Annotated in this window: 52 protein-coding genes and 2 pseudogenes (2 of these 54 running past the window's edge); 23 read left to right on the top strand and 31 right to left on the bottom strand. The window is 72.5% G+C overall.

Going from position 1 to position 56713, the window contains the following annotated elements; translation table 11 throughout:
• From H958_RS44325 to H958_RS41210, 4 genes are all read left to right on the top strand, one after another.
• Positions 1–67, top strand: the 3' end of a protein-coding gene (locus H958_RS44325; protein ID WP_051324952.1) for a MerR family DNA-binding transcriptional regulator. 317 nt of this gene lie to the left of the window's left edge; 67 of the gene's 384 nt are visible here — the last part of the coding sequence; its start codon lies beyond the left edge, outside the window; its stop codon occupies positions 65–67.
• The gene (locus H958_RS0129545; protein WP_028061310.1) at positions 68–1009 is read left to right on the top strand and encodes a hypothetical protein; all 942 of its coding nucleotides are present in this window, start codon (positions 68–70) and stop codon (positions 1007–1009) included.
• 616 nt (positions 1010–1625) lie between these two features.
• On the top strand, positions 1626–2066 hold the full coding sequence (locus tag H958_RS49340) for an Lhr family helicase (protein ID WP_456064419.1): 441 nt from the start codon (positions 1626–1628) through the stop codon (positions 2064–2066).
• 1644 nt (positions 2067–3710) lie between these two features.
• On the top strand, positions 3711–6404 hold the full coding sequence (locus tag H958_RS41210) for an AAA family ATPase (protein WP_081686386.1): 2694 nt from the start codon (positions 3711–3713) through the stop codon (positions 6402–6404).
• A 72-nt stretch (positions 6405–6476) separates the two neighbouring features.
• On the opposite strand, the gene H958_RS0129515 is transcribed toward H958_RS41210, so the two are convergent.
• Genes H958_RS0129515 through H958_RS0129505 form a run of 3 tightly spaced genes read right to left on the bottom strand, consistent with a single transcriptional unit; the run spans position 6477 to position 11381 of the window.
• Positions 6477–8030, bottom strand: coding sequence for a hydantoinase B/oxoprolinase family protein (locus tag H958_RS0129515; RefSeq protein ID WP_028061308.1), 1554 nt, complete (start codon positions 8028–8030; stop codon positions 6477–6479).
• A gap of 1 nt (position 8031) precedes the next feature.
• Positions 8032–10008, bottom strand: coding sequence for a hydantoinase/oxoprolinase family protein (locus H958_RS0129510; protein WP_028061307.1), 1977 nt, complete (start codon positions 10006–10008; stop codon positions 8032–8034).
• Positions 10005–11381: an MFS transporter gene (locus H958_RS0129505; protein WP_028061306.1), complete on the bottom strand. Its 1377-nt coding sequence runs from the start codon at positions 11379–11381 to the stop codon at positions 10005–10007. Before H958_RS0129505 ends, H958_RS0129510 begins: the two co-directional genes overlap by 4 nt.
• 219 nt (positions 11382–11600) lie before the next feature.
• On the opposite strand from H958_RS0129505, the gene H958_RS44310 reads away from it, so the two are divergent.
• On the top strand, positions 11601–12380 hold the full coding sequence (locus H958_RS44310; RefSeq protein WP_051324949.1) for an HAD family hydrolase: 780 nt from the start codon (positions 11601–11603) through the stop codon (positions 12378–12380).
• 17 nt (positions 12381–12397) lie between these two features.
• Here the strand turns inward: H958_RS44310 and H958_RS0129495 are convergent, their stop codons facing one another.
• Positions 12398–13333, bottom strand: a complete 936-nt coding sequence (locus H958_RS0129495; protein WP_028061305.1) for a phosphotransferase — start codon at positions 13331–13333, stop codon at positions 12398–12400.
• 153 nt (positions 13334–13486) lie between these two features.
• Between H958_RS0129495 and H958_RS41200 the strand changes: the two genes are divergently transcribed.
• From H958_RS41200 to H958_RS0129480, 3 genes are read left to right on the top strand one after another with little or no spacing between them, the layout of a single operon-like run.
• Positions 13487–15334 (top strand): ABC transporter ATP-binding protein, encoded by a 1848-nt coding sequence (locus tag H958_RS41200; RefSeq protein ID WP_051324948.1) that lies wholly within the window; start codon positions 13487–13489, stop codon positions 15332–15334.
• Between the two features lie 47 nt (positions 15335–15381).
• Positions 15382–16260, top strand: coding sequence for a sulfotransferase family protein (locus tag H958_RS0129485; protein WP_028061304.1), 879 nt, complete (start codon positions 15382–15384; stop codon positions 16258–16260).
• The gene (locus H958_RS0129480) at positions 16260–17252 is read left to right on the top strand and encodes a sulfotransferase family protein (protein ID WP_028061303.1); all 993 of its coding nucleotides are present in this window, start codon (positions 16260–16262) and stop codon (positions 17250–17252) included. The genes H958_RS0129485 and H958_RS0129480 overlap by 1 nt, the downstream gene beginning before the upstream one ends.
• A gap of 13 nt (positions 17253–17265) precedes the next feature.
• Here H958_RS0129480 and H958_RS0129475 read toward each other — a convergent pair whose 3' ends face one another.
• The 11 genes and pseudogenes from H958_RS0129475 to H958_RS0129430 all read right to left on the bottom strand — a co-directional run bounded on the left by H958_RS0129475 (position 17266) and on the right by H958_RS0129430 (position 30321).
• Complete coding sequence (locus tag H958_RS0129475) at positions 17266–18300, bottom strand: aminoglycoside phosphotransferase family protein (protein WP_081686382.1); 1035 nt, start codon at positions 18298–18300, stop codon at positions 17266–17268.
• A complete protein-coding gene (locus tag H958_RS0129470) occupies positions 18282–19595 on the bottom strand; it encodes a phosphotransferase (RefSeq protein WP_028061301.1) in 1314 nt (437 codons plus the stop codon). Before H958_RS0129470 ends, H958_RS0129475 begins: the two co-directional genes overlap by 19 nt.
• A complete protein-coding gene (locus H958_RS0129465) occupies positions 19592–20791 on the bottom strand; it encodes a glycosyltransferase family 4 protein (protein ID WP_028061300.1) in 1200 nt (399 codons plus the stop codon). Before H958_RS0129465 ends, H958_RS0129470 begins: the two co-directional genes overlap by 4 nt.
• Complete coding sequence (locus tag H958_RS41195; RefSeq protein WP_051324947.1) at positions 20766–22049, bottom strand: glycosyltransferase family 4 protein; 1284 nt, start codon at positions 22047–22049, stop codon at positions 20766–20768. Before H958_RS41195 ends, H958_RS0129465 begins: the two co-directional genes overlap by 26 nt.
• 1 nt (position 22050) lies before the next feature.
• The gene (locus H958_RS0129455; RefSeq protein ID WP_028061299.1) at positions 22051–23250 is read right to left on the bottom strand and encodes a glycosyltransferase family protein; all 1200 of its coding nucleotides are present in this window, start codon (positions 23248–23250) and stop codon (positions 22051–22053) included.
• A gap of 25 nt (positions 23251–23275) precedes the next feature.
• Positions 23276–24343, bottom strand: coding sequence for a sulfate adenylyltransferase (gene sat, locus H958_RS41190; protein ID WP_051324946.1), 1068 nt, complete (start codon positions 24341–24343; stop codon positions 23276–23278).
• Positions 24340–24849 carry an adenylyl-sulfate kinase gene (gene cysC, locus H958_RS49280; protein ID WP_028061298.1) on the bottom strand — a complete coding sequence of 170 codons (510 nt, stop codon included), beginning with the start codon at positions 24847–24849 and terminating at the stop codon, positions 24340–24342. The genes sat and cysC overlap by 4 nt, the downstream gene beginning before the upstream one ends.
• A gap of 240 nt (positions 24850–25089) precedes the next feature.
• A pseudogene (locus H958_RS49275) lies at positions 25090–25803 on the bottom strand (sulfotransferase); the annotation flags it as partial.
• A 374-nt stretch (positions 25804–26177) separates the two neighbouring features.
• Complete coding sequence (locus tag H958_RS0129440; protein WP_028061297.1) at positions 26178–27527, bottom strand: hypothetical protein; 1350 nt, start codon at positions 27525–27527, stop codon at positions 26178–26180.
• On the bottom strand, positions 27527–28930 hold the full coding sequence (locus H958_RS0129435; RefSeq protein WP_156028388.1) for a hypothetical protein: 1404 nt from the start codon (positions 28928–28930) through the stop codon (positions 27527–27529). The genes H958_RS0129440 and H958_RS0129435 overlap by 1 nt, the downstream gene beginning before the upstream one ends.
• Positions 28931–28965: 35 nt before the next feature.
• On the bottom strand, positions 28966–30321 hold the full coding sequence (locus H958_RS0129430) for a hypothetical protein (RefSeq protein WP_156028387.1): 1356 nt from the start codon (positions 30319–30321) through the stop codon (positions 28966–28968).
• A gap of 209 nt (positions 30322–30530) precedes the next feature.
• Here H958_RS0129430 and H958_RS0129425 point away from each other — a divergent pair, with 209 nt between their 5' ends.
• Positions 30531–31772 carry a glycosyltransferase gene (locus H958_RS0129425; RefSeq protein WP_051324945.1) on the top strand — a complete coding sequence of 414 codons (1242 nt, stop codon included), beginning with the start codon at positions 30531–30533 and terminating at the stop codon, positions 31770–31772.
• A gap of 80 nt (positions 31773–31852) precedes the next feature.
• Here the strand turns inward: H958_RS0129425 and H958_RS0129420 are convergent.
• A pseudogene (locus H958_RS0129420) lies at positions 31853–32197 on the bottom strand (thiamine pyrophosphate-dependent enzyme); the annotation flags it as partial.
• Between the two features lie 77 nt (positions 32198–32274).
• Between H958_RS0129420 and H958_RS41185 the strand changes: the two are divergent.
• Positions 32275–33078 carry an aspartate aminotransferase family protein gene (locus H958_RS41185; RefSeq protein ID WP_051324944.1) on the top strand — a complete coding sequence of 268 codons (804 nt, stop codon included), beginning with the start codon at positions 32275–32277 and terminating at the stop codon, positions 33076–33078.
• Here H958_RS41185 and H958_RS0129410 read toward each other — a convergent pair.
• Positions 33075–33356: a hypothetical protein gene (locus H958_RS0129410; RefSeq protein ID WP_028061292.1), complete on the bottom strand. Its 282-nt coding sequence runs from the start codon at positions 33354–33356 to the stop codon at positions 33075–33077. The two genes, H958_RS41185 and H958_RS0129410, sit on opposite strands and share 4 nt — an antisense overlap.
• A gap of 132 nt (positions 33357–33488) precedes the next feature.
• On the opposite strand from H958_RS0129410, the gene H958_RS0129405 reads away from it, so the two are divergent.
• Positions 33489–34340, top strand: coding sequence for a sugar phosphate isomerase/epimerase family protein (locus H958_RS0129405; RefSeq protein WP_028061291.1), 852 nt, complete (start codon positions 33489–33491; stop codon positions 34338–34340).
• Between the two features lie 433 nt (positions 34341–34773).
• Here the strand turns inward: H958_RS0129405 and H958_RS41180 are convergent, their stop codons facing one another.
• Positions 34774–36213, bottom strand: a complete 1440-nt coding sequence (locus H958_RS41180; RefSeq protein ID WP_037411567.1) for an MFS transporter — start codon at positions 36211–36213, stop codon at positions 34774–34776.
• Between the two features lie 72 nt (positions 36214–36285).
• On the opposite strand from H958_RS41180, the gene H958_RS0129395 reads away from it, so the two are divergent.
• The 8 genes from H958_RS0129395 to H958_RS0129360 are packed head-to-tail and all read left to right on the top strand — an operon-like array spanning position 36286 to position 41122.
• Entirely contained in the window at positions 36286–37113 is an 828-nt protein-coding gene (locus tag H958_RS0129395; protein WP_028061290.1) for a sigma-70 family RNA polymerase sigma factor, read from the top strand.
• A gap of 55 nt (positions 37114–37168) precedes the next feature.
• The gene (locus H958_RS41175; RefSeq protein WP_037411565.1) at positions 37169–37531 is read left to right on the top strand and encodes a hypothetical protein; all 363 of its coding nucleotides are present in this window, start codon (positions 37169–37171) and stop codon (positions 37529–37531) included.
• The gene (locus tag H958_RS0129385; RefSeq protein WP_028061289.1) at positions 37528–37779 is read left to right on the top strand and encodes a monovalent cation/H+ antiporter complex subunit F; all 252 of its coding nucleotides are present in this window, start codon (positions 37528–37530) and stop codon (positions 37777–37779) included. Before H958_RS41175 ends, H958_RS0129385 begins: the two co-directional genes overlap by 4 nt.
• Entirely contained in the window at positions 37779–38045 is a 267-nt protein-coding gene (locus H958_RS0129380; RefSeq protein WP_028061288.1) for a monovalent cation/H(+) antiporter subunit G, read from the top strand. The genes H958_RS0129385 and H958_RS0129380 overlap by 1 nt, the downstream gene beginning before the upstream one ends.
• Positions 38042–38290 carry a Na(+)/H(+) antiporter subunit B gene (locus H958_RS0129375; RefSeq protein ID WP_028061287.1) on the top strand — a complete coding sequence of 83 codons (249 nt, stop codon included), beginning with the start codon at positions 38042–38044 and terminating at the stop codon, positions 38288–38290. Before H958_RS0129380 ends, H958_RS0129375 begins: the two co-directional genes overlap by 4 nt.
• The gene (locus H958_RS0129370) at positions 38287–39042 is read left to right on the top strand and encodes an MnhB domain-containing protein (RefSeq protein WP_028061286.1); all 756 of its coding nucleotides are present in this window, start codon (positions 38287–38289) and stop codon (positions 39040–39042) included. The genes H958_RS0129375 and H958_RS0129370 overlap by 4 nt, the downstream gene beginning before the upstream one ends.
• Complete coding sequence (locus H958_RS0129365; RefSeq protein WP_028061285.1) at positions 39039–39383, top strand: sodium:proton antiporter; 345 nt, start codon at positions 39039–39041, stop codon at positions 39381–39383. The genes H958_RS0129370 and H958_RS0129365 overlap by 4 nt, the downstream gene beginning before the upstream one ends.
• The gene (locus tag H958_RS0129360) at positions 39380–41122 is read left to right on the top strand and encodes a complex I subunit 5 family protein (RefSeq protein ID WP_028061284.1); all 1743 of its coding nucleotides are present in this window, start codon (positions 39380–39382) and stop codon (positions 41120–41122) included. The genes H958_RS0129365 and H958_RS0129360 overlap by 4 nt, the downstream gene beginning before the upstream one ends.
• Here H958_RS0129360 and qcrB read toward each other — a convergent pair.
• Genes qcrB through H958_RS44300 form a run of 7 tightly spaced genes read right to left on the bottom strand, consistent with a single transcriptional unit; the run spans position 41102 to position 47209 of the window.
• On the bottom strand, positions 41102–42403 hold the full coding sequence (gene qcrB / locus H958_RS41170) for a cytochrome bc1 complex cytochrome b subunit (protein ID WP_156028386.1): 1302 nt from the start codon (positions 42401–42403) through the stop codon (positions 41102–41104). The genes H958_RS0129360 and qcrB overlap by 21 nt on opposite strands.
• Positions 42400–43254, bottom strand: coding sequence for a QcrA and Rieske domain-containing protein (locus H958_RS44305; RefSeq protein WP_028061283.1), 855 nt, complete (start codon positions 43252–43254; stop codon positions 42400–42402). The genes qcrB and H958_RS44305 overlap by 4 nt, the downstream gene beginning before the upstream one ends.
• Entirely contained in the window at positions 43251–43991 is a 741-nt protein-coding gene (locus tag H958_RS41160; RefSeq protein WP_156028385.1) for a cytochrome c, read from the bottom strand. Before H958_RS41160 ends, H958_RS44305 begins: the two co-directional genes overlap by 4 nt.
• Positions 43988–44719, bottom strand: a complete 732-nt coding sequence (locus H958_RS47040; RefSeq protein ID WP_028061282.1) for a cytochrome c oxidase assembly protein — start codon at positions 44717–44719, stop codon at positions 43988–43990. The genes H958_RS41160 and H958_RS47040 overlap by 4 nt, the downstream gene beginning before the upstream one ends.
• The gene (locus H958_RS47035) at positions 44716–45027 is read right to left on the bottom strand and encodes a hypothetical protein (RefSeq protein ID WP_028061281.1); all 312 of its coding nucleotides are present in this window, start codon (positions 45025–45027) and stop codon (positions 44716–44718) included. Before H958_RS47035 ends, H958_RS47040 begins: the two co-directional genes overlap by 4 nt.
• A complete protein-coding gene (locus H958_RS41155) occupies positions 45024–46601 on the bottom strand; it encodes a cytochrome c oxidase subunit I (protein WP_037412001.1) in 1578 nt (525 codons plus the stop codon). The genes H958_RS47035 and H958_RS41155 overlap by 4 nt, the downstream gene beginning before the upstream one ends.
• Positions 46598–47209 (bottom strand): cytochrome c oxidase subunit II, encoded by a 612-nt coding sequence (locus H958_RS44300; protein ID WP_028061280.1) that lies wholly within the window; start codon positions 47207–47209, stop codon positions 46598–46600. The genes H958_RS41155 and H958_RS44300 overlap by 4 nt, the downstream gene beginning before the upstream one ends.
• Positions 47210–47301: 92 nt before the next feature.
• Between H958_RS44300 and H958_RS49270 the strand changes: the two genes are divergently transcribed.
• Complete coding sequence (locus H958_RS49270; protein ID WP_081686376.1) at positions 47302–48072, top strand: polyphosphate polymerase domain-containing protein; 771 nt, start codon at positions 47302–47304, stop codon at positions 48070–48072.
• A 43-nt stretch (positions 48073–48115) separates the two neighbouring features.
• On the top strand, positions 48116–48337 hold the full coding sequence (locus H958_RS0129310) for a hypothetical protein (RefSeq protein ID WP_028061277.1): 222 nt from the start codon (positions 48116–48118) through the stop codon (positions 48335–48337).
• Here H958_RS0129310 and H958_RS41140 read toward each other — a convergent pair.
• The 6 genes from H958_RS41140 to H958_RS0129280 all read right to left on the bottom strand — a co-directional run bounded on the left by H958_RS41140 (position 48334) and on the right by H958_RS0129280 (position 54602).
• On the bottom strand, positions 48334–49146 hold the full coding sequence (locus H958_RS41140) for a DeoR/GlpR family DNA-binding transcription regulator (RefSeq protein WP_051324941.1): 813 nt from the start codon (positions 49144–49146) through the stop codon (positions 48334–48336). The two genes, H958_RS0129310 and H958_RS41140, sit on opposite strands and share 4 nt — an antisense overlap.
• Positions 49143–50210, bottom strand: a complete 1068-nt coding sequence (locus H958_RS0129300) for an ABC transporter ATP-binding protein (RefSeq protein WP_028061276.1) — start codon at positions 50208–50210, stop codon at positions 49143–49145. The genes H958_RS41140 and H958_RS0129300 overlap by 4 nt, the downstream gene beginning before the upstream one ends.
• Complete coding sequence (locus tag H958_RS0129295) at positions 50207–51280, bottom strand: ABC transporter ATP-binding protein (protein WP_028061275.1); 1074 nt, start codon at positions 51278–51280, stop codon at positions 50207–50209. The genes H958_RS0129300 and H958_RS0129295 overlap by 4 nt, the downstream gene beginning before the upstream one ends.
• Positions 51280–52185, bottom strand: a complete 906-nt coding sequence (locus H958_RS0129290) for a carbohydrate ABC transporter permease (RefSeq protein WP_196807616.1) — start codon at positions 52183–52185, stop codon at positions 51280–51282. Before H958_RS0129290 ends, H958_RS0129295 begins: the two co-directional genes overlap by 1 nt.
• Positions 52185–53138 (bottom strand): carbohydrate ABC transporter permease, encoded by a 954-nt coding sequence (locus H958_RS0129285; RefSeq protein ID WP_051324940.1) that lies wholly within the window; start codon positions 53136–53138, stop codon positions 52185–52187. Before H958_RS0129285 ends, H958_RS0129290 begins: the two co-directional genes overlap by 1 nt.
• An 87-nt stretch (positions 53139–53225) precedes the next feature.
• Positions 53226–54602, bottom strand: a complete 1377-nt coding sequence (locus tag H958_RS0129280) for an extracellular solute-binding protein (RefSeq protein ID WP_037411992.1) — start codon at positions 54600–54602, stop codon at positions 53226–53228.
• A gap of 126 nt (positions 54603–54728) precedes the next feature.
• Between H958_RS0129280 and H958_RS0129275 the strand changes: the two genes are divergently transcribed.
• A complete protein-coding gene (locus tag H958_RS0129275) occupies positions 54729–56132 on the top strand; it encodes an NAD-dependent succinate-semialdehyde dehydrogenase (protein WP_028061271.1) in 1404 nt (467 codons plus the stop codon).
• A 51-nt stretch (positions 56133–56183) separates the two neighbouring features.
• Positions 56184–56713: the 5' portion of a DJ-1/PfpI family protein gene (locus H958_RS0129270; protein ID WP_028061270.1), read on the top strand. The gene runs 34 nt beyond the window's last position; only the first 530 of its 564 coding nucleotides appear in the window; the start codon lies at positions 56184–56186; the stop codon falls past the right edge of the window.

Below are 56713 nucleotides of genomic sequence, written 5' to 3'. Positions count from 1 at the left end.
CGACGCCGCACGCCATCGCTGGGGTGGTCGGCTGGCCGGTCTTCGTCGCCCGCGCGCCGTCGCCTAGATGGTCCGCCGCTCAGACGAGGACAAGGCCGAGATCGAACAGCTCGCCCAGGGCCTGTGGCAGGGCGATCTGCTCGCCGCGCCGCTGGTCCCGGTGCTGGAGTCGCCGCACAGCACGTTCCTTGACGGCGTCGACGAACTGGATCCCGTCGACGAGCACGGCCTGTGGACGGTCGCCGCGCAGCAGATCGACACCGGCTGGGGCGCAATCGTCACGCAGACCTGCGACCTGGTCCGCCACCCCGACAAGGTGCCGTTCCTGCAGCTCATGCCTGTCGTCGAGCTCGACGAGGTGACGTGGAAGGCCGCGCACTACAGCAGCCGCGGCGACTACTTCGCGTTGCCGGCGATCGGCGCGGCCGGTCTCGTCTTCCCCGCGATCGACAGCCAGCTCAGCTTCCCGGTCTCCAAGGCGGTGCTCGGGCACGCCGAGATCCCGCGCGCCGCCGCGCCCCTGGACCCGGCCGCGCGCGTGCTGCTGTCCTCCTGGCTGATGCGCCGCGTCGGCCGTTACGCGTTTCCCAACGCCCTGGAGGGCCACGTCCTCAGCCACCTGCGCACCAAGATCGCCAAGTCGATCGGCAAGAACTCCATGGCGGGGCGGTTCGCCGACGCGCTACTGGGCGTGTGGTGCTCGACGGAGTGGGCGGCCACCGTGTCGTTGATCTTCATCGTCGACCCCAACCGGCTGGCCTCACAGCAGACCATCGACGCCGAGAAGGCGATGGGCGAGATCGTCAACCCGATCCGCAAGCGGCTGGCCGAGGACGGCGTCAAGGTCCAGGTCATCCCGACGGCGCGAACGCTGGACAAGGTCTCCGCCCAGCAACTCTTCATCGAGCATCGCCAAGTCGACATGGACGTCCTGCCCACCGACGAGTTCACCGCCAAGGCCTCGCTGGAGGCCCTGGCCGCGCTGGGCGCCGACGCCGCGCAGGACTGACCGACGACGCTGGGCGGCTACTGCCCCGCGGCGCCAGCCGCGCTGCCGGCCGGCACCTACAGACGCGGCCACGCCCGGCGGATCGCGACTCGCCGACCGCCGCATCGTGGACCAGCAGCACTGCGGGGCCGCCTGCCGGCTGCCGTCCGAGTGCGAGCACAAGGTGCGGGCGGGCCATCACACCGCTATGCAACAGCGGGGCGCGAGTCAGGTGTCGGTCGGGCGCGCTTGCGCCTTCCATCGCGGCGAGGCTGCGACTGCCCCGGGCTTCGGGAAGTAGGGTTGCCCGAGGCAAACCAAGCCGAGGCACCATCGTGCTCGCCCCGCCGAATCCGCTGCGCTCGGTGACGATCGACGCACCGTACATCACGTCGTTCCTCGCCCAGCAACCGAGCGGACCCGTCGTTCTCGCCGGCCACTCCTGCTGAGGCTTCGTCACCAACGCCGCGACCGGCGCGAGAACGAGGGCGCTGGTCTACGCCGACGCGTTCATCCAAAACGAGGGCGAGACCGCCTTCCAGATCCTCGGCGGCTCCGGATTGGCGTTCGGCATCCCCGATCCGACGGCCGTATTCGACCTCAGGTACCCGGGCGCGCCGGAGGGCGATGTCGAGGCGTGCCCCAAGCCCGACACCGTGCATATCTCGTGCGCGCAAGACCTTCCAGAGGCCGACCCCGCGACATCCAAGGCAAAGAGCGGCTGGCCGTTCCATGGCGAGAGATCCTCTGGGCTCTGCGCCGCCTCGAAGCCCGCGGCCTGATCCGGGGCGGGCGGTTCGTCACCGGCGAGCAGTTCGCCGACGAGACAACTGCGCACCTCTTGCACCAGCGCCGCGGACGAGCCGTCACCGAGCGACTCGCCTCTCTCGCACGAACATGGCGACGGGCCGCCTGCCCAAACGCTCATAGAGCCACCGGTGGCGGGGAGCAGCATCGCGGGCGGCAACACCGGGATGACCACACGCAGCGAGAGCGGCCGGCCCACGCGAGAGCGCTCGGCTCCGCCGACGCGGTCGAGCCTTCCCGGTACGAGTCCGGTACCGGAACCCCGGCGTAAGACGCCCACGAGTGACGAATCTGCCGCCTCGCTCGAAGCCCGAGAAAGAGGGGGTTTCCAGGGAAAAGCGAGCTTTACTCGGGGCTCCGACTTGATCTTGCCATGCAGAAGGTCGAGGGTTCGAGTCCCTTCAGCCGCTCCTAACGAAAGCCCTGCAAACGCGGGGCTTTCGCGGTTCTGGAGCGGGTTCGCCGGCGCCTGCTCGGACTTGGCGGACCACCATGGCGGACGAGCTGGTAGCTGCCGCGAAGCTCGCGCGGTCTCGGGGCCGCGGCGGCGTACGGCGCGCGTGCGATCGCGCGATCTCCGCGCCGTCGCTGTGCGGCCTCCGCGCCATGGCCTGCGTAGGCTCGCGCGGTCTCTGCGCCGCGGCAGCGTATGGCGCGAGGTCCGCGCAGCGGCCCTCGGGCGCCAGCGAACGGCGGGCATCGAGGGAGGCGAGCCGGTTTCGCGGAAAACGATCAGTCCCCGCCGGGGGGGTGCCTCACCTTCCTTCGACATGTTCGAAGGTTCGTAGGGCACCCCCTGCGGCGAAGCGCGGTCGTGATCGGAAACGCTCGGTTCTGCTCCGACGATGATCGATCGAGCGCGGTATCCGCCGCGCGGGCCGCCACCAGCTCCGGCCCGCCCTCGATGCGCAGTTCCGGCCCGCCACGGCGCCTCGCGGGCCGCCACCAGCTCCGGGCCTGCCCCCGGATGCGCCACCCCGCCCCGCGAGCCGCCACCAGCTCCGGACCCGCCCCGACGCGCAGCCCGCCACCCCACCACGCACCTACGACAGCGCCCCGACGCCGAGGATCGCGCGCCGGTCGCGTCGCCAGGCGCCCGCGACGTCGCCGCGCATCGCCGCCGTCCAGCACGGTGGTGTTGTTCCACTCCCGGTCGTTGAGCGTCCTCGAGACGACGAACTCCGGCATCGAGTCGAGCTTGTCGGCGAGCTCGCTCTCGCGCTGCGATGGCTGCTGCGGCCCGTCGAGCCCCGGGGCTACGTGCTTCACGCGCGTGCGGTGACGAGCTGGCGCCGGCGACCTCGACATCCGTGAATCGCGCGCGCCGGACGAGCGCAGCGAGCCGGTCGTCGTACAGATGGACGCGACTGGCCGACGGCTCGGGGACCGCCGGCACGCCTCGGAGCGCCGGGAGCTTGCGTACATCGCCAGGCGACCGCGCGGGGTCATCACAAGATGAGACTCACCCATGACCGCGACGGGATCCCCAGGAACATGAAACGACCGACATCGAACGCGGCGTCGGCGAACGGCAGCGCCTCGGCCGGGCAAGGAGCACGTCGGCCCCCGGCGCCCGCTCGCGTGCCAGCCCCACCATCTCCTCGCTGTGATCGACGCCGGTGGCGGCCGTCCCGCAGGCGACGGCGTCGCATGGGGCCCAGCCGGAGCGCGTCGAGGATGGCCCGGTGTAATCCGAACCGGCGCAGGACCGGTATCGCGGGGTCGGCGCTCATCGCCCAACTCTAGGACCCGGATGTCGACGGTCCGTGGAGCAGTCCTGCCCGCGCCGAGGACCAGGGCGGTCGCACGGCGCGTTTTCTAACGTTGGGGCCCGAGGTGACACAGCGGTGGACGCTGGCGCTTCGGACGGTACCGGCCAGGTGGTTCGATCCCCTGACTGACTGAGGGTTCACTTGTGAGCCACAACGCCGAGACGATTGCCGAGCAGGTCGCTTGGCTGCGACCGCACGCCTGGCACCACGCCGCTCCGGGACATCGGCTCATCCGCCGCGGGCGGCTGTCCGCACGCCTGTCAGCGGCGCCGGGCGGTGGAGTCGTCCTGGTCTGCGGACCGGCCGGGAGTGGCAAGTCCATGTTGCTGCGGTCGTGGGTCGAAGCAGAAGATCTCGGCGGTCGCGTGGCCTGGGTATCGGTCGAGCGAGGCGAGCGCGATGGGCAGCGCTTCTGGGTGGCGGTGGTGCATGAGGTGGCTGCGGCGGTCAGCGGGGATCGCCTCGTCAGGCATGTGAGCCCGGCGCCGGGCCTTCTCGCCCATGTGGTGGTCGAGCGGCTGCTCGCCGATCTGCAGGCGCTCGAGCACCCCGTCGTGCTGGTCATCGACGACCTCCACGAGCTCGACTCCACCGACGGGCTCGACTGTCTGGAGCTTTTCCTGCAACGTGTGCCGGCCCAGATGCGGGTCGCGCTGGGAACCCGGGTGGAGCCGCGGCTTGGGTTGCATCGCCTGCGTCTGGAGGGTGTGCTGACGGAGATTCGAGATCCGGACCTTCGCTTCTCGATACCCGAGACGCGGGAGCTTCTCGAGGAAGCGGGGATCAGCCTCTCCGACGGCGCCGTAGCCCTGCTGCACCATCGCACCGAAGGCTGGGCCGCCGGCCTCCGGCTGGCGGCGATCACGCTCGCCGGCCATCCCGACCCGGAGCGGTTCGTCACCGAGTTCTGCGGCGGCGATCGCAACGTGGGCGACTATCTCCTCGCCGAGGTGCTGGAGCGCCGGACGCCGGAGGCACGCGACCTTCTGTTGCGCACGTCCGTGCTGGACCGCGTCAGCGGTCCGCTGGCCGACGTCCTCACCGGCGGCTCGGGGTCCGAGCGGATCCTCCAATGCCTCGAGGATCACAACGCATTCGTCACAGCGCTCGACGCCGGGCGGTCCTGGTTTCGCTACCACCGCCTCTTCGCCGACCTCCTGGAGCGCGAGCTGCGCCGGACCGACGCGACGATCATCCGGCCGTTGCATCGTGCCGCCGCGCGGTGGTACGAGCAGCACGAGTACGTCGTCGAGGCGACTCGCCACGCGCAGGCCGGCCATGACTGGTCGCACGCCGGCCGCATGCTCGCCGAGCACTTTCTCGATCTGACCCTGGACGGGCGTGCGGCGACCATCCACGCGCTGCTGGCCGCCTTTCCGACCGAAGCGCAAGCAACCGACGCGGAGCTTGCGATCGCGTTCACCGGAGCGGCGATCATGGACGGCGCGGTCGACGAGGCCGATGTGCACATCCGCCACGCCGAGGGGCTCGCCACCGGGGTCCCAGCGGAGCGAAGGCGGCGCTTCGACCTTCGCGTGTCGGGCATGCGAGTGTGGCTGGCCTGCTGGCGCGGCGACCTGGAAGCCCTGTCGGAGGCGATGCGATCGCTCCAGGCGGCGTTGGCCGCTCCCATGCCCCAGGAGCTCGCCCTCGACAAGGATGTCTACGCCATGGCGCTGGTGAACCTGGGCACCGCCGAGCTCTGGGCGTCGCAGCTCGAGGATGCCCGCCGTGACCTGCAACGAGCACTCGCGCTGGCGCGCCGGATCCGACGGCCCTATCTCGAGATCAGCTGTCTCGCGTACCTCGGCCTCGCGTCGGTGCTCAACGGGTCGCCGTTCTCCGTCATGGTCGAGCTCGCTGACGAGGCGGTGACCATCGGCGAGTCCAATGGCTGGGGTGAGCACCCGGTCCTCGCCAGCGCTCTGGCGGTACGCGGGACCGCCTACGTGTGGCTCGGTCGCTTCCAGGACGCGGAGCGATCGCTCGATCGCGCAGAGCGCACGCTGCGCCACGATCGCGAACCCGGCCTCGTGTTCCTCCTGCAATACGGGGGCGGGCTGCTGCGCTTCGCACAGGGTCGGCTCGACGACGCGCTCGCGGCGTTCAGGGCGGCGGAGGGGGTGCAGCGGTTGCTCGCGTCCGAGCACGCGCTCGGTGTCGCGCTGCAGAGCCGGCTGGTGCACACCCACGTGGCGCTCGGCGACACCGTGGCGGCCCGCGCCTGCCTCGCCGGCATCGATCCGCAGTTGCGCGACCGCACGGTCCTCCGGGTCTCCGAGGCGGCCCTCTGTCTCGCCGAGGGAAGACCACAGGACGCCGTCGACGTCGTCGCGCCCGCGCTCGAGCCCGTGGACGAGCCGATCCGCTTCGCAGGGTCGCGAATCCAGGCGCTGCTGTACGACGCCGTCGCCCGCGATCGGCTCGGGGACCCGCGCGCCGCCGAGCGCTCCCTCGATCGGGCGCTCGAGCTCGCGACCACCCAGCGGCTCATCCTGCCCTTCGTGCTGCCGCCTGCGCGGGATCTGCTCAAGGACCACCCACGCCGGCGCACCGCCGACCCGGCGCAGCTGACGGCGATCCTCGAGGTGTTAGCCGGATGCTCGCCGCCCACTGATGAGGCGATGCCACGGTCGGACGAGCTCAGCCCGGCTGAACTGCGGGTTCTCAGCTACCTGCCCGGCAGCCTCAAAGCGGACGAGATCGCCGGAGAGCTGTACCTCTCGGCCAACACCGTCCGCACGCACCTCCGCCACATCTACGCCAAGCTCGACGCGCACACGCGTCGCGAAGCAGTCACCCGCGCCCGCGAGCGCGGGCTCTTCGTCCGGCGTTGACTCGCACCGCCGAACCAGCAGCGGCGGGCCGCGCAGCAGTCGTCCTCAGCGAAGTGCTGCCGGCGAGCCTGGTCAGCCGCTCGGCGGGGTTCCCCAGCCGCCTCCCCCGGGCGTGCGGACGCTCACCACGTCGCCCGCCGCCAGCTCGCGGGTTGCCTTCGGCGCCAGAGACTCGCAGTTGAGCCGGTTCTCGCCGGGCTGCCCGGGCTCGCCGCCCTGCAGCCCCGCCGGCCGGTGGCGGCGCCGGTCGGTGAGCAGCGAGAGGGTCGCGGGCTCCAGGACGCGGATCACGCGCTCGATCCCGTCGCCGCCGTGATGCCGGCCCGCCCCGCCCGAGTCGTCCACGAGCGCGTAGGACTCCACGCGCATCGGATACTCGGTCTCGAGCGCCTCGATCGGCGTGTTGAGCGTGTTGCTCATGCCGACGTGGACGCCGGACGGTCCCGGGCCCCGGGGGCCGGCGCCCTGGCCGCCGCCGATCGTCTCGTAGTAGGTCCAGCCGGCGCCGCCGATGACGACGTTGTTCATCGTGCCCTGCCCCTGGGCAGGGAGCCCGTCGATGAGCTCGGCCAGCGCCAGCAGGACGGTGTCGGCGACGCGCTGGCTGGTCTCCACGTTGCCGGCCACGACGGCCGACGGTCGTTGTGCGCACACCAGCGACCGACCGGGCACGCGGATGTCCAGCGGCGCGAACGAGCCGGCGTTGGCGGGGATGTCGCTCGGCAGCAGCACGCGCAACGCGAACAGGCACGCCGAGCGGGTGACCGCGATCGTGCAGTTGACGTTGCCGGCAACCGCCGAGGCCGTGCCGTCGAAGTCGATGACGAGACGGTCGCCGTCGATGGTGACGCGGACGCGGATGGGGATGTCTTCGTCGGTGACCCCGTCACCCTCGATCTCGCTCCCGGCCGTGGCGGTCCCGTCGGGCAGGCTTCTCAGCGTCTCGCGCGTGCGCCGCTCGGTGTAGTCGATCACCTCGGTGAAGGCGGTCTCGACCTGCTCGCGACCGCGGCGCTGGATCAGCTCGCCGAGCCGGGCCTCGGCGAGGCGGTTTGCCGCGATCTGGGCGCGGAGGTCGCCGCGCCGGACGTCCGGAGTCCGGACGTTGGCCTGGATCAGCTCGAGCACGTCGCTGACGTACTCGCCGTCACGGACGAGTCGCACAGGCGGGATGATCAGCCCTTCCTGGAAGATGGAGCGAGAGTCCGCGGGCATGGAGCCCGGGCTCATGCCGCCGACATCGGAGTGATGCGCGCGCGTGACCGCGAATCCGATCACCTCACCCTCTGGGGCCAGCGGGGAGACCAGGGTGATGTCGGGGAGGTGCGTCCCGCCGGAGAACGGGTCGTTGATCGCGAACACGTCGCCGGGGCGGGGGTCGCGTGCCATCACGGACGCCACCGCCTCGGGCATGGCGCCGAGGTGGACCGGAATGTGCTCGGCTTGGGCGACCATCCGGCCGCGGGCGTCGAACAGCGCCGCCGAGCAGTCGCGGCGCTCCTTGATGTTCGACGAGTACGCGCCGCGGATGAGGACGGCCCCCATCTCCTCGGCGATGCCCGCGAGCGCGCTCGACAGGACGGACAGCGTGACGGGGTCCAGCCTGCGCTGATCGGTGATCGTCATGTCAGTCTCGCTCCAGCACGAGCGTCCCGGCGGGGTCGACCTCGCCACGCCAGCCGGGACGCACCAGGCAGGTCGCCTCGGCAAACTCCACGATCGCCGGTCCGACCACTGTGCTGCCGCTCCCCATGCGGTCGCGCCCCAGGACGTCGACCGTGCGCCACTCGCCCTCGATGTGGACCTCGCGGCGGCTGCACACGGCGTCGCCCCGGCCCGTGGGCTCGCGCAGCGGCGGCTTGACGACGGGCTCGATCGCGACCAGGCGCAGCGCCACGAGCTCGACCGGCTCTTCCGGCATCGCGTACCCGTAGCGCCGCTCGTGAGCGTCGTGGAGGCGCTCGGCGAGCGCGTCGAGGTCGTCGCCGTCCACCGTCAGCTCGAACGCCTGCCGGCGATAGCGCAGGTCGGCGCGGCGCGTGATCTGCGGGTCGTGCAGTGCCTCGCGGGCCTCGCGCTCGAGGGCTTGGAAGCCGTCCTCGATCGCGGCGCGGCCGAGGTCGTCCAGGCCGCCGATCAGCGGATGCACGAAATCTCGCCGCAGGTCGGAGATGGCGAGGCCGAGGGCGCTGAGGACGCCACTCGCGCGCGGGACCAGCACGCTGCGCATCCCGAGCTCCTCGGCGAGCGAGCACGCGTGCATCCCGCCCGCGCCGCCGAACGCCGCCAGCGCGAAGTCGCGCGGGTCCAGCCCGCGCTCCACGCTCACCACGCGCAGCGCGCGCACCATCTCGGCGTCGGCGACGCGGATGACGCCGAGCGCGGTCTCCAGCGCGTCCAGGCCCAGCCGCCGCCCTACCTGCGAGAGCGCTTGCTCCGCGAGCGCACGGCGCAGGACGACCTCCCCGCCGCCCAGCACGGCGCCGTCGGCGAGCAGCCCGATGAAGAGGTTCGCGTCGGTGACCGTCGGCTCGGTGCCGCCGCGGTCGTAGCACGCGGGACCCGGCACGGCGCCCGCCGACTCCGGGCCCACGCGCAGCGCTCCGCCGGCGTCCGCGCGGGCGATCGATCCGCCGCCGGCGCTGACCGTGTGGACGTCGACCATCGGGTGGCGGATCGGCACGCCGGCCACGACTGCGTCCGTCGTGGTCTGCGCCTCGCCGTCGACGATCGGGGCGACGTCGGTGCTCGTGCCGCCCATGTCGAACGTCAACAGGTTGCCGTAGCCGCTCGCCTCGCCGACATAGGCCGCGCCGACCACCCCGCCGGCGGGACCCGACAGCACGCAGCCCGACGCCAGCGCGGCCGCCGTGGGCAGCTCGACCACGCCGCCGGAGGACTGCATGACGCGTGGCTCCGGCACATCTGCGTCGACCACCTTGCGGGCAAGGTTCTGCAGGTACGCCGCGAGCTTCGGCGCCAGGTAGGCATCCGCGGCGGTGGTGGCGAACCGCTCGTACTCGCGGAACTCCGGCAGCACCTCGCAGGACAGCGAGACGTGCACGTCGGGCAGCGCTGCACGGATCGCCTCGCCCACACGACGCTCGTGCTCCGGGTGGTCGAAGGCGAACAGCAGGCAGACGGCGACAGAGTCGACGCCGCTCTCGGCCAGCCGCGCCACCACGTCGCGGACGCCGGCCTCGTCAAGCGCGATGAGCTCGCCCTCCGGCCCCATGCGCTCACGAACGCAGAACCGCAGCTCGCGGGGGATCAGGCCCGGCGGCCGGTCCTGCGTGAGGTCGTACAAGTGCGGACGGTTCTGCCTGCCGATCTCCAGGATGTCCCGGAAGCCGGCGGTGGTCACGAGCGCGGTCCGCGCGCCCCGCCGCTCCAACAGCGCATTCGTCGCGACCGTCATCCCGTGCGCGAAGGCCTCCACGCCGGCGACCTCGCCCGCCCGCACCGCGGCCAGCACGCCCTCGGACTGGTCGGCAGGCGTCGACGGCACCTTGGCCGTACGCACGCGCCCGTCGACGAGCGCCACCAGGTCGGTGAACGTGCCACCGACATCGACGCCCAGCCGCGTCCCGGTCGCGCTGTTCAATGGAACACCCGCTGCAGCGGAGTCTCGGGCGCCTGCTCTGCCGCCAACTCCTCCGGTGCCCGCTCTGCCGTCAGCCGGATCGCGGCGGTCTCGCGAGCCACCAACACGGCGGTGATCGTGATGACCAGCGCCGCCAGGACGTACGCCGCCACGGCGAACCCCGTGCCGAAGCGGTCGAGCAGCGCGATGGCGATGATCGGGGCCAGCGCGCCGCCGAGCACCCCGGCGAGCTGATACCCCAGCGATGCCCCGGAGTAGCGCACCTCCGTGCCGAACAGCTCCGTGATGAAGGCGGCCTGCGGCCCGTACATCGCCGCATGGAACGCCAACCCACCCACCGCGGCCACGATGACCAAGCCTGCCGACTTGGTATCCAGCAGCGCGAAGAACGCGAACACCCAGGCGGCCGCGCCGATCGCGCCCCCGAGGTAGATCGGGCGCCTGCCGACCCGATCCGAGAGATATCCGAAGGTCGGGATGAGCACCAGCTGGCAGGCGGAGCCGATCAGCACGCCGTCGAGCGCAACGCTCTTCGACAGCCCCAGCTCGGTGGTCACGTACGTCAAGATGAACAGCGCGAAGGTGTAGAAGGCGACGTCGGTGCCGAAGCGCGCGGCGACCGCGATCGCGAGCTGCCGCGGATAGCACTTGACGACCTTGACCAGCGGCGCCTTCGCCTTCTCGCCCTGCTCCTCGAGCTGCTGGAACAGCGGCGACTCCTGGACGGTGAGCCGGATCCACAGGCCCACGCCGACCAGCACGGCGCTCAGCAGGAAGGGCAGGCGCCATCCCCACGACTGGAACGCGGAGTCCGACAGAACGGCCGCCATGACGGCCAGGACGCCGGCGGCCAGCAGGTTGCCGGCCGGCACCCCGACCTGGGGCCAGCTCGAATTCAGGCCGCGGCGCCGCTCCTCGCCGTGCTCGGCAACCATCAGCACGGCGCCGCCCCACTCGCCACCGAGGCCGAGGCCCTGCACGAAGCGCAGCGTCACCAGCAGGATCGGCGCGGCGACGCCGATGTCGCCGTAGGTCGGCAGGCAGCCGATCAGGAACGTGGCAGCGCCCATGATGATCAGCGTGATCACCAGGATCCGGCGGCGACCGACCCGGTCACCGTAGTGGCCGAAGAGCGCGCCGCCGATCGGCCGCGCGACGAACCCCACCGCGTACGTCGTAAAGGCCAGCAGCGTGCCCACGAGCGGGTCGAACGTCGGGAAGAACAGCTTGTTGAAGACGAGCGCCGCAGCAGTGCCGTAGAGGAAGAAGTCGTACCACTCCAGCGACGTCCCGATCAGAGACGCCCCGATGACCTTTCTCAGCCCACGCCCCCGAGCGGGCGGAACCGGTCGGGCCGCTGCGCTTGTGCTCATGAGCCGGCTCCCGGCGTTGCGGATCCCCAGTACCAGCAGGATTTCGTGTGCCTGAGCGACGTAAACCACGCGAACGGCGGAGGTCCGCCAGCGGACGCGTCGGACCCCGTCCGATGGACAGGAGTCGGACCTTTCGCGACGCCTCTACGTTGGCGAGGAATTAGAATTGCATGAGCGACGCAGTGCCATCGGACGGGAGCCGATGGACGCGTCGCCGCCGTGGGAGAGCGTGACGTCGTGAGCCTCCGTGATCGCTCCGGTCCCGTCGAAGCCGTCACATTCGACGTCGGCTTGACGCTGTTGTCCCGCCCCGGCCGAGTGCCGCGCAGGCGCCTTTCGGGTGAGCTGACGGCATGGCTGCAGGAGCGCGGGCTGCGTCTTGAGATCGATCGGTACAGGCGCTTGAGATCCGAGGCTGCGCTGGCCTTCGCCCGGCTCACCGCCGAGGGAAGGGAGCACGAGGCGTCGAAGGCGATCGACGACCTCGTGACCTCGCTCGAGCTCGACCTGACGGACCGGGACGGTGCAGAGGTCCGGCGAAGGCTGGAGCTCCTCTTCCGCGATTACCCGACTCGGCCCGCGGACGGCGCCGTCGATGCCCTCCGGCGCCTGCGCGAGCGGGGCGTCAAGCTCGGAATCGTCTCCAACCGGAGCGGCCGCCCCGGCTGGATGACCCGGCAGTACCTCGAGATCTGCGGGTTGGCCTGCTTCTTCGAGCCCGCGGCGATCGCATGGTCGGATGAGGTGGGCTGGCGCAAGCCGGACCCGCGGATCTTCCTCGTCGCCCTGCGAGCGCTCGGCACCGCCCCCCAGCGGGCCGCGCACGTTGGCGACAGCGTCAAGCGGGACGTCGTACCCGCAAGAGACCTGGGGATGCTGGCCATCCAGTACGTCGGCCTCCGAGAGGGTGCCGGCGGCTCACGCCGGGCGGACATCGTCATGCGCGATTACCGCGAGCTGCCGGCCATGCTCCGGCAGTACGGGCGGCCGGAGCGGTAGGCGCCTCGCGCAGGCCGTCAGCGCGCCGGCACCAGGTGCTCTGCCTCCTCGAGCAGCACGTCGGAGCGCTCACGCCATCGGGGCGGCCGGCGGAAGGCGAGGTAGTGGATGAGCTTGACGAGCTGGACGGCCTGGTACCAGACGAGCGCCTCCGCATCGACCTCGTCGGCGATCCCGTCCCGGAACGCCGCGGTCGCGGCGGCGGCCTGCGCCTGGATCCGCGGTCCGGTGCCCAGGCGGGATAGGCCGGCGAGCATCATCCCTGCGTCGACCTCCGCGGGGCCGTGACCGACGCCGTCGAGATCGAAGACACCCGGCCCGTCAGGCAACTCCACGACGTGCCGCGGTGAGAAGGCGCCGTGCAGGAGGATGGGATCGCGAGCGGCGGCCGGAGCCGCCGCGAGCACGTCCAGGAGCCGGGCGGTGCGCGCCGCCAGCGCCGGATCGGCGCTCCTGACGTGCGGCGACCACGGCTGCAGGCGCTCGAGCAGCACGCGCGGGCCGTAGGGGATCCCGACCTCGACCCGGGCACCGGCGGCAACGCGCAGCCAGGCCGCGGCGAGATCGCCCGCACGCCGACCCTCACCGGCGCGGATCAGCTCGCGCATCGAGCGCCCCGTGAACAGCGGCATGACGACGAAGGCGAGGTCGCGGTCGTAGGCCAGCAGCGGCGGCACGCTGGGCGCGTGGCCGTCGGCCAGACCGGCGGCTGCCAGCGCATCCATCGCGGTCACGAGCGGTGCGACGTCGGCCGCGTAGGCCTTGACGACGAGCGGCCCGGCCGGTGCTTGGACGAGCATGGTGCAGCGCTCGCCCGGGTGGTGCGCCAGCAGGCGCGCGCTGCCGTCGGCCACCCCCACGCCGTGACGGGCGAGCACCGCCTCGAGGCCCTCGTCACGGAACGCCGCAAGCGCGGGTAGGAGGGGATCGTCCGCGATCTCGCTCGACCGCATACGGCCAACGCTAACAATCCGGCGGACGCCGATGGGACACGTTCCGGCAGCGTCGCGATTCGCCTCTCGCCGCCACCGTGGGCTGCCGGTACCTTCTGATTGGGAGGCTGAGATGAACCACATCGCAGCGCAGCGCATGGCGATCCGATCGACGTGATCTGGACGATCGTCCGATTCCGCCGCTTCTTGCGCCCCTACCGGCTCAAGCTGGTGACGGGCACCGGCTTGACGCTCGCCAGCACGCTCTTCGCGCTTGCCCAGCCCTGGCCGCTGAAGATCATCATCGACAGCGTCCTGAAGGACCAGCCGCTCCATCTGCCCGGGCTGTCGTTCGTCGGCGATTGGAGCCCTGAGGATCTCCTGACCGCCGCGATCGCCGCATACATCGAGATACTGGTGCTCGGCGCGCTGTTCGACTTCCTCGGCACGTACCTGATGGACTCCAGTGGCGAGCGGCTGATCTCGGACGTGCGGGAGGCGGTGTTCGCGAGGTTGCAGCGCCTCTCGCTGCGGTTCCACAGCTCGCAGCGGACCGGCGACCTCACGTCGCGCCTGATGAGCGACATCGGACGTGTCCAGGACATGCTCGTGCAGTCGTTCTCGACCCTGGTCCCGAACGTCGCGATGCTCGTCGGGATGGTGGCGGTCATGTTGTGGATCGACTGGTCGTTCACACTCATCGCGCTCTCGGTCAGTCCGCTCCTGTTCCTGTCCGTGTACCGGTACACGGGCCGGATCAAGACCGCGTCCCGCGATGCACGCAAAAGAGAGGGACAACTCGCCGCGAGGGCGACCGAGGTGCTCGGGGCGGTCCCTGTCGTGCAGGCCTTCGCGCGCGAGAGCTACGAGGACGAACGGTTCTCGGAGCAGAGCTCGCACACGCTTGCCGCGAATCTCGAGGCCGTGATGCTGCAGGCCCAGTTCAGCCCCCTCGTCGACGTGCTCGCCGGTCTCGGCACCGCGGCGGTGCTCTGGGTGGGCACGAATCGGGTCCTGTCGGGCGAGCTCAGCCTCGGGACGCTGCTCGTCTTCATGTCCTACGTCGGATCGTTCTACAAGCCGATGCGCCAGCTCTCGAAGCTGTCCTACATCAGCAGCCGCGGCGTGGCCAGCGCGGAGCGCCTGTACGAGATCCTCGACGCCGACATCGACGTGCGCGACCTTCCGGGCGCGGCGCCGATGCCGGGTCTGCGTGGCGACGTCCGCTTCGAGCACGTCGAGCTGGCCTACGGCGACACGGTCGTGCTCCACGACGTCGACTTCCACGTGGAGTCCGGCGAGATGGTGGCCGTCGTCGGACCCACCGGAGCCGGCAAGTCGTCGCTGGTCAGCCTGATTCCGCGGTTCTTCGACCCTCGGCGCGGACGCGTCCTGGTCGATGACCGGGACGTGCGCGCGATCCAGCTGCGGTCGCTGCGCTCGCAGATCGCGATGGTGCTCCAGGAGCCGATCCTCTTCGAGGGCACGATCCGCGAGAACATCGCCTACGGTCGCGCCGGCGCGACCGACGCCGAGGTGCTTTCGGCGTCGAGGTCCGCCTTGGTGGACGATTTCGTGCAGCGACTGGCCGACGGCTACGACACCGTGATCGGCGAGCGCGGCGGCACGCTGTCGGGCGGCGAGCGCCAGCGGGTCTCGATCGCCCGTGCCCTCGTGCGTGACGCCCCCATCCTCATCCTCGATGAGCCGACGAGCGGGCTCGATCCCGCGTCCGAGCACCTGCTCATCGAGGCGCTCTCGAACCTGATCGTCGGCAGGACGACGTTCGTGATCGCGCACCGGATGTCGACGATCGTCTCGGCGCACCGCGTGCTCGTGATCGACCGCGGTCGCATCGTCGAGCAGGGCAGCCACGCAGATCTGATGGAGCTGCCCGATGGCCTGTACCGCCTGTTCCTCGAGCTGCAGCTGCAGTCCCCACCGCCGGCGGGCATGGGCGCGCGGCCGGGCGATGTGCGTGGCGGTCCAAGGCCTGACTGGTGGGGTAGACCGCCGCCGTAGGCAGCCGATAGGGTCGAAGCGCCCGCCTTCTGCCAGCAGAAAGAGTCGTGGCGCAGAATCCCTATCTCTTCATCGTCGGCTGTCCGAGGTCGGGGACCACGCTGTTGCGGCGGATGGTGGACGCCCATCCGCACATCGCGATGACCCGCGAGACGCACTGGATCCCGAAGATTCCCGAGCAGGGCATCGGCCTGACGCCGGACGGGCTCGTGACCCCCGAGCTCTTGGCGCACCTGCTCGATGACTGGCGATTCCGGCGGATGGAGGTGGACATTCCGCGGCTCCGCCGATCTGTCGGCTCGAGCGGAGGGATCTCCTATTCGCAGTTCGTCACGCTCGTGTTCGACCTCTTCGGCGAGCGCGAGGGAAAGCCGCTGGTGGGCGACAAGACTCCCGGCTACGGCGGGAAGATCGAGACGCTGCATGCACTCTGGGCGACAGCGCGGTTCGTCCACATCATCCGGGACGGACGCGACGTCTATCTGTCGCTGCGCGACTGGCGTCCAGAGCAGTTCGCCCGCGTCCCGGCGACCCCCGCGCACGACGCCGTCACCTCGGCCGCGAGCTTCTGGGCAGGCAGGGTCCAGGCCGCGCGCGAGGGAGGCCGTGCGCTGGGTTCCGGCCTGTACTACGAGGTCCGCTACGAGTCCTTGGTGGCCGAGCCCGATCGGGAGTGCCGAGCGCTATGCCGCTTCCTGGACGTGCCAGAGGACGACGCGATGGCTCGCTTCCACGAAGGCCGGACGCGGTCGGTGCCCGGCCTCGATGCGAAGAAGGCCTGGCTGCCCGCGACGAAGGGATTACGCGACTGGCGATCACAGATGCCGCCGGAGGAGGTCGAGCGCTTCGAGGCGACAGCGGGCGGACTGCTGAAGGACCTCGGTTATCCGATCCTGCGCGAGACCGCCGCTCGCGGCCGGCGGTAGTGGGCAGGAACCCGTATCTGTTCCTCGTCGGCGTCGCACGCTCCGGGACGACGCTGCTCCAGCGGATGCTCAATAACCATCCGCAGCTCGCCGTATCGAACGATCCGGCGTTCACGCACGTTCCGCTGCGGCGGCTGCCGGACGGGATCGACCCTCCGCTCACTCCGGACCTCGTGGAGTCCACGCTCGCGCTGCGAAGCTTCTCGCGCCTTCGGCTCCCCGAGGCCGCGGTGCGACAGGCCGCGGAGGGCGCCCGGACCTGGAGCGAGTTCGTGACCGGTGTCTACGACGCGGTCGCGCGGCAGGACGGCAAGCAGCTCGCGGGGGAGAAGATGGCCCGCTACGTCACGCATCTCCCCCAGCTCACTGAGCTGTTCCCGTGGGCGAGGATGGTGCACATCATGCGCGATGGCCGTGACGTGGCGCTCTCGCACCTGGAGTGGGCCCACGAGCGCCGCGGGCCGGGACGGCTGGCGCTCTGGCAGGAGGAGCCCGTCGCGGTCTCGGCGCTGTCGTGGCGCTGGATGGTGACCACGGGCAGGCGCGATGGAGCCGCACTGGGCCCGGCCCGTTACCACGAGGTGCGCTACGAGGAGCTCGTCGAGCGTGCCGAGGAGCCGCTCCGGGCGATCGCGAGGTTCCTCGAGCTCCCGTTCGCGGCGGAGATGCTGCGATACCACGAGGGCAAGGTTCGCGAGAACCCCGGGCTGACGGCCAAGCAGGCCTGGCTACCGCCGACGCCTGGCCTGCGCGACTGGCGCTCGCAGATGCGCCGTCGCGACCTCGAGCTCTTCGAGGCGATCGCCGGGGACCTCCTGTCGGACCTGGGCTACGAACGCGCCTTCGAGGAGATCTCGCCGGAGATCACGGCCGTTGCCGAGCGCTGTCGCATCTGGTGGCATGACGAGCACGCGCGGTCGCGCGTGGCGCGGGAAGGGCCGTTCGAGACCGTCGGCGACGCGGGGGCGCCGCCGGGCGAGAACACGCCATAGCCGGCGCCGGCGTTCAATGCGTGGGAACCCGTCGCCGAAGCCCCGCGCTCCGCACGGCGAGGTCCGCGTAGTCGGCGACGCGTTGCCGCCAGTCGCCGCTCTGGCGCGCGACCTCGATCGAGGCCAGCTTGAGGTGGGTGTAGCTCCTGAAGAACGTGAGGCGGGGCCGCACATCCGCCGGCCCCGATCCGAGGTAGCACTCGAGGAATCGTGCTCCCGCATCCGCGAAGCGGTCCGGGTCGGCTGCGCGGCGGTAGCCAAGCGCTTCCAGGTGCGCCAGGAAGTGGCCGACGTCCAGCGCAGGATCGCCGATGCTGAGCGAGTCGAAGTCGATGACGCCGATCCGGTCCGGCTGCCACAGCACATGGGCGTAGTAGAAGTCGCGGTGGATCATCGTGGACGCGCATCCGCCGGGGCCTGCGCCAATGCGATGGAGCTGGTCCCTCACCCGGTCCATGCGGGCGCGCCGGGGCGAGGAGAGGTGGGGGGCGACCACGGTGCACGCTTGGTCGACCTTGTCGAGCTCGTGAGCACGCGACTTCTCCTTCAAGCCCGGCACCGGGCAGGCGCGGTGCAGATTCGCCAGCCACCGCGCGCTGAGCGACAGCGGCGTTTCGCCCCTACCAGCGAGGAGCGGGTGGCGAAGGTCATCGCCGTCGAGATCCTCCTGCAGCGCCATGCCGAGCTCCGGCACGACTCCGAGCGATTCGGGGATCGTGGACGCGTCCGCGCCGGCGAAGGCCTCGGACCTCAGCGCGGCCATGAAGCCGTGGATCCGCGCCGCGAGGACCCGCCGCCTGTAGAGCTTCGCGATCACCGCGCGAGATCCGCCGGCGAGCCCGTCCGACCTGACCACGTATCTGATCGTGCACCGCTGGGCGGCCTTGTGGCTGAGGACCTCCGTGGTCAGCGCGGCGGCCGGAAGATCGGCGCCGGGCAGGCCGACCAATCGCGCGAGCGCTTCGAGCATGAGGTCGGGCCGCCACGCCTCTCGAAGCGTGGGAAGGCCCGGATCCTCGACCGGACCCGCTAGGCCGCCTGTAGGCATTCGGCCGCCTCCTCGAGCAGCAGATAGGGCAGCAGCGACGGCGCCCCTGGCGGCGGGCGGCAGGGCCTGCAGAAGCTGTGCAGTCCGCCCCGCAACAGCACGATGCCCTGGTGCAGGCGCGCTCGGGTGGCCAGTCCGGCACTCGGGCGTTCGGCGAGGTAGCAGTCGAGGAAGTGGCTTGCAAGCTCCCGCAGCTCACCCCGGCCGGTGGCGGCGGCGTCGTCGTGGAGGCTGGCCATGAAGTACCCCACGTCGGCGGCCGGGTCGCCGTAGCCGGCGCTGTCGACGTCGACGATCGACACCTGGTCCCCGTCGAGCAGCAGCTGCCGGGGTGCGTAGGCACCATGCACCAGCGTGCGCGGCGGGGAACTGGATGCGAGCGCCGGCGGCACCACCTCGAGGAGCATCTCCACGCGCTCGACCAGGCAAGGGGCGATGCATCGAAGCCGGCGCGCAAGCCTGCGGACCTCGTCCAGCTTGGGCGGCGGTGAGGGAAGGTCGGGCGGCGCGAGGTCATGAAGCGCGGCCAGCAGGCGGGCGGCGGCCGCGACCGCCTGCCGGCCGCCGCTTCCCGGCGTCGCCCCCGACAGCACCCGGTCCAGCGGCGTACCGGCAAGGCGCTCCATGAGCACGAGGTCGCGGTCCGCGACGTAGCGCAGCGGCGCCGGCACGGCGACCCCGCGGCCGCGGCTCACCGCGTGAACCGCGTTCAGCGCCGTCCACGCCTGCACTGCCTTGCCGTGGCGGGCGAAGAGCTTGCCGATCACCTCGCCGCCACCTGACGGGTACCCGAGGACCGCGCGACGGTGCGGGACATAGCGCAGGACCGTCACATCGGCGCGGCTGCCGTGGATCGCCGGCATGACCGCGCCGACCTCTGCCGGCTCGAGGGCCCACGGCAGGGACGGCAGCTTGAAGTCCATGGGAAAGAGCTCGACGAGATATCCACCGTCCTCCACCAAGACGGCGGCGGGCGTCATCGCCGTCCCGCCCGCGGCCATGGATGCGTAGCGATCGCGGTAGGCCTCACGCAGCACGTTGTCGCGGCGGATCGTGACGACGGCGTGCCGCGACTCGTGCGGGCGGTCGCCGCCGATCGTGAGTAGGACGACGCAGTCCCGGCCCGGCGAGTAGAACACGTTCTCGATGACCACCGAGTCGGTGGTCTGGGCCGCCAACGCGACCTGCACGCAGCGCTGCGCCGCGTCGGGCGACGTCGCGAGCTCGATGAGGGCGCGCTCGGGCTCGTCGAGCGGAATCCCTGGGGCGAGTGAAGGGCCTCCGCCGTGGGTCATGGCGCCGCCGGCATCCCGATCAGCGCCTGCGAGAGCTCGACGATGCGCCGAGCGTTCTGCTCCCACGTCCGTGAACCGTCCACCCGGGCGCGGGCCGCGGCAGCCATGCGCATGCCGCCGTCCGGCGCGGTCAGGATCGACGCGATCCTCTCCGCGAGGTCGTGCGCGTCCCCAGGCTCGTACAGGAGCCCGCTCTCGCCATCGTCCAGCACCTCCTCGACCTGGCCGATCCGAGCGCCGACGATCGGCTTGGCCATCGCCATCGCCTCGTAGAGCTTAAGCGGCGAGAAGTACTGCTCCGGCGCCTGCACGTAGGGGACGACGACGACGTCCATCGCCGCCATGTGCGCCGGCACCTCGTCATGGGGCACCGCGCCGGCCCAGGCCACATGCCGTTCCGCCGGCAGCAGCGTCCCGGTCAGCCGGCCATCGCCCACGATCAGGAGACGGACATCGGGATCTCGCCGGTGCAGCAGCCTGGCGGCGGAGACCAGCGTTCCGAGATCGTGCCAGGGCCTGAGGCTGCCGACGAATCCGATCACCCGCTTCCCGACCAGCCGGTGGCGGCGGCGGACGGCCTCCCCGGAGACGCCGGGCCGGAAGCGCGCCGGGTCGGCGCCGTTGGGCAGCAGCACGATCCGCTCGCGGGGCACGCCCACGCCGCGCACGTAGCGCTCCATCGCCCTCGAGATCACGATCACGGCGTCCGCACCGCTCAGGACGCGGCGCTCGAGCTCGCCCGCGGTCCGCCTCAGGGTCAGCTTGCGGTAGCGGACCTGCTCGTCCACGAGCGGGGCGTTCGCCTCGAGCAGGAACGGGACGCCGAGCTCCCGCGCGAGCTCGAGCCCGGCGTAGGAGAACAGCGCATAGCGCTCGTAGATGACGTCCGGCCGGAAGGCGGCCGCGCGCATCAACTCCTCGCGCAGGCACTCCGAGTACAACAGGGTCCGGACCTCGCCGATCACGTGGTTCCAGGGCGTATCCGCGCTCTCCTCGGCCATGAGGCGCACCACGTCGCCCACGGTGCCGGAGAGCGGCATCGCGCCTGAGGGATCGCCCGCGGCACCCGGGGCGTAGAGCTCGACCGAGTGCCCCATCGCGCGCAGCGCGCGAACGGTCTCCTGCACGTGGATGGAGCAACCGACGGTGCCGGCGACCGGGACGCCGAAGTCACAGCACAAGTACGCGATCCGCATCCCGGTCTCCTGGCGCCGGCAGCCCCAGGCTCTCGCCGAAGCGGCGATGGAGCTCGCGGACGCTGTGGCGAACGTCGAAGCACCGCTCCGCCTTGACGCGAGCCGCCACGCCGTAGCGCACGCGGAGGTCGCCGCGGTCGATGAGACGCTCGATCGCATCGGCAAGCTGCGCCGCGCTCCCCGGCTCGACCAGGATCCCGTTCTCGCCGTCGTCGACGATCTCGGGGATGCCGGTCAGGCGCGAGGCGACCACCGGCGTGCCGCAGCCGAACGCCTCGAGGAGGACCGTCGGCAACGCGTCCCGGTTGCCGTCCGAGCCGACGACCGCCGGCATCGCCACGACCTCCGCACGGCGGTAGTACGGGGCGAGCTCCTCCTGCGACCGCGGTCCGACGAGGTCGACCACGCCGTCGAGGCCGAGCCCGTGGATCTGATTCTCGAGCTCTCCGCGGAGCACGCCGTCGCCGACGATCTCGCAACGGACGTGCCGGCCGCGCCGGCGCAGGATCGAGCACGCGTCGATGAGATGGCGAAACCCCTTCTTCTCGATCAGCCGTCCCACAGCCACGACGAGCCCTGGCTCCCGCGGCACGGTCACGTCCGGCACGAACTTGCCGAGATCGACGCCGTTGTGGAGCGTCGTGACCTTTCCGTCGCCGGCGCCGAGCCGCTGCGACAGGTAGCGCTCGTTGTGCCGGCTCACCGTGACCGCGAAGCGCGCGTGGTCGGTCTTCTCGCGCAGCAGCCTGAAATCGACGTCGTCGCCATAGATGTCGCGGGCGTGCGCGGTGAAGCTGTACGGCGTGCCGGTGAGCATGCCGGCGAGCATCGCCACCCGCGTCGCGCCGTGCGAGAAGTGGGCGTGCAGATGACCGACGTCGCTGTCGAGCAGCAGGCGAGCGAGGCAACCGGCCTGCAGGAACCTGCGCCACGTGTCCGGGTTGCGCTCGCGCATGGTGTGCCCCAGGACGTAGCGCGCCGTCGCGCGGTAGAGATCCGACTCTCTGCGCCGCAGCTCGCGATGCGCCGACAGCACGCGGCGCGGATTGCGCTGCAACGGGTCGGGCAGGTAGGTCACCGGTGCGCGGATCAGACGCAGGTACGCGTGGCCGACCGGCGCCGGCGGCCTGCGATAGGAGTAGATCCGCACCGCGAGCCCCTGCCGCTCGAGCTCGAGGATCTCGTTGGCGATGAACGTCTCCGAGGTCTGGGGGAACATCCGCAGGACGTAGCCGACGGCGGTTCGCCGCTGCGCCATGTCAGATCACCTCCGCCGGGGACGCCAGCGGCCTGGCCGCGCGCCCGCCGCCGGCTTCGGCCCAGCCGCAGAGCAGGACGCTGGCGCGCTGGGCGCCGTCCATGGGTGGCAGGCCCGCCACGTCGGGGATGCCGTCGTCGTGGAGCAGGCGCGCGAGCTCCTCGGCGAGCGCGTCGGGCGTGAGGTCCCGCGGGTCGAGCGTGCGAATCAAGCTGCGCTCCGCGAACAGGCGGCTGCGCATCCGTTGTTCCGCGCTAGGTCCGCGGCGAGGCACGACCAGCGCTCGCTTGCGGGCGCGCAGTGCCTCGCAGAGGCTGTTGTAGCCGCCCATCATCAGCACCGACGATGCGCGCCGGAGCCAGTCCATGGAGTCCTGGACACCAGTCTCCACCCGGATGCGCTGCGACTTCGAGCGGGCGAGCAGGGTGTCGCGCTCGCGCCGGGGCATGTTCGGCCCGGTGAGGATGACGGCGGCATGATCCATGCCGACGCGCATCATCGGCAGTGCGTCGAGGAACGTCTCCTCCAGGCGGAACGCGTCGGCTCCCCCGCCGCCCATCACCAGCAGGACCGGGTCGTCCTCGCCCGCCGGCCGCGGCGCCGAGGGCACCTCGCCGAGGGCGTAGTTGCAGAACACGACCGGTTCCGCGAACGGGCTCAGCCCGTAGGCCTCGTCGGCGTTGAAGATCTCCTTGCAGCCGAAGATCAGGACGCCGTCGTAGCAGCGCAGGTACTCGTAGGCCCCGAGGTGCGTCCACACCGCCCGCACGACGGCGGGGTCGTCGAGGATGTCGCGGAGGCTGAGGAAGAGCTTGGGCCGGCGCCTGCGTTCCGTGATGCGATCGAGCATCGGCTTGAGCTCGCCGAGCGCCCCGACGGGCATGTGGTCGACGAGGACCGTGTCCGGCCTGAACGTGCGGTAGGCCTCGAGAATCAGCTTGGCGCGGAGCGCGATGACCTGCTCGACGCCCATCGGCAGCGTCCCGTTGCGCCAGTCGGACCTTCCTGTCTTGACGATCGTCGGCAGCTTGAGATAGTCGACGTTGGGGATCTGGTCGAACGGCGGCGTCGCGGGGGAATCCGACACGATCAGTACGCCGCAGTCCGGCTCTTGGCGGACGATCTCGCGCGCCACGCTCGACGTGCGTCGCAGATGGCCGAGCCCCATCCCGTCCTGGCTGTAGATGAGCAGGCGCCTCACGGTGCGCGTCCTTGCAGAGCGTCCATCAGACCTCGATCCGCTCGCGCGCATAGGCCTGAGAGAGCACGTCGGCGACCTCGGCTCGGGTGAACTCCTCCGGCGGGCGCTCGCCGCGGCTCAGCATCTCGCGAAGCCGCGTGCCCGAGAGCGCGATGCGCTCTTGCGGTGCCGCGGGCGACGTCTTCGTCGTGGCCATGCCGCCCGTGATCGGGCACCAGAAGGCATGCTCGAAGAACAGTGGCTCGATGCCGAGCTCGCCGGGAACGAACGCGTCGAAGATGGCGTGGGCGTCATACGTGCCGTAGTAGGTCCCGACGCCGGCGTGATCGCGTCCGACGATGAAATGGGTGCAGCCGTAGTTGCGTCGCACGAGCGCGTGGAACACCGCCTCGCGCGGGCCCGCGTAGCGCATCGCCGCCGGGTTGACGCCGAGGAGGACTCGGTCGGCCGGGTAGTAGCGGCGCAGCAGCACCTCGTAGCACTGCATGCGCACCTCGGGCGGGATGTCGTCGGCCTTCGTCTCGCCCACGATGGGGTGGACGAAGAGTCCGTCGACGATCTCGAGCGCCGCCTTGGTCAGGTACTCGTGCGCGCGGTGGATGGGGTTGCGGGTCTGGAAGCCCACCACGGTGCGCCAGCCCCGCTCGGTGAAGGCCGCCCGGGCGTCCGCCGGGCTGAGCACGTACGGCGCGACCGCCGGGAGGTGGCGTGGCATCGCGGCGACGAGCGGGCGGCCGGCGAGCGTCCGAGCCGGTTCGCTCAGCAACGCGGCGACGCCCGGATGCGCCGTGTCCGTCGTCCGGTAGACCAGCTCCGCCTCGCGGAGGAGGTCGCGCTCGTAGACCTCGTCGACAAGCAGGGTTCCCAGCCGAGTGCCCTCCGCGCCGATGAGCATGAACGCGTCGCCGACCTCGCCGTACTCGCAGGCGAGCGTGACCGGTATCGGCCATGGTTGACCGCCGGCAAGGCGCATCGTCTCGACGACCGAGCGCCAGTCGGCCTCGCCCATGAAGCCGCTGAGCGGCGCGTAGCCGCCGTTGGCGAGCAACTCGACATCCGCGGACTGGCGCGCGCTGAGCTGGAGCCGTTTCATGGGAAGGTCCGGGGGTCGAGGTGGTGGAGCAGGGTCGCGGCAGAGCTCTCGGGCGTCTGGTGCTCGGTGTTCAGCACGACCTCGGGATGGGTCGGCGGCTCGTACGGGTCCGACACGCCGGTGAGGTGCGCGATCTCGCCCGCGCGCGCCTTGGCATAAAGGCCCTTGACGTCGCGCGACGCGCACACCGACACCGGGGCGTGTACGTGTACCTCGATGAAGCGCTCTCCGATCAGCGCGCGGGCCTCGTCGCGAACCGCCCTATACGGGGAGATCGCCGCCACGATCACGATCACGCCGTTGCGCGACAGGAGGTCGGCGACGTAGGCGATGCGCCGGATGTTCGTGTCGCGGTCCTCCTTCGAGAAGCCGAGGCCCTGGGAGAGGTTGCGTCTGACCACGTCTCCGTCGAGCACCTCGACGTTCCGGCCGCGCTTGCGCAACTGGCGCTCGACGAGACGCGCCACGGTCGACTTGCCCGCGCTGGGCAGTCCGGTCAGCCACAGCGTGCGACCGGCCGGCGGGCGCGGCGCGGCTGCGGGAAGCGGTCGCCCGTCGAACCCGTCGCGCGGCTCGGCGGCCCTTGCGGTCTGCGCCGCTCGAGGCGCTCGGCGCGCGTAGCCGAGCTCGTCGAGGAGATCGCCCGCCACCGCCTCCCAGCGCGCGACGTCCGCGGAGCTGAGTGGTGGACTCCGGTCGACGTGATGGTCGGGCCGCGGGACGCGGACCATCGCTTCGTCGAACGGGACGCCGAGGAAGGCGCAGAGCGCCGAGCAGACGGCATGGGGCGAGCGCGCGAGCTCCTCGAAGCGGATCTCCCGGTAGCGCTCGGGGCCGAGCAGGATGCCGGCCTCGCGTGCGCAGCGCACGTGGAACTCCCACCAGAGCGCGGAGGTCGCCACCGGATCGCCCGCCCAGCTTCCGAGCGCCGGCATGTGGCGCGCGGCCCAAGCGGGGTCGATCGCGGCATGCGCCAGCTCGCGTCCGTCGCGGATCAGGTGGATGGCGCGCGTCTGCGGCCACAGCGCCGCGAGCCGCAGCAGGTCCGGCGCCATACCCACCGCGTCGGCGACGGCCAGCGGCTTGCCGCGGCCGGCGGCGTGACGGTCGAACATCGAGCTCACGAAGTCGGCGTAGGACGTCGTGAGCGTGGCGCCGAGCTCGTCGGCGGACAGCGGTTCGTCGCCGCGCGGGTCCACGATCCGCTGCAGCAGTGCGGGACGAATCATCCCGTCGGGGCCGACCGCCTCGCGATCGTCCGGCATCGTCGTCAGCCAGCCCATTCGCGGCGCGACCGCGATGTGCTGATGACCGTCGAGGAGCCGCGCCAGCTCCGACGCCCCGGATTGCGGGCCGGCGACGATCAGGGCGAGCGGATTGCGGACATGCGACGACCGCGGCTCCCCGGTCCCCTGGCGATGCGTCGCAAGCGCCCGGTCCTCAACGCTGCGTGATCCCATGACTCAACCTCACGAAGGCACGCGATCCGTCGATGCCCGGCGCTCCGCCGATCGCGCTCGGCACGGCAAGCGACCTCTGCCGCTGCGGCGCCATCGGCGCGCGCACCATCGCACGCGGCACCGCGGTGCCGCGACCCTGCTCTGCCTGGGAGTCGATCAAGACTCCCCCCTCTCGTCTCTCTCCGGCTGAACCGCGGGCGACTGAGGAGCTCCCCACCCCTCACCGGCGGCGTCTCGGTCACGCTAACCGCGAACGCTGAGGGTGGGATTAACACGGACGACGACGATGCGCACAGCCCGACCGGTGGTCTGATCCCGAACTGAGGACGTGCGCGCATCGCTCCGCACGGACCTCTTGCCTCGTTCCCGCGAGATCAGCGGACGTCCGCTTGCACGCCCCAGGCCGCCAGCTCCTCGGCCACGCGCTGCCGCAAGGTCCCTCCGGGGCCCCAGCGGGCGGAGTCCGCGATGACGCCGAGCGTCGCGTGCGTGCGGTCGCGGCCCATGCAGATCGTGAGGTCGGTCAGCATCGGGCCGGCGAGCGGGTAGACGACGCGTGCGTTGTAGCGGCCGAGCTGCGCGACGTGCGCCGGGATCGGGCCGACGTTAGACGCGACGCCGTCGACGTCGGCCTGCACGCGCGCCGCGACGCGGTGCGTGATCGCGCTCGGCAGCAGATCCATCGCGTCCACCGTTCCGGACGGCCGCGGCGAGCGGGCGCGGGACCTGGCGACGGCCACGCGCCGCAGCGCCTGCCAGGTCGCCTCGCTCACGTCGTCGAGCCGGTCGTGGCCCGGCGAGCGGCCGGACAGCTCGACGATCGCCGCCGTCGCGGTGTTGGTGGCCGCGCCGTGCGACCAGTCGCCGCCTCCTTTGCGCCGCGAGCGCATGTCGACGGGTACGAGCACGCGCAGCGGGCGCTCGTCGAGCTCGCCGCGCGCGTGCCGGGCGAGCCGGAGCAGGTTGGCGAGCACCGCGATCAGCAGCGTGTTCCCCGCGCCCCTGAGCGCCCGCGCCCGCTCCTCCCAGGCCTCGGCATCCATGCGCGCGAGCGCGACGACGCGGCGCTGGGAGCGCGCCCCCACGCTGCGGTCGCGCCGTCCCAGCGCGGCGAGCGCCGGCCGCAGCCCCGCCAGCTCGCCGTGGGGTGTGCGCCAGCGGGGCAGCGCGACCTCGCGGCCCAGCCGCGCGCTGCCCGCCACGCCCTGGCGCACGCGCGCGATCACGTCGCCGAGCTCGTCGATCGCCCGCACGTCGGCCGGCGCCGGCGCAGGCGGCGGCTCCGGGGGCGGCGCGAAGGCCGTCTCGAGAATCGAGCGCCCGTCGCCGTACGCGTGGTGCAGCCAGGTGAGGACGACGGTCCCGCCGTCGCCGTTGGGGAGCGCCGCGAGCCGCCAGCCCGCGTCGCGCGACGGGTCGGGATGCATGCTGACCTCGTCGTCGAGCAGCGCCGACAGCTCCGCCGCGCCGAGCGCCTGCGGCTCGATGCGCAGCGGCGGGAGGTCGCTCACCGGCCGCCAGCGCGCCCGCGCGCCCGGGATCCGCGGCGCGACGACGCGCCGGCCGAACCCTCGAGGGTTGGCGGCCAGCTGCTCCGCGTAGGCCGCGAGCGCGTTGTGCGCGACCTCCTCCTCGAAGAGCCGCACCACGCCCACGCACGGCGGGTGGCGGAACCGGCTCGCGGCGACGTACATCGCGGCGTGGCCGTCGAGCGGCACGTTCATCACCACACCGCCCCCTCGATGCCCCACGAGGAGAGCTCCTCGGCGAGCCAGCCGCGCAGGTCGGCGGCCGGACCCAGCCGCAGCGGATCGGTGACGACCGTCACGGCGACCCGGTCGCGATAGCGGATCAGCGCGGTGATCGCCTCGTTGCCGATCGGGAAGCCGAGCATCGCCATGTCGTCCGCGACGTGGTCGCCCAGGTGCAGCGTCGCCGGCGGGATCGAGCCGACGTTGGACGCGCAGCCGTCGAAGCGCAGCGCCGCTCGCGCGGCCGCGCGGAACGTCAGCGCCTCGGGCAGCAGCCGCATCGCGTCGCCCGCGCCGCGGACCGCCGGGACGTTGCCGCTGTCGGCGATGAACGCGGCCTTCATGCGGGCCCGCAGCGCGCGCAGGTCGCCGTGCGCCGGCGCGCCGCCCTCCACGACGATCTCCGCCGTCGTCATGGCCGGCGCCGGTCCGGACGAGCGCTCCACGATCCGCGCGACCTCGCGATCGGTCAGGTCGACCGGGAGCAGCAGCCGCAGCGTCCGCCCGGCGGGGCCGCCCCGGGCCATGCGCGCCCGCCGCAGGAGGTTCGCGGCGACCGCCGCGAGCAGCGTGTTGCCCGTCCCGCCGCGCGCCATCGCGGCGTCGTCCCACGCCGAGGCCGGCGGCGTGGCGATCGCCGCCACGCGCAGGTTCGACGGCGGGCGGCGCGTCCGGTCGCGCCCGCGTGGCGGGCGGATGGCCCGGCCGTCACGCTCGCGGCCCGCCGCCCGCACCGCGTCCGGGAGCGCGCCGGCCAGCCGCGCCGCGCCGCGCAGGCCCAGGCCCACGCGCTCGGCCACGCCGCGCGCCTCGCGCCAGACCGTGAAGTCGTTCGCCGCCGAGAACCGCGTCTCGGTCGTGCCGACGGTCGGGTCGAACCGGTCGTCGCCGTAGAGCGCGCGCAGGATGCCGCCGCCCGTCCCGAACAGGTGGTGCGCGACGACCAGCACGGCCGTCCCGCCGTCGGCGGTCGGGGCGGCGGCCATGCGCCAGCCGGCGTCGTGCTCCGGATCGAGCGGTACCCCGAGCTCGCGATCCAGCCATGCGGCGAGTGCATCGGGTCCCGTGAGCGGGCGCGGCGCGATCGCGACGGCCGGCGCGATCCGCTCCTGGCGCCAGCGATGGCGGCCGCCGGGCAGGCGCGGCGGCACGATCCGCCGCCCCAGCCCATACGGCGTGGCGGCCAGCCGCCGTGCCTCGGCGGCGAGCTCCGGCCCGCCGATCGCGTCCGGGAAGCGCAGCAGCCACGCCATGTGCGGCAGGACCGGCCCGACGCGCCCCGCGCGCAGGGCGAGGCTGCCCCAGTCGACGAGCGGGATCTCGGCCTTCGGATCGGCCTGCACGCCGGCGTGTGGCGCGGGAGCGGTGGGTGTCATCGTCGTCATTCGAGAGTCCAATCGGTCGCGGACGGTCACAGCGCGGTCGTGGGCAGGTCCCAGGCCGCAAGCTCCTCGGCGAGCCGCTCCTGGAGCGGCGGCCCGCCGCCGAGGCGGCTCGGATCGGCGACGGCGCCGAGGGTGACGTCGCCGTCCTGGCGGCCGAACGCGATCGCGAGATCGGTCCCCAGTGGGAACGCCATCAGGAACGCGTCGCTCGCCACGTGCTCGCCGATCCGCCGGATCCCCGGCGGGAGCGCGCCGACGTTGGACACGGCGCCGTCGTAGCGGGCGTGGACGCCGAACATCACGCGCGCGGCGATCGCGTCCGGGAGCAGCTTCAGCGCGTCGACCACGCCAGGGGCGACCGGCACGCGCCCCGTGGCCTTGATCTGCCGCACCGCGGCGTCGATCGCGCGCTGCAGCTCGGCGCGGACCGGCGTGAGCTCGCCGTGGTCCGGCGCGCCGCCGGCCAGCTCGACCGAGGCGCTGGTGAGCCGGACCGGCCCGACGGTCGCGGCCGCCTGTGGCGTCTCGCTGCGGTCGGCCAGGTCGACCGGGACGATCAGGCGCAGCGGCCGGTCCGTCTTGCCGCCGCGCGCGCGGCGAGCGGCGCGCAGCAGGTTTGCGGCGACGGCGACCTGCAGCGCCGTGCGTGTGCCGCCGTTGCGCCTGGCCGCCTTCGCCCAGGCCGCGGCGTCCACGCGCAGCGTCGCGCCGACGCGCCGGGCCGAGGGGCGCCCGCGGCTGGAGTCGCGGTCGCGCAGTGCCGCGACCGGCTTGCCGAGATCGGCGAGCGCGCCGTACGGGTCGCGGCGCATCGGCGCGAGCGCGACCTCGCGGCCGAGGCGCAGTACGCCCAGCGTCCCGCGGCCGAATCGGCTGCCCACGTCGAGCAGCTCGCGCTTCACGTCATACGACCGCCCCGAGTCGCCGTTCTCGTGCTCGACCAGCTCCCCGCCGTAGAGCGTCGTGGCGAGGTCGCGGCCGGTGCCGAACAGGTGGTTGAGCGTCAGCGCCACCACCGTCGCCCCCTCGGCGTCGCGCGTCGCCGCCAGCCGCCAGCCGGCGTCGTCCTGCGGGTCGTGCCGGACGCTCAGCTCGTCGGCCAGCCACCGATCCAGCGAGCGCGCGTCCTCGCACGGCGGCGCGAGCGCGACCGGCGGCGGGTCCGGCGCCGGGACCCAGCGCGGGCGCGCGCCCGGCACGCGCGGCGGCGCCAGGCGGCGCCCCAGTCCGTACGGGGAGGCGAGCCGGCGCGCTTCGGCACCCAGCTCGGCGGCGGTCAGCCCCTCGGGGAAGCGCAGCACCAACCCCATGTTCGGCAGCACAGTCGAACGTCGGCTTGCGTGCAGCATCAAAGAGCCGAACTCGACCAGCGCAATGTTCATCCAGCGACCCCTGTCTCGTTGACGCTCTGACCACGACAGGGTCACGAGCGTGACATTTTCCGTCAGTTCACAGGTTCGCTACTGACGGCGCCACCCGTCACCTGTGACTTCCCCATGGAGAGTAAGCTACCGCGGGCTTCTGATGGGGAATTTCGGTTATGCGTCTGACATTTGTGTCATTTGGATCGCGTGGTGACATCGAGCCGTTCGTGACGCTCGGGCGAGCGCTCGTGCAAGCGGGTCACCAGGTCCGCCTGCTCACCCACGCGGAGCACCTCCGGCTGGCGGAGGGATCGGGCGTGGAGGTCGCCGTCGCCCGCGGCCGCGGCGTCCGCGAGCTGATGGAGAGCGACGAAGGCCGAGACGCGCTGCGCCGCACGCGCAACCCGCTCGCGCTGCTGCGACGGATCGCCGACCTGTTCGCCCCCGAGTTGCACCTCATCTACGAGGACACGCTGCGCGCCGCCGACGGCGCCGACGCGCTGCTGGCCTTCCCCGCCACCTTCCCGGCGCTCGACGTCGCCCGCCACCTCGGCCGGCCGGTCGTCCACGTGCACCACGTGCCGGCGGTGCCGACGCGCAGCTTCCCCGTCCCCGCCCCGTACATCTCGGCGCCGACGCTCACGCCGCTGGGCAACCGCGCCTCCTATGCGCTCGACGCCGGCGTCCTGTGGTGGCTGACCCGCGGCGCGCTGACCCGCGTGCGCGGCACCGTGCTGGGCCCGCGGTACGCGGGCGCGCCCCGCGCGCGCGAGGCGCTGGCGCAGCGCCGGCGGCGCGCGGGAGCGGTCGTCGGCGTGAGCCCCCACGTGCTCCCGCGGCCGCGCGACTGGCCGGCGGACGTCGTGGCCTGCGGCTACTGGTGGGCGGGCGGGAAGGGCTGGGGGCCGCTGCCGCCGGCGACGGAGGCGTTCCTCGCGGACGGTCCCCCGCCTGTGTTCGTCGGGCTGGGATCGACGCCCGTCCCCGATGCCCGCGCGACCACCTTCGAGCTCACGGCGGCGGCGCGCGACGCCGGCGTGCGGCTGATCCTGCAGCGCGGCTGGGCCGGGCTCGGCGAAGGCGGCGGCGACGACGCCGGCGTGCACGTGATCGGCGACGTGGCCTACGACGCGCTCTTCCCGCGCGTCGCCGCGGTCGCGCACCACGGCGGCGCCGGAACGACGGCGCTGGGCCTGCGCCACGGCCGCCCGACGCTGTGCATGCCGGCGATGGCCGACCAGTTCTTCTGGGGCCACCGGGTCGCGGCGCTCGGCGCGGGTCCCGCGCCGCTCGCCGTCGGGCGGCTCCGGCGCGGCCGGCTGGCCTCGCGGCTCACCGCGCTGGTGGAGACGGAACGGTTCCGGGCACGGGCGTCCGGCATCGCCGATGCGCTGGCCGGTGAGGACGGGTGTGCGGTGGCAGTCGCCGCCGTCGAACGGTTCTTGAGCCGCCCGCCGAGAGCAGAGTGACGGAACCGGTTAACGGTGTGACTGATGCTGACTCCCGGTGCGAACCTGAGTCACTTTGACTATTTGTCGCAGTGCGAACGTCAGCGCAGCCGGCGCGCCGCGCGGCGGCGATCGCGCGCGGCGGTGATCCGCCGCCTCACCTCCGGCTCGTGTGCGATCTCCGGCACGCCGAGGTCCCAGAAGGCACCGGAGTCCGGCACGTCGCCGTCGGCGGTCGGGCAGTGGATCACGGTGGTGGCGCCGCCGGCGCGCGCGGCGGCCAGCGCGGCCTCGAGGCCTGCCGCGTCCTCGGCACGGACGCCCCGGCAGCCGAGGGCCTGGGCGAGCATCGCGTAGTCGGCCGGCGCGCGGGCCCCGTCCGGCACGGTGAAGCGGTTGCCGACGCTCACTCCCGTCGCTTCGCGCGCCAGGCCGTCGATCGATCCGAACCCCCGATTACGTCCTCCGGAACGTCCTGAGCGCCCCCGAGAAGGTCGGGCGGCGCGACCCGCACTCCGCCGGCATGCTCGACGCCGCCGTCGACGCGACGCTCGTCTGCCGCTACAACGACCTCGAGGACGTGCGGGCGACGCTGGAGCGGCACGCGGGCGAGGTCGCCGCGATCATCGTCGAGCCCGTCGCGCACAACTCGCCGGGACTGCTCCCCCGCCCCGGCTTCCTCGACGGCCTGCGCCGCCTGTGCGACGAGGCCGGCGCGCTGCTGATCTTCGATGAGGTCATCACCGGCTTCCGGCACGGGGTCGGCGGCTACCAGGCGATCGCCGGCGTGCGGCCGGACGTGACGACGTTGGGCAAGGCGATCGCCAACGGCTTCCCGCTCGCCGCGATCACCGGGCGCGCCGAGTACCTCGAGCGCTTCAACACCACCGACACCGGCGACGTCCACTTCGGCGGGACCTACAACGGCAACGCGGTCGCCGTCGAGGCGGGCCTGGCGACGATCGAGCAGCTCGAGGACGGGCGCGTGCACGAGCACCTGTTCTCGCTCGGCGAGCGCATGCGGGCGGGCCTTGCCGAGGTCGCCGCGCGGGTCGGCGTCCCGGCCGTGGTGGGCGGGTTCGGCTCGCTGTTCGTGCTGTGCTTCATGGACGGCCCGCTGGAGAGCTACGACGACGTCCTGCGCAACGATGACGCGCTGTTCGGCCGCTACCGGCGCGAGCTGATCGCGCGCGGCGTGTTCGAGATGCCCGAGAGCCTGGGGCGCAGCCACATCAGCGCGGCGCACACGACGGAGGACATCGACCGCTCGCTGGAGGCGGCCGAGGACGCGCTGCGCGCCGCCGTCGACGGGCTCGCGCGACGCTAGAGCCCCAGCGGCCACAGCGCCTCGACCGCGAGCACGGCGGGCGCCGCGAAGAGCCGCCCGGCGCGCCGGACCAGCAGGCCGGCGCGCTCGAGCCCAGCGGCCGCCGCCTCGACCTGCGCGGCGGCGAGGTCGAGCGTCGACGCGAGCTCGGCGACGCTCTCGCCGCCCACCGGCGGATCGACCGCCAGCTCCAGCAGGAGCCGCCGCTGGTGATCGAACTCGGCCGTGCCGGGGCGCGCGACGCCGTCAGGCCGGCCGGCGATACGGTGCAGATGCATGGGAGTGCCGCCTCCTGTGCCGGCCCCGGGGACGTTGGCGCGTCCGCCGGGGCACTCTCTTTGATCGGGTGTCCGGAACGCTACCGGGGGGAGCGGACGGCGCGGCGTGGCGAGAGGTGATTCAATCACCGCATGTCTTGCATCCGCCTGGCCGGCGGCCCGGTGTCCTGGGGCGTCGACTTCGCCGGTGACGCCGCCAATCCGCCCTACGCGGACGTCCTGGACGGGATCGCGGGCGCCGGGCTGGACTGGCTCGAGCTCGGGCCCGTCGGCTACCTCCCGCCCGCGGCGCCCGCCGAGCGCGGGCTGAACGCGGTCGGGACGTTCGTGTTCGACGACTTCCACCGCCCGGAGGCCGCCGGCGCCGTGCTCGCGGCCGCGGACGCGGCGCTCGACGCGATCGCGGCCGCCGGGGGCGAGGTGCTCGTCCTGATCGACCGGCCCTCGCAGGCGCGCGTCGCGACCGCCGGCCGCAGCGAGGCCGCGCCGCGGCTCGGCCCGTGGGACGCGATGGTCGAGACGCTGCGCCGCGCCGCCCGCCGCGCCGCCGCCCGGGGCATCCGCGCCGTCGTCCACCCGCATTCCGGCGGCTACGTCGAGTTCGAGGACGAGATCGAGCGGCTGCTCGCGGACGCGCCCGAGCTCGGCCTGTGCCTGGACACCGGCCACGCTCTGTACGCGGGGATCCACCCCGGCGCGCTGATCCGCCGCCACGCGGCCCGCCTACAGCATCTGCACCTCAAGGACGTCGCGCCCGCCGTGCTCGAGCGCCGGCTCGGCTTCTGGGACGCCGTCCGCGCCGGCGTCTTCTGCCCCGTCGGCGACGGGCTGCTCGACCTCGCCGCCACCCGGCGGGCGCTCGCCGATGCCGGCTACGCGGGGTTCGCGACCGTCGAGCAGGACCGCCGCCCCGATTCCCCCGGCGACCCGGTCGCGGACCTGCGCCGCAGCGTCCGCCGGCTGCGCGCGGCCGGGATCGGATGAGGTGGTGAGCCCTCGTGGGATCCACATGGCCCGGCGCGCTCCGGAGCCCCGGCAGCGGCGCCCGGCGCGCGGAACCCAGTCCTGCCGCTGATCCGGAGATCGCGGAAATCGCAGCCCCGCCGCGCCGCGGCGGGCCCCGGGTACGGCCAGCCCTACCCCACTGGGCGCTGGCCGTACCCCAAGACGCCAGTTCTCCCATCCCCCGCTGGGACGCCTGCGGTGACAGAGTTCCGCTTGTCGCAGCCGCCTGACCAACGGAACGACAGAAACCCCCCAAGCCAGACGCAAGGAACCTCCTCTCCTCCACGCGTAGACCCTCACGTCGTCAGCGAACTGCCTTCACTCCCTAAACGGAGACCGCAGCCGCTCCACGACATGGCTTGAGACCCCCCGAAGCCTCCGCCTGACCAGCGGGGGCTTCGCCCTTTAAGAGCTAAGCGGCCTCCATCCCGACGGCGCCGGCCGCCTCCCCGCGCGTGTTGGTCGCGCGCAGCGCGATCAGGGCCGCGGCCACGATCGTGAGGCTGCACGCGAGCAGCGCGCGCTGGACGCCGGAGGCGAGCGCGTCGGGCGCGCCGGCGCCGCCTGCGATCAGGTGGTTCGTCCGCGCGGTGGCGACGGCCGAGAAGATCGCGAGCCCGAGCGCGGCGCCGAGCTGCTGGGAGGTGTTCAGCAGCGCCGCGGCGAGCCCCGCCTTGTCGGCCGGCACGCCCGCGTTGGCCGCGGTCGTGACGGCGACGAACACCGAGCCCAGGCCGAAGGAGGCGATCATCAGCCCGGGCAGCAGGTCGCTCGCGTACGAGCCGCCGACCGGGGCTCGCGAGAGCAGGTAGATGCCGAGCGCCGCGAGCAGCGCGCCGGCCACGATCACCGGCCGCGTGCCCGTCCGGGCCAGCAGCTGGGACGCGATGCCGGCGGCGATGCCGACGCCCCCGCACAGCGGCAGGTAGGCCGCGCCCGCCTGGATCTGCGAGTAGCCGAGCACGCCCTGCATGTGGAGCGTGAGGAAGAAGAACATCGACACCATGCCGGCGATGCCGATCAGCTGGGTCGCGTTGGCCGCGCCGAGCCCGTCGATGCGGAAGATCTCCAGGGGCGCGAGCGGCGCCTTCGCGCGCTGCTCGTTGACCACGAACGCGGCCAGCAGCACCAGGGCGCCGGCCAGGCCGCCGACGGTGCGCAGCGAGCCCCAGCCCGCATCCGGCGCCTCGACCAGCGTGTAGACGAGCGCGAGCATGCCGGCGGTGACGAGGAACGCGCCGCGGGCGTCGAAGCCGGTGCGCGCGGAGCGCCGCCGCTCGCCGGGGATGAGCCGGAACGCCGCGACCAGCACGATCGCGCAGACCGGCAGGTTGACGAACATCACCCAGCGCCAGCCCGGGCCCTCCGACAGCACGCCGCCGAGGAACACGCCGGCCGCCGAGGCCAGGCCCGCCATCCCGCCCCAGACGCCGAGCGCCTTGTGGCGATCCGGACCCTCCTGGAAGGTCGTCGTGAGGATCGAGAGCGCCGCCGGCAGCATCAGGGCGGCTCCGGCGCCCTGGAACAGCCGCGCGGCGACCAGCACGCCGGCGCTCCACGCAAGCCCGCCGATCAAGGACGAGAGCGCGAACAGCGACGTGCCGGCGAGCAGCACCCGGCGGCGGCCGAGCAGGTCGCCCGCCCTCCCGCCGAGCAGCATGAAGCCGCCGTAGGTGAGCAGGTAGCCGCTCGGGACCCATTGCAAGGTCTGCACGGAGAAGCCGAGGTCCCTGCGGATCGTGGGGAGCGCGACGTTGACGATCGAGGCGTCGATGAAGTCGAGGAAGGCGACGAGGCAGAGCAGCGCGAGCGTGAGCCTGCCGCGGCGCGATGCCAGAGGAGTGGGCTGCATGCCCCACGTGACGGATGCGTGCGCCACGATGTGACCGCGTCACATTCCCGCGGCGCGCTCCGTCATCGACATATGCCCCACGAGACCGTGCACGCCGAGCAGTTCGAGCAGCACCGCCCGCGGCTGCAGGCCGTCGCCTACCGGATGCTCGGATCGGTCGGCGAGGCCGAGGACGCCGTCCAGGAGGCGTGGCTGCGGCTGAGCCGCTCCGACGCCGACGCGATCGGCAACCTCGGCGGCTGGCTGACCACCGTGGTCGGGCGCGTGTGCATCGACATGCTGCGCGCCCGCCAGGCGCGCCACGAGGCCCACATGCCGGAGCCGATCGTGATCGCCGACGAACGCGAGGACCCCGAGCAGGAGGCGCTGCTCGCCGACTCGGTGGGCCTGGCGCTGCTCGTCGTGCTGGAGACGCTGACGCCCGCCGAGCGGCTCGCGTTCGTCCTGCACGACATGTTCGCGGTGCCGTTCGACGAGATCGCGCCGCTGGTGGACCGCTCACCCGCCGCGGCGCGCCAGCTCGCGAGCCGCGCGCGCCGGCGCGTCCGCGGCGCGGCGCCGGCGCCGGATGCGGACTTCACGCGCCGGCGCGAGATCGTCGCGGCGTTCCTCGCCGCCTCGCGGGCGGGCGACTTCGAGGCGCTCGTCGCCGTGCTCGCCCCCGATGCGGTGTTCCGGATCGACGGGCGCCACGTCGCCACGGGCACGGCGGACGTGGCCCGCGTGGCGTCGATCAACGGGCCGCGCTTCGCGCCCGGCTGCCGGCTCGGCATGGTCAACGGCGCGCCCGGCATCGTGGTCGACGGCCCGGAGGGAACCGCGGCGGTCGCCGGCTTCACGATCGCGGGCGGCCGGATCGCGACGATCGACCTGATCAGGCTCGGCCACCCGCCCGCCTGAGCCGCCCGCCGTCGCCCGGGTATCCGCGGCCGCGCACCGGGTATTCCGGGAGGCGATGAAGGCATGGCTCGCCTGGTGGCCGCCGCTGGCGGCGCTGTACGTGCTCCTCGTGGGCACGCTGGCGCCGCCTGAGCTGGTCATCGCCGCCATCGCCGCCTCGGTCGGCGCGACCGGCGCCGTGCTGGTGCGGCAGCGCATCTCGCGCCCGCGGCTCCCGTGGAGGCCGTTCCGCGACCTCTTCCCGGACGCGCTGCGGCTCGCCGCCGTGCTGGTGACCGGCGCCCGCGGGCGCTACGAGGAGGTCCCGTTCGAGGGCGGCGCCGAAGCGGAGGCGGTCGACTCGCTCGCGCCGTGCACGATCGTGGTCGCCGTCGACCGCGAGCGCGGCGTGATGCTCACCCACCGGTTGGCGCCGTGAACGAGTGGCTGTGGGCCGCCGCGGTGCTGACGCTCGCGCTCGCCGCGCTGGTGCTCGCGGCCGTGCGGCGGCCGCTGCTCGAGGGACTGGTCGCGCTCGAGGCGGCGGGCGTCGACGCCACGCTGGTCATGCTCCTGATCGCCGTCGGGACCAAGCGCGAGCCGTTCGGCGACCTCGCGCTGATCCTCGGGCTGACGTCGTTCGCCGGCTCGCTGGCGTTCCTGCGCTTCGGACGCCGGCTGGGCTGATGCGCGACGTCGCGGTCACCGTGCTGCTGTTCGCCGGCGTCGGGCTGGAGCTGCTCGCGTGCGCGGGGATCCTGCTCCGGCGCGAGGCGCTGGATCGCCTGCACTACGCGGGCGTCGGCACGCCCGCCGCGCTGCTGGTCGCCGCCGCCGTGCTCGTGTGGGATCCGATCTCCACGCTCGGCGGCCGCGCGCTGCTCGTCGCGGCGCTGATCATCGTCACCTCCCCCGTGCTCACGCACGCGACGGCGCGGGCGCTGCACCGGTGACCGCGCTCCAGCTCGCCGCGCTGCTCGCGGTCGCCGTCAGCGGGACGGCGACGGTCCTGGTGCGCGACCCGTCGCGCCAGGTCGTCGTCGGCGGGTTCTTCGGGCTCTCGCTGGCAGTGCTCTTCTTCGTGCTCGGCGCCCCCGACGTCGCGCTGTCGCAGATCGTGGTCTCGGCCGTCGCGGTGCCCGTGATGGCGCTGCTCGCGCTCGCGCGGTTCCGCCGCGACGAGGAGGGCGACGAATGAGCTGGGCGGCGCGCCGCACGATCGCGCTCGCCGGCCTCGCGCTGCTCGGCGCGTGGGTCGTCGCCGCCGTCGCCGGGCTGCCGGACTTCGGCCACCCGCGCGGCCCCTACGCAACCGCGGCGGTCGAGGCCGCCGTGCGCCAGAGGCACGTGACCTCGGCGGTCGCCGCGGTCACGTTCGACATCCGCGGCATCGACACGCTCGGTGAGGAGCTGATCCTGTTCTGCGCCGCGATCGGCGCGACGTTGCTGCTGCGCGTGCAGCGGGCGTCCGGCGAGGTCGGGCGGGCGATCGAGCGGCGCGAGTCCGCGGCCGAGCGGACGCCCGACTCGATGCGCGTCGTGGGCGCGGCCCTCGCCGGGCCGCTCCTGGTCGTCGGCGTCTACGTCCTCGCGCACGGGCACCTGACGCCCGGCGGCGGCTTCCAGGGCGGCATCGTGCTCGCCTCGGCGCTGCTGCTCGCCTACGTGGCCGGGCGCATGGTCACGCTCGAGCGCGCGCAGCCGGTCGACGTCGTCGAGGCCGCCGAGGCGGCCGGCGCGGGCGCCTACGTGCTGATCGCCGCCGGCGGGCTCGTGTTCGCGACGGCGGCGATGGCGAACTTCCTCCCGCTCGGCACGACCGGGGACCTGCTCTCGGGCGGGACGATCCCGGTGCTCAACGTCGCGGTCGGCGTCGAGGTGGCGGCGGCGATCACGCTGATCCTGACCGAGTTCCTCGACCAGGCGCTGCTGCGCCACCGCGACGAGTGAGCGTCGCGCCGTTCATCGTCGCGGTGTGGCTGCTGCTCGCCGGCCTCTACGGCGTCATCACGAGCCGCCACCTCGTGCACCTCGTGCTCTGCCTGAGCGTGATGCAGGCGTCGACGTACGTGCTCCTGCTCGCGGTCGGCTACCGCACCGGCGGCCGCGCGCCGATCTTCGCCGATCAGCCGCTCGGCACGCCCGTCGTGGACCCCGTCGTGCAGGCGCTCACGCTGACCGACGTCGTCGTGGAGGCGACGGTGTCGGCGGTCCTGCTGGCGCTGGCGGTGCGCGCGCACAAGCGCTTCGGCACGGCTGACCCGGACCGGCTCGGCGAGCTGCGCGGGTGACGACGGTCGCCGCGCTGTCGCTGCTGGTGCCGCTCGCGGCCGCCTGCCTGCTGGCCGGCGCGTCGCCGTTCGCCTCGCGGCGACTCGCCTGGCTGGCGCCGGCGGCGGCGCTCGCCGCGGTGGCGCTGACGGCGGCGCTCATGCTGCGCGACGAGACCCGCCTGCTGGTGTGGTTCGGCGGCTGGGAGCCGCGCGCGGGCGTCGCGCTGGGCGTCGGGTTCGCGGTCGACGGCATCGGCGCCGGGCTGGCGCTGTTCGTCGCCGTGCTCGGGACCGCGGCGCTCGCCCTGGCGATCCGCGTCATCCCGGTGCAGGGGCTGCTGTTCGACGCCCTGATGCTGGTCTTCGTCGGCGCGATGATCGGCTACTGCCTGACCGGCGACCTCTTCAACCTGTTCGTCTTCTTCGAGCTGATGAGCGTCGCGGCGTACGTGCTCGTCGGCTACGAGGTCCGGCGGCGGTCGGCGCTCGAGGGGGCCCTGACGTTCGCGGTCACGAACTCGGTCGGCTCGATCCTGCTGCTGTTCGGCATCGGGCTCGTGTACGGGCGCACGGGCGCGCTCAACCTCGCGCAGATCGGCCGGACGCTGGAGGCGGGACCGCACGACACGCTGGTGGCGGTCGCGTTCGCCCTGATCGCCTGCGGGCTGCTCGTGAAGGCGGCGGTCGTGCCGTTCCACCTGTGGACCGCCGATGCCTACGCGGTCGCCCCGACGCCGGTCTGCATCCTGCTCGCCGGCGCGTTCTCGGAGCTCGGGCTCTACGGGCTCGCCCGCGTGTACTGGACGGCGTTCGACGGCGTGCTGGCGGCCGGCGACCTGCGCGCGGTGCTGATCGGCGCGGGCGTGCTGACCGGCGTGGTGGGCGCGGTGATGTGCGCCGTCCAGCACCATCTCAAGCGGATGCTGGCGTTCGCGACGATCGCGCACGTCGGCCTGTTCCTCGCCGGGCTCGGGCTGCTCTCGCCCGACGGGGTCGCGGGCGTGGCGGTCTGGGTCGTCGCCGATGGGCTCGTGAAGGCCGGGCTGTTCGCATGCGTGGCAGTCGTCCAGCACCGCTTCGGGACGGTGGAGGCGTCGGAGCTGCACGGGCGCGGGCGGGCGCTGTGGCCCGTCGGCGCCGTGTTCGTCGCCGGCGCGCTCACGGTGGCGTCGCTGCCGCCGTTCGGCTCCTTCGTGGGCAAGGCGCTCGTGGAGGACGCGGCGCCGGGCTGGATCGCGGTCGCGATGCTCCTCGTGACCGGCCTCGTGGGCGGGACGCTGCTGCGAACGGCGGGCCGCATCTTCTGGGGGCTCGGCGTCCCGGCGCCGCCCGATCCGGCCGGCGACGAGCCCGAGGAGCACGGACGCGAGAGCGAGGGCGGCGTTGGCATCCTGGGCGTCGGCGCCGGGCTGCTGACGCTCGCGGGGATGGCGTGCGGGCTCGTGCCGCTGCGGCAGATCGCGGGCGCCGCGGCGGCGTTCACCGACCGCCGCGGCTATGCGGCGGCGGTGCTGGACGGCCGCGCGCTCGAAGTCCCGGCGCTCTCCCTGCATGGGCCGGGCGCGGCCGCGTACGCCTACGCCGCAGGCTCGCTGGCGCTTTCGGTGGCCGTCGCCGCGATCGGCGCGACCCGGCGCGTGCCGGTCCCGCGGCCGGTCGAGGCGCTGCGTCGCCTGCACAGCGGGCACGCCGGCGACTACGTCGCGCTGACGGTCGCGGGCGCGGCGGTGCTCGTCTCACTGATCGCGCTGCGTTGAGTCGCGCAGCTCGGCGGCCGCGCCCTTCGCGAGCAGGTAGACGACCGGCGGCAGCAGGATCGCGGCGATCCGGAACATCCACACCTGCGTCAGGTACGGCACGCCCGATGAGAGGAAGAGGCGGTCGGCGGAACCGGCGATGAAGACGACGAAGACGAACGTGAACACCGCGGCGCCGACGGCCGTGCGGCGCGGGTTGTCACGCGGGCGGTCGAGCAGGTCGCTGCGCGCGCCGCCGCGGCGCTGCTCGACGAATGGCCACGCGAGCAGGAACGCGAAGACGGCGGTGGGGAACAGGACACCGCCGAAGAACGGGTTCGGGACGAGCGTCTTGCCGAAGACGGAGATCTCGAGCGGCGGCATCAGCCGCAGCGCGCCGATCAGCCAGCCAAGGTACCAGTCCGGCTGGGCGCCGTTGGTGCCGCGCCACGGCTCGTACGGTCCCCACTGCCAGATCGGATTGACCTGGACGAGCCCGCCGAGCAGGAACAGCAGCGCGGTGACGGCGAGCAGCAGGCCGATCGAGCGGAAGGCGTAGCCGGGCCAGGCCTGCACGCCGATCACGTTGCGCTCGCTGCGCAGCGGGCCGCGGAACTGGGAGTGGTGGGTGCGCACGATCATCGCGAGGTGCGCGCCGATCAGGCCCGCGATCAGCGCGGGGATCACGAAGACGTGCGCGATGTAGAGCCGGCTCGAGAACGCCTCGCCGCCCGGGAAGGGGCCGTCCCAGACGAGCTGGGCGAGGTCGCCGCCGATCAGCGGGATCGACGACGCCACGCCGTAGGCGATCGCGAGCCCCATGCCGGAGAGCAGGTCGTCGATCAGGCTGTAGCCCGCGAAGCCCTCGAGCATGGCGGCGCCGAGCAGGATCACGCCGGTCGCGTAGGTCAGCTCCCTCGGCCTGCGGAACGCGCCGGTGAAGAAGATCCGCAGCAGGTGCAGGACGATCGCGACCAGGAACACGTCCGCCGCCCAGTGGTGCGTCTGGCGCATGAGCAGGCCGGCCGGGACCTCGAAGGAGAGGTGCAGCGAGGACGCGTACGCCGTCGACACCGGCTCGCCGCGAAGCAGCGCGTAGGAGCCCGTGTAGGTGATCTGGGTGGTGCCGTGGTCGAAGAAGAGCGCGAGGAACGTGCCGGTGGCGACGAGGACCACGAAGCTGTAGAGGGCGACCTCGCCGAGCAGGAACGACCAGTGCTCCGGGAAGACGTACTGCATCGCCTTGCGCAGCGGGACGTTGCTCCCGAGCCGGCGGTCGATGAAGTCGAGCGGGTCGTTCACCGCCGGATGCTCCACCAGGCGGGGCCGGCGGAGCCGGAGAGCGGACCCGCGGCTCGCAGCTCGCCGTCCGGGCCGATGGCCAGCGGCAGCTGCGGCAGCGGGCGGCCCGCTGGGCCGGACTCGACCTTGCCGCCCTCGCGGGTGGCGAAGACCGAGTAGTGGCACGGGCAGGCGAGCGCGGGCGGCTTGGACGTGGGCTCGTACGTCGGCTTGCGGTAGAGCGCGACGGCGCAGCCCGCGTGGGTGCAGATCTTCGAGAAGGCGAGGATGCCCTGCGGGGCCCAGCTGCGGCGGGTGCGGATCTTGCCGGGGTCGTCGCGCACGAGGACGACCGGTGAGGCGATGACGCGCGGGTCGGCGCCCTCGGGGAAGGCGGTGACGAAGCTGCCGAGGGCGATGTCGGCGGCGGTCAGCGGCGTGCCCTGCTCATCCACGAGCCGGCGGCCGCGGCGCCACGGATCGGGATCGCTGGTGGCGGGTCCGATCGCGCTGACCGGAACGGCGAGGGCGGCGGCGAACGCGGTGGCGGCGGCGCCGGCGGCCGCGGCCAGGAGCCTGCGGCGGGTCACGGGGACGGCGAGCGAGGGCCGCTCCTCAGGGTGCTCGAGCTCCGGCCGCTCCTCGATCGCCCGCTCGCGCGGCAGCACGAGCCTGGCGGTGACGACGAGCGCGGCGGCGGCGAGGGCGAACGCGCCCCCGAGCGTGAGGCCGAGCAGCTGCGTGTCGTGCCGGTCGGCGACCAGCAATACCGCGAACGCGACGGCGAGGACCGCGGCGCCGCCGAGCAGCGCGGCGACCAGCAGCTCGGCCTTCGGCGACGCCGGCGGCTCGCGGTCGAAGACCTCACTCATATCCGCTCCCCGATCAGGCGCACGACGATCAGCAGCGCCGTCCCGGCGAGCAGCCACGCGACCATCCCCTCCGGGATCGGGCCGATGTTGCCGATCCCCCAGCCGCCCTTGTCCGGCAGGTGGTGGGTGGACAGGACGTATGCCGTGATCGAGTCCAGCTCGTGCTGATCGATCTGGCGGGTGCCGAACTTCGGCATCAGGTACGGGCCGACGCGCACCGCCTCCGCGATCTGCGTCGCCGTCGCCTGCTGGAGCGCCGGCGCGGCGCCCGGCGGCGCCACGCCGCCCTTGGCCGTGATCGCGTGGCAGCCGGCGCAGTGCTCGGTGAACGCCGAGAACCCGTCCTTGACCGAGCCGGCCTTGGGGTCGACCCGCGGGATCCCGGGGCCGCCGAGCGAGCCGATGTACGCGGTCAGCGCCCGGCGCTGGGGCGCCGTGTAGGCCGGATCGTTGCGCTGCGGCTCGACGTCCGGATGCGAGAGCGGCATGCGCCCCGTCTCGAGGTAGAAGTCCGCGGCGGCCGCGCCGGCCCCCACCAGCGAGGGTCCCTTCCCGCGGACGCCGCGCGCGTCCATGCCGTGGCAGGCGGAGCACGCGGAGGCGAACAGCGCGCGGCCGCCGGCGGGCGGCGACTGGGCGGCGCCGGGCTGCGCGAAGGCCGCGACGGCGGCGGCGCCGACGATGACCGCGGTGGCGGCGAGCACGCGGCGGCGGCGCGCTCCTCCGCGCCGGCTCACGCGACCGTCTCCCGGCGGCGCTGCCGTTCCTCTTCCCGCAGCAGCGCGGCGAAGACGATCCAGACGAGCGCGGCGGCGAGCACGAGCGAGCCGGCGCCCCACATCAGGCCCGCGGCGGTGCGCTGGTCGGCGAGCGAGGGGTAGCTCGCGTAGGCGACCCCGCCCGTGAGCAGGTGGGCCCCGACGAGGCCCATCGGCGGCATCGCGGCGAGCAGCCACGCGAGCCGGGCGGCGGGGCCAGGCGGGTGCGGGAGCGGGCCGGCGCCCACGAGCGGCGCCCAGAAGAGCAGGCCCGCGGCGAGGTAGGCGAGGTGCTCGAGCGCATGGAGGAGCGGATCGCGGACGGCGAGCTCGTAGAGCCCCGTGAGATGCGTGCCGAGCATCACGGCGGTGAACGCCGCCCAGCCGACCGCCGGCCGGAGCGGGAGCGCGTGCAGGAGCCGCGCGAGCGCCCGCCGCTCCCGTCCGTGCAGCGCGGCGAGCGCGAGCCGCACCGGCGCGCCGGCGGCGAGCAGCAGCGGCGCGACGAGCCCGAGCAGGAGGTGCTGCGCCATGTGCGCCGACAGGCGCCGCTCGGCGTCGCCGTCGAGCGGCGAGAGCAGCGCGACGGCGACGAGCGCGAGGCCGGCAGCGAACGCGGCGGTGCGCTCGGCCGGCCAGCGGGGCACGCGGCGCGCTCCGGCGGCGTAGAGGCCGGCATAGATGGCGAGGCAGACGGCCGCGATCACCGCCCCCGCTCCCCCAACAGCGCCGCGACGCCCGCCGCCGTCGCGAGGGCGCCGAGCGCGAGGCACCAGGTCCCGAGCTCCGTTCCCGACAGCAGCGCGCAGACGCCGACGGCGATCAGGACGGTCGCCGGGGAGAGGTCCGGGGCGGGCCGGCGCGGCGCGCGGGCGACGGCGGTGACGAGCGCGAGCGCGGCGACGGCGGCGGCCGTGGCGCCGAGCAGGATCGGGACGATCGGCTCCGGCGAGAACGCGAACGAGACCAGCGCCCACAGCGCGAGCAGACCCGACCAGGCGAGCAGGTACTTCATGCCGGCACCCGGTCGAGCAGCGGCGCGTGGGAGCGGATCGGGGGCAGCTCGCCCTCGAAGTTCCCGCGAGGCGGCGGCGACAGCGTCGCCCACTCGAGCGTGTGCCCGCCCCACGGGTCAGGACCCGCGAGGCGCCGCGACACGGCGGCGTTGACGAGGAACACGAGCACCGAGACCGCGATCAGGTAGGAGCCGAGCGTCGAGAGCGAGTTGAGCGTCTCCCAGCCGGCGGCGCGCGGGTAGTCGGCGATCCGCCGCGTCATCCCCTCCTCCCCGAGCGCGAACTGCGGCGCGAACGTCAGGTTGGTCGCGATCGCGAACAGCGCGAGGTGCACGCGCCCGAGCCGCTCGCCCAGCAGCCGCCCCGTCACCTTCGGCCACCAGTAGTAGACGCCCGCGAAGAACCCGAAGATGCTCCCGGCGAGCAGCGTGTAGTGGAAGTGGGCGACGACGACGTAGGAGTTGTTCGCGTGGAAGTCCAGCGCCGGGGAGGCGACCCAGATCCCGCTCAGCCCGCCGACCAGGAACTGGAGCAGGAAGGCCAGCGCGAAGAGCATCGGCACGGTCAGCCGGATGGCGCCGCCGCGCAGCGTCCCGAGCAGCGAGAAGTACTCCATGCCCGCCGGCACCACGAGCAGCGTCGAGGTCAGCGAGAAGTACTTCACCGTCACGCCCTGCACGGTGAACATGTGGTGCGCCCACACGCTCATCGACAGCGAGGCGAACACCAGCAGCGAGATCACGATCCCGCGGTAGCCGAAGATGCGCCGCCCGCTGAAGACCGCGATCACCTCGGCGACCGCTCCCAGGAAGGGAAAGAACATCACGTAGACGACCGGGTGCCCGTAGAACCAGAACAGGTGCTGGTAGGTCACCGGCCCGCCCGGCGACGTGAAGACGCCGCCCCACTGCCGGTCGATCCACAACGCGATCATCACCCCGATCAGCACCGGGAACGCGAACAGGACCATCAGGCACGTCACCAGCTCGGCCCAGCAGAACACCGGCATCCGCAGCATCGTCATGCCGGCCGCGCGGCGCCCGAGCAGCGTCGCGAGGATCGACGCGGCCATCAGCAGCTCGCCGAGCGTCGCCAGCACGACGCCCCAGATCCACGAGTCCATCGCCTTTCCCGGCGAGTGGACCGCGTCCGACAGCGGGTCGAAGCCGACCCACGTCGCCTGCGCGGCGCCGCCCTGCACCAGCCACCCGCTCCACATCGTGATCCCGCCGAGCACGAGCAGCCACATGCCCGCCAGTGCCCATCGTGGGCCGGCCACACCCGACGCCCCCACCTGCAGCGGCACGAGGTAGAGCCCCATCGCCAGCGCCACCGGCGTGACGAAGAGGTAGATCATCGTCGAGCCGTGCATCGTGAAGAGCGCGTTGTAGGAGCTGAGCGAGACGACCTGGAGCCCCGGCTGGGCCAGCTCGGTGCGCATCAGGATCGCGAGCACGCCGCCGGCGAGGAAGAAGCCGAACGCGACCGCGCCGACTCCGAGCCCGATGCGCTTGTTGTCGGTGCCCGCCAGCGTCTCGAGCAGCGGCGCGCCCCGCGGCATGACCTTCGTCATCGGCCGCGCACCCACGCGTCGTACTCGTCGCGCGGCAGGATCCGCACCGAGAACCGCATGCGGGCGTGCTCGAGGCCGCAGAAGAAGCTGCACGCCCCGCTCGTCGCGAAGCCCGGGCGCGGGAACTCGAGCCGGAACGTCGTCTCGCGCCCCGGCTCGATCTGCCGCTGGAACTTCATCGCCGGCACCCAGAACGCGTGCAGCACGTCCACCGACGTCGCGCGGAACTCGACCGGCTCGCCCGCCGGTACCGTGAGCTGCGCGGGCGCCCCGTCGGGCGCGCTCGTCTCCACCCGCCCACCCGGGTACTCGAAGCGCCAGTCCCACTTCGCGGCGACGACGCGCACCACGACCGGCGTCCCCGCCGCCCGCGCGTTCTCGCGGTCCAGCGCCCGGAACGTCGCCACCACCAGCACGGCCACGATCGCCGCCAGCACGCCGGCGTAGACGATCTCGACCCGGTTGTGCTCGTCCGCCCCGCGCGGCTGCGCGCGGCGGCGGCCGGCCCACACGAACCACACCAGCGCGAGCACGACGAGCGCGAAGACGGCGGCTGCGATCGGAACGTAGAGGGCGGCGAGGCCGTCGTAGACGTCCCGGGTGTTCACCGCGTCCGCAATACCTCCCTCCTTTGGCGGCAAACCATCCGCGTCACCGCGATGACGGCGAGCGGCGGCGCGCCGGTGGGTAGTCCCACGACATCGCCACGCAATCCCTCGCCCCAGCGCTTCGGGCGCTCACCGCCATCTCACTCCGCGAGCTCGACGAGCGCGCCGCGCTCCAGCGCCGCGTCGACACCAAGTACCTGATCTCCCGCGACGGCTTCGAACGGCTGCTCGGCGCCCTCCGCCGCGATCACGACGTCCTCGACATCGACGGGCGGCGCGCGTTCGGCTACCGCAGCGTCTACTTCGACACGCCGCGGCTGCGCTGCTTCCACGAGCACGTCGAGGGCCGGCGGCCGCGCTTCAAGGCCCGCACGCGCTGCTACCTCGACGAGGGCGCCTGCCAGTTCGAGGTCAAGCTCACGACGCGCAACGGCGAAACGGACAAGCACGGCGTCGAGCACCCGCCCGAGCGCGCCGACCGCCTGACGGACGAGGCCCGCGAGCTCGTCGACCGCGTCCTCGCGGACGCGCGCGTCCAGCCGGCCGGGGAGCTCTCCCCCGTCCTCGCCACCAGCTTCGATCGCGTCACGCTCGCCGCCCGCGAGGGCGGCGCGCGCATGACCTGCGACCTCGGGCTGCGGCTCGAGCGCCTGCACGGCCCGGCGGCCGCCCTCGACGCCGGCCTCGTCCTGATCGAGACCAAGTCGCAGGACGGCCGCAGCCGCGCCGACGAGGCGCTCGCGCGCCTCGGCGCCGAGCCGCGCTCGATGTCCAAGTACCGCACGGCGGTCGATCTGCTGATCGAGCGCGACCGCAGCGGCGGCACCGCGCCGCTGCGCCGCCACTTCGAGTCAGTGGGGTGACCCGGGCGCGTCGGACGCGCCGGCTCCGGGTAGGTCCAACGACATGGAAGGCGGCATCGCAATCCTCCTGCTGCTCATCATCCTCGCCGTCGCGGCCGTGCTCGGCATCGCGCTCTACCTCACCGGTGGCGCGCTGACGCTGCGCAAGACGGAGCGCGAGACCGAGGCGGAGCGGCCGGAGCACAAACACGTCGATCAACCCGAGCCCGAGCGCGTCCACATGGCCGGAACGGCCGCCGGGGAGCGCGCCGAGCGCGAGTCCTAGTCCTCGCCGGCGACGGCCGCGACGGCCGCGACGGCGAGCTTGACGCCGGCCTGGCGGAACTCGTCGATCGCGACCGCGTCGAGCCCGTCGTCGGTGATCACGAGATCGAGCGACTCGGCGGGCGCGACGGCCAGAAGCGAGGCGCGGCGGAACTTCGACGAGTCGATCAGCGCGACGGTCTGCGCCGCGACGGCGACGGCGGCGTTGAGCGCGTCGGCGATCGCCTTGCGCGACGTCGTGATTCCGTGCTCCAGCGTTATGCCCGCGGCGGAGATGAACGCCGTCGCGACGTTCAGCTCGCTCAGGAAGTCGACCGTCCAGCGGCCGGTCAGGACGCGCATGTGCTGATTGAGCTCGCCCGGCGTGACGATCACGTGGATCGACTCCGCCGTCACGCCGAGGGCGATCGCGGGCGAGTTGGTGACGAGCGTCAGCTCGCGCGGCGGCGCGAGCTCGAGCTGGCGCACGAGCGCCAGTCCCGTCGTGGACGCGTCGACGAACACCGTCGTCCCGTCCTCCACGATCCCCCGCGCGCGCTGCGCGATCGCGTCCTTCTGCGGTCCGGCCGTCCGCACGCGGGCGTTCCACGCCGTCTCGATCCGCGGCCGCGACCCCGGCAGCGCGCGCGCACCGCCGTGCACGCGCTCGAGCAGGCCCTCGCCCGACAGCAGCTCGAGGTCGCGGTGGACGGTGACGGGCGAGACGGCGTAGTCGTTGGCCAGGTCCGCCAGCGACGCGCTGCCGTCGCGCTGGACGCGCTCGAGGATCCGAGCGCGCCGGAGCCCCGGCGGAAGGGGCGACTCGATCATCGGCGGGCGATGGCCGACTCGGTGCCGGCGTCGAACAGGTGGACACGATCCAGCGCCACCGAGGCGCGCACCTGCTCGCCCACGGCGTACCGGCTCGTGGGCGGCGCCTTGACGACGACGCGGTGGTCGCCGACCTCGATGTCGACGAGCGTGCGGTCGCCCAGCGGCTCGACCGCGTAGACGCGGCCGTCCAATCCGGCCGCCTCGTCGCGCACGTCGAGCGAGAGGTCCTCCGAGCGCACGCCGAGCAGCGCCGGGCGGTCGCCTTGGACCCCGAAGCCCGGGTTGGGCAGCGACCAGCCCTTGCCCTCCAGGCGCCCGTTGGCCGTGCACTGCAGCAGGTTCATGCGCGGGCTGCCGACGAACGTCGCCACCCAGCGGTTGGCCGGGTGGTCGTAGATCTCCGTGGGCGTGCCGACCTGCTGGACCGTCCCGGCACGCAGCACCGCGACCTGGTCGGCCATCGACATGGCCTCGACCTGATCGTTGGTGACGTACAGGAACGTGCGCCCCAGCGAGCGGTGGATGCGCGTGAGCTCGGTCCGCATCTCCACGCGCAGCTTGAGGTCCAGGTTCGTCAGCGGCTCGTCCATCAGGAACGCGCGCGGGTCGCGCACGAGCGCCCTGCCCAGCGCGACGCGCTGCATCTCGCCGCCGGACATCTGCGACGGCTTGCGCTCCAGCAGCGGCTCGATGTGCAGCAGCTCGCTCACCCGCTTGACGGCGGCGTCGATGTCGGCCTTGGACATACGCCGCGCCCGCAGCGGCGAGGCGATGTTCTGCGCCGCCGTCTGCTTCGGATAGAGCGCGTAGCTCTGGAACACCATCGCCAGGTCGCGCTCGGCCGGCGTCGCCTTCGTGGCCTCGATCCCGGTCAGGTGGACCGAGCCCATGTCGGGCTTCTCCAGCCCGGCGATCACCCGCAGCGTCGTGGTCTTGCCCGCGCCCGACGGGCCGAGCAGCACGAAGAACGCGCCCTCGGGGACGTCGAGCTCGAGGTCCTTGAGCGCCTCGACCTCGCCGAAGGACTTCGAGATGCCGCTCGCGACGATCGCGGAGGTCATCGGCTCACCACCTGCTCGGTCTGCGGGTCGTACGCCGGCGGAGCGGCGCCCTGGTGGCGCACGGCCACGATCTGCTCCTCCTCGAAGCGGGCGGTGGGGGGCATGCGAACGTGCAGCAGCCCGGCCTCCGTGTGCACCACGTAGATGGTCTCGTCGCCGAGCGCCTCGCGCGAGACGATGCGCCCGCGCACGGACTCGGGGTCGGCCGCGGCGGGCGACGACACGGTGAAGCGCTCCGGCCGCACGCCTGCGATCACGCGGTCGCCGCGCTCGAGGCCGTCGGGCGCAGCGATCTTCATTCCGCCGGCCGCCGTCAGGTGGCCGTTGGTGACCTCGGCCTCGATCAGGTTCATCGGCGGGGAGCCGATGAAGCGCGCGGCGAACAGGGTCGCCGGGCGCTCGTAGACCTCCATCGGGGCGCCGATCTGCTCCAGCTTGCCCTTGTTGAGGATCGCGATCCGGTCACCCAGGGCCATCGCCTCGGTCTGATCGTGGGTGACGTAGACCATCGTCGTATTGAGCCGCTGCTGGAGGTGCTTGACCTCCGCGCGCATGTCGGCGCGCAGCTCCGCGTCGAGGTTGGTCAGCGGCTCGTCCATCAGGAACGCCTTCGGCTGGCGGACCATCGCGCGGCCGAGCGCGACGCGCTGCTGCTCGCCGCCCGAGAGCCGGGCCGGCCTGCGCGTCAGGAACGGCTCGAGCTGGAGCATGCGCGCCGCCTCCGCGACGCGCTCGTTGACCTCCGACTCCGGCCGCCCCGCCGCGCGCAGCGGGAAGGCCATGTTGTCGCGGACGCTCAGATGCGGATACAGCGCGTAGAACTGGAACACCATCGCGATGTCGCGCTGCGACGGCCGCAGCCCGCTGACGACCTGGTCGCCGATGCGGATCTCGCCCGAGGTCTCCTGCTCGAGGCCGGCGATGCAGCGCAGCGTCGTCGTCTTGCCGCAGCCCGACGGGCCGAGCATCACGAACAGCTCGCCGTCGCCGATCGTCAGGTCCAGCCGCTCGACCGCGACGGTCCCGTCCGGGAACGCCTTGTGCAGGCGCTTGACCAAGACTTCGGCCATTAGCGCCTCACCGCCCCGAGCGTCACGCCCGCCACCAGGTGCTTGCGCACGAGGAAGGCGAAGACCAGCACCGGGATGGCGAACACCATCGCCGAGCCCGCGACCAGCCCCCAGTCGATCGTCGTACCGCCGATCAGGCCCGCGATCGCGGACGGCGCCGTGCGCGTGTCCGGATCGGTGATCAGGAAGATCGAGAACACGAACTCGTTCCAGGAGAAGATCAGCGCGAACACCGCGGTGGCGGCGATGCCCGGGATCAGCAGCGGCATCGTGACGCGCCAGAAGGACTCGAAGCGCGAGTAGCCGTCGAGCATCGAGGCGTCCTCGTACTCCGAGGGCACCTCGTCGACGAAGCCCTTCATCATCCAGATCGTGAACGGCAGATTGAAGGCCGCGTAGACGAGGATCAGGCCGAGCTGGGTGTCCAGCAGGTTGAGGTCGCGGAACATCAGGAAGATCGGGATCACGACCACGACGGGCGGCATGAAGCGCGTCGAGAGGATGAAGAACAGCTGGTCCTTCTTGCCCTTGATCTGGAAGCGTGAGTACGCCCACGCGGCCGGGACGCCGAGGACCGTCGCGATGATCGTCGAGAAGCCGGCGACGATGACCGAGTTCTTGAAGCCCTTCGCGACCGGCGAGCTGGAGCTGAACACGTCCTTGATGTGCTCCAGCGTCGGCTTGAAGTTGAACACCTTCGCGGGCACGGCGTAGATGTCCTTGGTGTCCTTGAGCGCCGTCTCCAGCATCCACAGAACGGGGAACAGCATCACGATCGCGATGATCGTCAGCAGCACGATCTCGATGCCCGTGCCGAGCTTGCGGCGGCGCCGCACAGGCGGGGTGGCGGTCTCGCCGGCGATCCCCTCGTCGGCCATGCCGGCCGGTTGGATGTGCGCAGCCATCAGCGCTCCTGAAGACGGTTGAGGTAGCGCAGGTAGATCTGCGCGGCGATCGTGACCACGATCACCATCAGCACGCCGTAGGCGGACGCGCGCCCGGTGTCGAAGCCGAAGAACGCGATCTTGTAGACCTGGAACGAGAGCGTCTCGGTGGTGCCGCCGGGGCCGCCGCCCGTGAGGATGTAGACCAGGTCGAAGAGCCGGAAGGCCTCGATCGCGCGGAACATGATCGCGATCAGCAGCAGTGGCCAGACGAGCGGGAACGTGATCCGGCGGAACTTGAACCACTCCGACGCGCGGTCGATCTCCGCGGCCTCGTAGAGGTACTTGGGCACCGCCGTCAGCCCCGCGAGCGCGATCAGCATGATGAACGGCGTCCACTGCCACGTGTCGACGATCACCAGCGAGAACAGCGCCAGGGTCTGGTTGGTGAGCCACTCCGCCCGTCCCAGCCCGAGGCTGTCGGTGAACGAGTTCAGGACGCCGAACTGCACGTCGAGCATGAACTTCCAGAACAGGCCGACGACGACCGGCGAGAGCATCATCGGGATCAGGAACAGCGTGGTGAGCGCGCCGCGGCCCTTGACCCGGCGCGAGATCAGGTAGGCGATCGCGAAGCCCAGCAGGGTCTGCAGGGCGACGGCACCCACGACGAAGATCAGCGTGGTCAGCGCGCGCTTGTGCGTCTCATCGGACGTCAGGACGTCGACGTAGTTGTGGAGCCCGATGAAGCTGGCGGGAACGTCGCGCGTCACCGAGTAGTCGGTGAACGACAGCCGGACGAGCCAGATCAGCGGCCAGATCGAGAGGAACAGCAGCAGCGCCAGCGCCGGCGAGATGAACAGGCCGGCGAGCCACCGGTCGGTCAGGAAGCGGAAGCGGGCCGCCGCGGGCGGCGCCTGCAGCTTCTCGACGGGCGGGGGAGCGGTGGATGGTGATTGAAGCGTGTCGGCCATGTCGGTGAGCGAGAAAGCGAGTGCGAACGGTGCGGACGGGAGGCCGGGTCCGGGTGAGATCCCGGCCTCCCTGGGCTCGCTGCTTGCTTAGTGGCCGCTCTCGTCGAGGATGGCCTGCTCGTCCTTGGCCAGCTTGTCGAGCGCCGCGTCGGGCTTCTCGGTGCCGCTGATCGCGGCGTTGACCTGGGTCGAGTGGACATTGAGGAGCTTCGCGTACTCCGGCAGGTTCCAGAAGTCCTTCAGGCGCGGAACCGACTCGGTGAACACGTGGTTGTACGGCAGGACGTCGAGGAAGTCGGGCGAGTTCAGGACGTCGTTACGGGCCGGCACGCCACCGAGCTGCGCCCACTTCTTCTGGGCCGCGGGCGTCTGGAACCACTTCATGAAGTTCAGCGCCTCGGCCTGATGGTCGGCCGGGATGTACTTCGAGATGTGCAGGCCCATGCCGCCGAGCGGCACCTTGTCGGTGTCCTGCTTGGGCAGCGCGGCGAAGTCGAGCTTCTTGAGGATCTCTTCCTTGGTCTTGCCGAGCTTGGAGCTCTTCGGGTCCAGCAGGCCGCCCATCGCGGCGATCCAGTTGAAGCCGACGCAGACCTTGCCCTGGCTGATCGCGGCGTTGACCTCGTCGATGAACCAGTTGCTCGAGCCCTTGGGCGTGAGCGGCACCATCTCGTCGGTCAGGACGTGCATCGCCTTCTTGCCGGCGGCGTTGTTGATGACGCCGTCGATCTTGCGGTTGGCCGGATCCCACAGCTCGCCGCCGTAGAGCGCGTTGACCGTGTTGTACGTCACGGCCGCCGCGTCGCTGGTGCCGGCCTGGTGGAACGCGAGGCCGCTCATGCCCGGGTGGTCGTCCTGGCACTTCTTGGCGGCCTTGATCATGTCGTCCCACGTCGCGGGAGGCGTGTCGCCCATCAGGTCCTTGCGCCAGATCATCGCCCACGTGTCGCCGAGCAGCGGCAGGCCGTAGGTCTTGGCGTTGGGGTCGGGCTTGCCCGTCTGCGCCTGCGGATACTGGCCGTAGGACGCGAGGAAGTACGGGTCGTACTGCGACGTGTCGATGTTCTTCTTCACGAAGTCCGTGATGTCCAGGATGCTGCCGTTCGTGACCGCCTCGCCGATGTTCTGGGAGTCCAGGACGGGCATGTCGAAGTTGGTCTTACGAGCGGCGAACTGCGTGAAGATCGCGTCGTGCCACTGCGCGTTCGGCACGACGTTGACCTTGACCGTCACGTTCGGACGGGTCTTCGTGTACTCCTTGCCCAGCTCCTCCAGGGCGTGGGCCGGTGGCCAGTCGAACCACAGGAACGTCAACGTCATCGGCTTGTTGCTGAGCTTCGACGTGGCGTCCGTGGCGGCCTTGGATGCGCCCCCTCCGCCTCCCCCTCCGCCGCAGGCCGCGACCACGCCTGCGGCGGCCAGCATGCAGCCGGTCGCCCAGACCTTCGTGAGCTTGCCCTTCATGAACTCCTCCTCCACCGCAGAACATTGCAGTCCGGCTGCAAGGAATCTATGCGCTCCTTGCAACTCTTGTCAAATTGCGCCGCAGGTTCTTGCATTCGCTGTCATCAAGCCAGTAGCGTTCGCCCCATGAGCACCACCGAGCTCTTGGTCGGCGAGCGTCGCTTCGACGTGCTCGACCCCTCCGACGGGTCCGTGATCACGTCGCTGCCGTCGGCTTCCGTGGCCGACGGGATCGCCGCCGTCGACGCCGCCCACGCGGCCGCCGGCGACTGGGCCGCGCGCGCGCCGCGCGAGCGCGCCGAGCTCCTTCGCAAGGCCTTCGACCTGATGACCGCGCGCCTCGACGAGGTCGCCGAGCAGATCGTTCGCGAGATGGGCAAGCCGCTCGCCGAGGCGCGCGGCGAGGCCGCCTACGCGGCCGAGTTCCTGCGCTGGTTCTCCGAGGAGGCCGTGCGCGCGAACGGCGACTACTCGGTCGCGCCGGGCGGGGCGCACCGCATCCTCGTGCTCAACCAGCCGATCGGCGTCTCCGTGCTCGTGACGCCGTGGAACTTCCCCGCCGCGATGGCGACGCGCAAGATCGGCCCCGCGCTCGCCGCCGGCTGCACGGTGATCCTCAAGCCCGCCGCCGAGACGCCGCTGACGTCGCTGCTGATCTGCTCGATGCTCGAGGAGGCCGGCGTGCCTCCCGGAGTCGTGAACGTGATCACGACGACGCAGTCGCGACAGGTCGTGCGCGCGATGGTCGACGACCCGCGCGTGCGCAAGCTCTCCTTCACGGGGTCCACGGAGGTGGGGCGCGAGCTGCTCAGCAGGGCCGCGGGCAGCGTGGTCAGCTGCTCGATGGAGCTGGGCGGCAACGCGCCCTTCCTCGTGCTCGCCGACGCCGACATCCCGCTCGCCGTCGAGGGCGCGATGGCGGCCAAGATGCGCAACGGCGGCGAGGCCTGCACCGCGGCCAACCGCTTCTACGTGCACGCCTCGGTGGCCGAGCCGTTCGCCGCCGGCCTGGCCGCGGCGATGGACGCCGTCCGCGTCGGCCCGGGGCTCGAGGCCGGCGTGCAGCTGGGCCCGCTGATCAACGAGGCCGCGCGCGAGAAGATCGAGCGCCTGGTCGGCGACGCGGTGGACCGCGGGGCGCGCGTGCGCGCCGGCGGCGAGCGGCTCCCCGGCCCGGGGTACTTCTACCCGCCCACGGTGCTCGACCGGGTCCCGGCCGGCAGCGCGATCCTCGAGGAGGAGGTCTTCGGCCCCGTCGCGCCGATCGTGTCCTTCGAGGACGAGGCGGAGGCGATCGCCGCCGCCAACGACACCGAGTACGGGCTCGTGGCGTACGTCTACAGCCGCGACCTGCGCCACGCGATGGCGGTCGGGGAGGCGATCGAGACCGGCATGGTCGGCCTCAACCGGGGCGTCGTGTCAGACCCGGCGGCGCCGTTCGGCGGCGTCAAGCAGAGCGGCGTCGGGCGCGAGGGCGGCCACCACGGCCTCCTGGAGTTCATGGAGCCCAAGTACTTCGCCTTCGACTGACGTACCTTGCAGAACGTTTCGAACCCTTTCACGACGTTAGGAGGAGACAGCATGCAGCGGGTTCTCGTGCTCGTCGGCGACGCCGCCGAGGAGCTCGACGCGATGTACCCCATCTTCCGCCTGAGGGAGGCGGGATATGCGGCCGACGTGGCGGCGCTCACGAAGCGCGACGTCCAGCTGGTGATCCACGACTTCGATCCCGAGTCGGACGCCTACACGGAGAAGAACGGGCGCAAGCTGCCCGTCGACATCACCTTCGCCGAGGTCGACCCGTCCAACTACGTCGGGCTCGTGATCCCCGGCGGCCGCGCGCCCGAGTACATCCGCACCGACGCCGACGTGCGCCGCATCACGGAGTACTTCTTCGAGCACGACCTGCCGGTCGGCACGGTCTGCCACGGTCCGCAGGTCCCCGCCGTCTACGGCCTGCTGCGCGGGCGCAAGACCGCGGCGTTCCCGCCGCTGTGGGGCGACATGGAGAACGCCGGGGCGACCGTCGTCGACGCGCCGGACGTGGTCGACGGGAACATGGTGTCGTGCCGGGGCTGGCCGGATCTCCCGGAGTGGTCGCGCGCGTTCGT

Origin of the sequence: Candidatus Solirubrobacter pratensis (genome assembly GCF_000425945.1) — a bacterium.
Classification (GTDB): Bacteria; Actinomycetota; Thermoleophilia; order Solirubrobacterales; family Solirubrobacteraceae; genus Solirubrobacter; species Solirubrobacter pratensis.
The sequence above is the reverse complement of the archived record's forward strand: the minus strand, read 5'-3'. Positions and strand labels throughout refer to the sequence as shown.

Excerpts from the sequence above, each read along its gene's own strand:
- H958_RS0129545 (WP_028061310.1), top strand. The coding sequence starts at position 68 with ATGGTCCGCCGCTCAGACGAGGACAAGGCCGAGATCGAACAGCTCGCC.
- H958_RS0129515 (WP_028061308.1), bottom strand. The coding sequence starts at position 8,030 with ATGACGATCACCGATCAGCGCAGGCTGGACCCCGTCACGCTGTCCGTC.
- H958_RS0129505 (WP_028061306.1), bottom strand. The coding sequence starts at position 11,381 with ATGAGCACAAGCGCAGCGGCCCGACCGGTTCCGCCCGCTCGGGGGCGT.
- H958_RS0129495 (WP_028061305.1), bottom strand. The coding sequence starts at position 13,333 with ATGCGGTCGAGCGAGATCGCGGACGATCCCCTCCTACCCGCGCTTGCG.
- H958_RS0129475 (WP_081686382.1), bottom strand. The coding sequence starts at position 18,300 with ATGCCTACAGGCGGCCTAGCGGGTCCGGTCGAGGATCCGGGCCTTCCC.
- H958_RS0129470 (WP_028061301.1), bottom strand. The coding sequence starts at position 19,595 with ATGACCCACGGCGGAGGCCCTTCACTCGCCCCAGGGATTCCGCTCGAC.
- H958_RS0129465 (WP_028061300.1), bottom strand. The coding sequence starts at position 20,791 with ATGCGGATCGCGTACTTGTGCTGTGACTTCGGCGTCCCGGTCGCCGGC.
- H958_RS41195 (WP_051324947.1), bottom strand. The coding sequence starts at position 22,049 with ATGGCGCAGCGGCGAACCGCCGTCGGCTACGTCCTGCGGATGTTCCCC.
- sat (WP_051324946.1), bottom strand. The coding sequence starts at position 24,343 with ATGAAACGGCTCCAGCTCAGCGCGCGCCAGTCCGCGGATGTCGAGTTG.
- H958_RS0129440 (WP_028061297.1), bottom strand. The coding sequence starts at position 27,527 with ATGAACGTGCCGCTCGACGGCCACGCCGCGATGTACGTCGCCGCGAGC.
- H958_RS0129435 (WP_156028388.1), bottom strand. The coding sequence starts at position 28,930 with ATGACACCCACCGCTCCCGCGCCACACGCCGGCGTGCAGGCCGATCCG.
- H958_RS0129430 (WP_156028387.1), bottom strand. The coding sequence starts at position 30,321 with ATGAACATTGCGCTGGTCGAGTTCGGCTCTTTGATGCTGCACGCAAGC.
- H958_RS41185 (WP_051324944.1), top strand. The coding sequence starts at position 32,275 with ATGCTCGACGCCGCCGTCGACGCGACGCTCGTCTGCCGCTACAACGAC.
- H958_RS0129410 (WP_028061292.1), bottom strand. The coding sequence starts at position 33,356 with ATGCATCTGCACCGTATCGCCGGCCGGCCTGACGGCGTCGCGCGCCCC.
- H958_RS0129405 (WP_028061291.1), top strand. The coding sequence starts at position 33,489 with ATGTCTTGCATCCGCCTGGCCGGCGGCCCGGTGTCCTGGGGCGTCGAC.
- H958_RS41180 (WP_037411567.1), bottom strand. The coding sequence starts at position 36,213 with ATGCAGCCCACTCCTCTGGCATCGCGCCGCGGCAGGCTCACGCTCGCG.
- H958_RS0129395 (WP_028061290.1), top strand. The coding sequence starts at position 36,286 with ATGCCCCACGAGACCGTGCACGCCGAGCAGTTCGAGCAGCACCGCCCG.
- H958_RS41175 (WP_037411565.1), top strand. The coding sequence starts at position 37,169 with ATGAAGGCATGGCTCGCCTGGTGGCCGCCGCTGGCGGCGCTGTACGTG.
- H958_RS0129380 (WP_028061288.1), top strand. The coding sequence starts at position 37,779 with ATGCGCGACGTCGCGGTCACCGTGCTGCTGTTCGCCGGCGTCGGGCTG.
- H958_RS0129370 (WP_028061286.1), top strand. The coding sequence starts at position 38,287 with ATGAGCTGGGCGGCGCGCCGCACGATCGCGCTCGCCGGCCTCGCGCTG.
- H958_RS44305 (WP_028061283.1), bottom strand. The coding sequence starts at position 43,254 with ATGAGTGAGGTCTTCGACCGCGAGCCGCCGGCGTCGCCGAAGGCCGAG.
- H958_RS47035 (WP_028061281.1), bottom strand. The coding sequence starts at position 45,027 with ATGAAGTACCTGCTCGCCTGGTCGGGTCTGCTCGCGCTGTGGGCGCTG.
- H958_RS41155 (WP_037412001.1), bottom strand. The coding sequence starts at position 46,601 with ATGACGAAGGTCATGCCGCGGGGCGCGCCGCTGCTCGAGACGCTGGCG.
- H958_RS0129310 (WP_028061277.1), top strand. The coding sequence starts at position 48,116 with ATGGAAGGCGGCATCGCAATCCTCCTGCTGCTCATCATCCTCGCCGTC.
- H958_RS41140 (WP_051324941.1), bottom strand. The coding sequence starts at position 49,146 with ATGATCGAGTCGCCCCTTCCGCCGGGGCTCCGGCGCGCTCGGATCCTC.
- H958_RS0129300 (WP_028061276.1), bottom strand. The coding sequence starts at position 50,210 with ATGACCTCCGCGATCGTCGCGAGCGGCATCTCGAAGTCCTTCGGCGAG.
- H958_RS0129295 (WP_028061275.1), bottom strand. The coding sequence starts at position 51,280 with ATGGCCGAAGTCTTGGTCAAGCGCCTGCACAAGGCGTTCCCGGACGGG.
- H958_RS0129290 (WP_196807616.1), bottom strand. The coding sequence starts at position 52,185 with ATGGCTGCGCACATCCAACCGGCCGGCATGGCCGACGAGGGGATCGCC.
- H958_RS0129285 (WP_051324940.1), bottom strand. The coding sequence starts at position 53,138 with ATGGCCGACACGCTTCAATCACCATCCACCGCTCCCCCGCCCGTCGAG.
- H958_RS0129280 (WP_037411992.1), bottom strand. The coding sequence starts at position 54,602 with ATGAAGGGCAAGCTCACGAAGGTCTGGGCGACCGGCTGCATGCTGGCC.
- H958_RS0129275 (WP_028061271.1), top strand. The coding sequence starts at position 54,729 with ATGAGCACCACCGAGCTCTTGGTCGGCGAGCGTCGCTTCGACGTGCTC.